51 protein-coding genes and 2 pseudogenes are annotated in these 56886 nt (G+C 70.9%); 30 read left to right on the forward strand and 23 right to left on the reverse strand.

Annotated features, from left to right (window positions below):
- Positions 1-278: 278 nt before the first annotated feature.
- From VXC91_RS06895 to VXC91_RS06905, 3 genes are all read left to right on the forward strand, one after another.
- On the forward strand, positions 279-1523 hold the full coding sequence (locus VXC91_RS06895; protein WP_329505903.1) for an aminotransferase class V-fold PLP-dependent enzyme: 1245 nt from the start codon (positions 279-281) through the stop codon (positions 1521-1523).
- 274 nt (positions 1524-1797) lie between these two features.
- Complete coding sequence (locus VXC91_RS06900) at positions 1798-4134, forward strand: molybdopterin cofactor-binding domain-containing protein (protein ID WP_329505905.1); 2337 nt, start codon at positions 1798-1800, stop codon at positions 4132-4134.
- Between the two features lie 8 nt (positions 4135-4142).
- On the forward strand, positions 4143-4619 hold the full coding sequence (locus VXC91_RS06905) for a (2Fe-2S)-binding protein (protein WP_329505907.1): 477 nt from the start codon (positions 4143-4145) through the stop codon (positions 4617-4619).
- Between the two features lie 49 nt (positions 4620-4668).
- Here VXC91_RS06905 and VXC91_RS06910 read toward each other — a convergent pair whose 3' ends face one another.
- Entirely contained in the window at positions 4669-5205 is a 537-nt protein-coding gene (locus VXC91_RS06910) for a DoxX family protein (protein ID WP_329505909.1), read from the reverse strand.
- Between the two features lie 40 nt (positions 5206-5245).
- A complete protein-coding gene (locus VXC91_RS06915) occupies positions 5246-6694 on the reverse strand; it encodes an amidohydrolase family protein (RefSeq protein WP_329505911.1) in 1449 nt (482 codons plus the stop codon).
- 256 nt (positions 6695-6950) lie between these two features.
- Here VXC91_RS06915 and VXC91_RS06920 point away from each other — a divergent pair, with 256 nt between their 5' ends.
- From VXC91_RS06920 to VXC91_RS06935, 4 genes are all read left to right on the forward strand, one after another.
- Positions 6951-7772 (forward strand): IclR family transcriptional regulator domain-containing protein, encoded by an 822-nt coding sequence (locus VXC91_RS06920; RefSeq protein WP_329505913.1) that lies wholly within the window; start codon positions 6951-6953, stop codon positions 7770-7772.
- 73 nt (positions 7773-7845) lie between these two features.
- Complete coding sequence (locus VXC91_RS06925; protein WP_329505915.1) at positions 7846-9036, forward strand: CaiB/BaiF CoA transferase family protein; 1191 nt, start codon at positions 7846-7848, stop codon at positions 9034-9036.
- Positions 9029-9871: a citryl-CoA lyase gene (locus tag VXC91_RS06930; RefSeq protein ID WP_329505917.1), complete on the forward strand. Its 843-nt coding sequence runs from the start codon at positions 9029-9031 to the stop codon at positions 9869-9871. Before VXC91_RS06925 ends, VXC91_RS06930 begins: the two co-directional genes overlap by 8 nt.
- A gap of 66 nt (positions 9872-9937) precedes the next feature.
- Entirely contained in the window at positions 9938-10795 is an 858-nt protein-coding gene (locus VXC91_RS06935; RefSeq protein WP_329505919.1) for a dioxygenase family protein, read from the forward strand.
- Positions 10796-10911: 116 nt separating this feature from the next.
- On the opposite strand, the gene VXC91_RS06940 is transcribed toward VXC91_RS06935, so the two are convergent.
- The gene (locus VXC91_RS06940; RefSeq protein ID WP_329505921.1) at positions 10912-12165 is read right to left on the reverse strand and encodes a cytochrome P450 family protein; all 1254 of its coding nucleotides are present in this window, start codon (positions 12163-12165) and stop codon (positions 10912-10914) included.
- A 290-nt stretch (positions 12166-12455) separates the two neighbouring features.
- Here VXC91_RS06940 and VXC91_RS06945 point away from each other — a divergent pair, with 290 nt between their 5' ends.
- Together VXC91_RS06945 and VXC91_RS06950 are read left to right on the forward strand one after the other, a co-directional pair.
- Entirely contained in the window at positions 12456-14075 is a 1620-nt protein-coding gene (locus VXC91_RS06945; protein WP_329505923.1) for an FAD-dependent oxidoreductase, read from the forward strand.
- A 59-nt stretch (positions 14076-14134) separates the two neighbouring features.
- A complete protein-coding gene (locus VXC91_RS06950) occupies positions 14135-15175 on the forward strand; it encodes an amidohydrolase family protein (RefSeq protein ID WP_329505925.1) in 1041 nt (346 codons plus the stop codon).
- Between the two features lie 68 nt (positions 15176-15243).
- Here the strand turns inward: VXC91_RS06950 and VXC91_RS06955 are convergent, their stop codons facing one another.
- The 4 genes from VXC91_RS06955 to VXC91_RS06970 form a co-directional block, all read right to left on the reverse strand.
- Entirely contained in the window at positions 15244-16449 is a 1206-nt protein-coding gene (locus tag VXC91_RS06955; protein ID WP_329505926.1) for a cysteine desulfurase-like protein, read from the reverse strand.
- Between the two features lie 221 nt (positions 16450-16670).
- On the reverse strand, positions 16671-17666 hold the full coding sequence (locus tag VXC91_RS06960; RefSeq protein ID WP_329505927.1) for a lysylphosphatidylglycerol synthase transmembrane domain-containing protein: 996 nt from the start codon (positions 17664-17666) through the stop codon (positions 16671-16673).
- A 154-nt stretch (positions 17667-17820) separates the two neighbouring features.
- A complete protein-coding gene (locus tag VXC91_RS06965; protein WP_329505929.1) occupies positions 17821-19005 on the reverse strand; it encodes a PP2C family protein-serine/threonine phosphatase in 1185 nt (394 codons plus the stop codon).
- A 41-nt stretch (positions 19006-19046) separates the two neighbouring features.
- Positions 19047-19331: a hypothetical protein gene (locus VXC91_RS06970; protein ID WP_329505931.1), complete on the reverse strand. Its 285-nt coding sequence runs from the start codon at positions 19329-19331 to the stop codon at positions 19047-19049.
- A gap of 352 nt (positions 19332-19683) precedes the next feature.
- Between VXC91_RS06970 and VXC91_RS06975 the strand changes: the two genes are divergently transcribed.
- Positions 19684-24321 (forward strand): cation-translocating P-type ATPase, encoded by a 4638-nt coding sequence (locus tag VXC91_RS06975; RefSeq protein WP_329505933.1) that lies wholly within the window; start codon positions 19684-19686, stop codon positions 24319-24321.
- A gap of 129 nt (positions 24322-24450) precedes the next feature.
- Here the strand turns inward: VXC91_RS06975 and VXC91_RS06980 are convergent, their stop codons facing one another.
- Together VXC91_RS06980 and VXC91_RS06985 are read right to left on the reverse strand one after the other, a co-directional pair.
- Entirely contained in the window at positions 24451-26172 is a 1722-nt protein-coding gene (locus VXC91_RS06980; protein ID WP_329505935.1) for an MFS transporter, read from the reverse strand.
- A gap of 79 nt (positions 26173-26251) precedes the next feature.
- The gene (locus VXC91_RS06985; protein WP_329505937.1) at positions 26252-26512 is read right to left on the reverse strand and encodes a hypothetical protein; all 261 of its coding nucleotides are present in this window, start codon (positions 26510-26512) and stop codon (positions 26252-26254) included.
- Positions 26513-26724: 212 nt separating this feature from the next.
- On the opposite strand from VXC91_RS06985, the gene VXC91_RS06990 reads away from it, so the two are divergent.
- A complete protein-coding gene (locus tag VXC91_RS06990; RefSeq protein ID WP_329505939.1) occupies positions 26725-26958 on the forward strand; it encodes a hypothetical protein in 234 nt (77 codons plus the stop codon).
- On the opposite strand, the gene VXC91_RS06995 is transcribed toward VXC91_RS06990, so the two are convergent.
- From VXC91_RS06995 to VXC91_RS07030, 8 genes are read right to left on the reverse strand one after another with little or no spacing between them, the layout of a single operon-like run.
- Complete coding sequence (locus VXC91_RS06995) at positions 26939-27085, reverse strand: hypothetical protein (protein ID WP_329505941.1); 147 nt, start codon at positions 27083-27085, stop codon at positions 26939-26941. The two genes, VXC91_RS06990 and VXC91_RS06995, sit on opposite strands and share 20 nt — an antisense overlap.
- Before the next feature lie 42 nt (positions 27086-27127).
- Positions 27128-27334, reverse strand: coding sequence for a hypothetical protein (locus tag VXC91_RS07000; protein ID WP_329505943.1), 207 nt, complete (start codon positions 27332-27334; stop codon positions 27128-27130).
- Between the two features lie 18 nt (positions 27335-27352).
- Positions 27353-27940: a DUF5947 family protein gene (locus VXC91_RS07005; RefSeq protein ID WP_329505945.1), complete on the reverse strand. Its 588-nt coding sequence runs from the start codon at positions 27938-27940 to the stop codon at positions 27353-27355.
- Positions 27937-28488 (reverse strand): NifU family protein, encoded by a 552-nt coding sequence (locus VXC91_RS07010; protein ID WP_329505946.1) that lies wholly within the window; start codon positions 28486-28488, stop codon positions 27937-27939. The genes VXC91_RS07005 and VXC91_RS07010 overlap by 4 nt, the downstream gene beginning before the upstream one ends.
- Positions 28481-30274 carry a nickel-dependent hydrogenase large subunit gene (locus tag VXC91_RS07015; protein ID WP_329505948.1) on the reverse strand — a complete coding sequence of 598 codons (1794 nt, stop codon included), beginning with the start codon at positions 30272-30274 and terminating at the stop codon, positions 28481-28483. Before VXC91_RS07015 ends, VXC91_RS07010 begins: the two co-directional genes overlap by 8 nt.
- A gap of 37 nt (positions 30275-30311) precedes the next feature.
- Positions 30312-31391, reverse strand: coding sequence for an NADH-quinone oxidoreductase subunit B family protein (locus VXC91_RS07020; protein WP_329505950.1), 1080 nt, complete (start codon positions 31389-31391; stop codon positions 30312-30314).
- Positions 31388-31933 (reverse strand): hemerythrin domain-containing protein, encoded by a 546-nt coding sequence (locus tag VXC91_RS07025; RefSeq protein ID WP_329505952.1) that lies wholly within the window; start codon positions 31931-31933, stop codon positions 31388-31390. Before VXC91_RS07025 ends, VXC91_RS07020 begins: the two co-directional genes overlap by 4 nt.
- A complete protein-coding gene (locus VXC91_RS07030) occupies positions 31912-33066 on the reverse strand; it encodes a hypothetical protein (RefSeq protein ID WP_408057341.1) in 1155 nt (384 codons plus the stop codon). Before VXC91_RS07030 ends, VXC91_RS07025 begins: the two co-directional genes overlap by 22 nt.
- A gap of 223 nt (positions 33067-33289) precedes the next feature.
- Between VXC91_RS07030 and VXC91_RS07035 the strand changes: the two genes are divergently transcribed.
- The 3 genes from VXC91_RS07035 to VXC91_RS07045 all read left to right on the forward strand — a co-directional run bounded on the left by VXC91_RS07035 (position 33290) and on the right by VXC91_RS07045 (position 35040).
- Positions 33290-33652: a phage holin family protein gene (locus VXC91_RS07035; protein ID WP_329505954.1), complete on the forward strand. Its 363-nt coding sequence runs from the start codon at positions 33290-33292 to the stop codon at positions 33650-33652.
- A 387-nt stretch (positions 33653-34039) separates the two neighbouring features.
- Positions 34040-34252, forward strand: a complete 213-nt coding sequence (locus VXC91_RS07040) for a hypothetical protein (RefSeq protein ID WP_329505956.1) — start codon at positions 34040-34042, stop codon at positions 34250-34252.
- Between the two features lie 53 nt (positions 34253-34305).
- Complete coding sequence (locus tag VXC91_RS07045) at positions 34306-35040, forward strand: SOS response-associated peptidase (protein ID WP_329505958.1); 735 nt, start codon at positions 34306-34308, stop codon at positions 35038-35040.
- A 42-nt stretch (positions 35041-35082) separates the two neighbouring features.
- Here the strand turns inward: VXC91_RS07045 and VXC91_RS07050 are convergent, their stop codons facing one another.
- On the reverse strand, positions 35083-35787 hold the full coding sequence (locus VXC91_RS07050) for a YqjF family protein (RefSeq protein ID WP_329505960.1): 705 nt from the start codon (positions 35785-35787) through the stop codon (positions 35083-35085).
- 139 nt (positions 35788-35926) lie between these two features.
- Positions 35927-36829 carry a universal stress protein gene (locus VXC91_RS07055; protein ID WP_329505962.1) on the reverse strand — a complete coding sequence of 301 codons (903 nt, stop codon included), beginning with the start codon at positions 36827-36829 and terminating at the stop codon, positions 35927-35929.
- A 165-nt stretch (positions 36830-36994) separates the two neighbouring features.
- On the opposite strand from VXC91_RS07055, the pseudogene VXC91_RS07060 reads away from it, so the two are divergent.
- The 4 genes and pseudogenes from VXC91_RS07060 to VXC91_RS07075 all read left to right on the forward strand — a co-directional run.
- A pseudogene (locus VXC91_RS07060) lies at positions 36995-37588 on the forward strand (substrate-binding domain-containing protein); the annotation flags it as partial.
- 155 nt (positions 37589-37743) lie between these two features.
- Positions 37744-38772: a hydroxyacid dehydrogenase gene (locus VXC91_RS07065; protein ID WP_329505965.1), complete on the forward strand. Its 1029-nt coding sequence runs from the start codon at positions 37744-37746 to the stop codon at positions 38770-38772.
- Positions 38769-39448 (forward strand): annotated as a pseudogene (locus VXC91_RS07070) (DUF2264 domain-containing protein); the annotation flags it as partial. The gene VXC91_RS07065 and the pseudogene VXC91_RS07070, both read left to right, overlap by 4 nt.
- Before the next feature lie 91 nt (positions 39449-39539).
- Complete coding sequence (locus VXC91_RS07075; RefSeq protein ID WP_329505967.1) at positions 39540-39701, forward strand: hypothetical protein; 162 nt, start codon at positions 39540-39542, stop codon at positions 39699-39701.
- Positions 39702-39712: 11 nt separating this feature from the next.
- Here VXC91_RS07075 and VXC91_RS07080 read toward each other — a convergent pair whose 3' ends face one another.
- Positions 39713-40561 carry a chitosanase gene (locus tag VXC91_RS07080; protein ID WP_329505968.1) on the reverse strand — a complete coding sequence of 283 codons (849 nt, stop codon included), beginning with the start codon at positions 40559-40561 and terminating at the stop codon, positions 39713-39715.
- Between the two features lie 558 nt (positions 40562-41119).
- Between VXC91_RS07080 and VXC91_RS07085 the strand changes: the two genes are divergently transcribed.
- From VXC91_RS07085 to VXC91_RS07140, 12 genes are all read left to right on the forward strand, one after another.
- Positions 41120-42856 carry an enoyl-CoA hydratase-related protein gene (locus VXC91_RS07085; RefSeq protein ID WP_408057342.1) on the forward strand — a complete coding sequence of 579 codons (1737 nt, stop codon included), beginning with the start codon at positions 41120-41122 and terminating at the stop codon, positions 42854-42856.
- A complete protein-coding gene (locus VXC91_RS07090) occupies positions 42853-44097 on the forward strand; it encodes a hypothetical protein (RefSeq protein ID WP_329505971.1) in 1245 nt (414 codons plus the stop codon). The genes VXC91_RS07085 and VXC91_RS07090 overlap by 4 nt, the downstream gene beginning before the upstream one ends.
- A complete protein-coding gene (locus tag VXC91_RS07095; protein ID WP_329505973.1) occupies positions 44094-44639 on the forward strand; it encodes a hydrogenase maturation protease in 546 nt (181 codons plus the stop codon). The genes VXC91_RS07090 and VXC91_RS07095 overlap by 4 nt, the downstream gene beginning before the upstream one ends.
- A 172-nt stretch (positions 44640-44811) precedes the next feature.
- Positions 44812-45207 (forward strand): hydrogenase maturation nickel metallochaperone HypA/HybF, encoded by a 396-nt coding sequence (locus tag VXC91_RS07100; RefSeq protein ID WP_329505974.1) that lies wholly within the window; start codon positions 44812-44814, stop codon positions 45205-45207.
- Positions 45208-45210: 3 nt separating this feature from the next.
- A complete protein-coding gene (gene hypB, locus VXC91_RS07105; RefSeq protein ID WP_329505975.1) occupies positions 45211-45972 on the forward strand; it encodes a hydrogenase nickel incorporation protein HypB in 762 nt (253 codons plus the stop codon).
- Positions 45969-48359 (forward strand): carbamoyltransferase HypF, encoded by a 2391-nt coding sequence (gene hypF / locus VXC91_RS07110; protein ID WP_329505976.1) that lies wholly within the window; start codon positions 45969-45971, stop codon positions 48357-48359. Before hypB ends, hypF begins: the two co-directional genes overlap by 4 nt.
- A gap of 52 nt (positions 48360-48411) precedes the next feature.
- Positions 48412-48720 carry a HypC/HybG/HupF family hydrogenase formation chaperone gene (locus VXC91_RS07115; protein WP_329505977.1) on the forward strand — a complete coding sequence of 103 codons (309 nt, stop codon included), beginning with the start codon at positions 48412-48414 and terminating at the stop codon, positions 48718-48720.
- On the forward strand, positions 48717-49841 hold the full coding sequence (gene hypD, locus VXC91_RS07120; RefSeq protein ID WP_329505978.1) for a hydrogenase formation protein HypD: 1125 nt from the start codon (positions 48717-48719) through the stop codon (positions 49839-49841). The genes VXC91_RS07115 and hypD overlap by 4 nt, the downstream gene beginning before the upstream one ends.
- On the forward strand, positions 49834-50913 hold the full coding sequence (gene hypE, locus VXC91_RS07125) for a hydrogenase expression/formation protein HypE (RefSeq protein WP_329505979.1): 1080 nt from the start codon (positions 49834-49836) through the stop codon (positions 50911-50913). The genes hypD and hypE overlap by 8 nt, the downstream gene beginning before the upstream one ends.
- Positions 50914-50994: 81 nt before the next feature.
- Positions 50995-51660, forward strand: a complete 666-nt coding sequence (locus VXC91_RS07130) for a class I SAM-dependent methyltransferase (protein WP_329505981.1) — start codon at positions 50995-50997, stop codon at positions 51658-51660.
- Positions 51661-51729: 69 nt separating this feature from the next.
- Complete coding sequence (locus tag VXC91_RS07135) at positions 51730-52299, forward strand: TetR/AcrR family transcriptional regulator (protein WP_329505982.1); 570 nt, start codon at positions 51730-51732, stop codon at positions 52297-52299.
- A 160-nt stretch (positions 52300-52459) separates the two neighbouring features.
- The gene (locus tag VXC91_RS07140) at positions 52460-53158 is read left to right on the forward strand and encodes an SDR family oxidoreductase (RefSeq protein WP_329505983.1); all 699 of its coding nucleotides are present in this window, start codon (positions 52460-52462) and stop codon (positions 53156-53158) included.
- A 37-nt stretch (positions 53159-53195) separates the two neighbouring features.
- Here VXC91_RS07140 and VXC91_RS07145 read toward each other — a convergent pair whose 3' ends face one another.
- From VXC91_RS07145 to VXC91_RS07155, 3 genes are all read right to left on the reverse strand, one after another.
- Complete coding sequence (locus VXC91_RS07145) at positions 53196-53951, reverse strand: NUDIX hydrolase (RefSeq protein WP_329505984.1); 756 nt, start codon at positions 53949-53951, stop codon at positions 53196-53198.
- A 111-nt stretch (positions 53952-54062) separates the two neighbouring features.
- Entirely contained in the window at positions 54063-55640 is a 1578-nt protein-coding gene (locus tag VXC91_RS07150; protein ID WP_329505985.1) for a N,N-dimethylformamidase beta subunit family domain-containing protein, read from the reverse strand.
- Between the two features lie 85 nt (positions 55641-55725).
- Complete coding sequence (locus VXC91_RS07155; protein ID WP_329505987.1) at positions 55726-56841, reverse strand: AI-2E family transporter; 1116 nt, start codon at positions 56839-56841, stop codon at positions 55726-55728.
- Positions 56842-56886: the final 45 nt, after the last annotated feature.

Consider the following 56886-nt stretch of genomic DNA (forward strand, 5'->3'; position numbering starts at 1 on the left):
CCGATGATAACGCCCACTCAGAGGCTCTAACGCTGACCCAGCCCTGAGCAGTTCGCGACCCTTCTGTTCGCCCTGGACGGACTGCGGCGATCTCGCGGGAGCCCGTCGACTCACTGCGGAGAGCCATCGGATGTTCTCGGGTGCCGACGGAAGTCATCTGATGACTCTGGCTCTTGCTGCCCTTGCTTCCAGGGAAGTTCCCATGTCAACATGCGGAGTCATCGTACGTGTCCGGGTGCTGTCCTCTGGCCGTTCCGGCCCGGTAGATGTGGAGTCAAGTGAGCGAGACCGAGGTCACCACCGCGCCGCACCCCCTGCTGCTGGCCGACGGCGCGCCTGCCGCGCAGGCGTGGTCGCTGGACCCCACCCTGAAGCACCTGAATCACGGTTCGTTCGGTGCGGTGCCCCTCGTGGCGCAGCGGCGCCAGGAGGCGCTGCGCCAGGAGATGGAACGCTCGCCCGTGGTGTGGTTCCCGGCACTGCCTCAGCGGATCGCCGCCACTCGGGTCGAGCTCGCCGCCCGGCTCGAGGTCGCCGCCGACGACCTCGCGCTGGTGCCGAACGCGAGTGCCGGCGCGAGCGTCGTGTACTCCGGACTGACCCGGCGCCGCGGCGGGGAGATCGTCGTCACCGACCACGGCTACGGTGCCGTCACCATGGGCGCGGAGCGGCTGGCGCGCCGTTGGGGCGGCCGGGTCCGTACCGCCCGGGTGCCGCTGGACGCGGACGAGGAGCAGGCGGCCGCGGCCGTGATGGCCGAGGTGGGGGAGGCCACCGACCTCATCGTGGTCGACCACATCACCTCGGCCACCGCCCGCCGGATGCCGGTGGAGCTGATCGGTGAGGCGGCCCGGAGCCGCGGCATCCCACTGCTCGTGGATGGCGCGCACGCGCCCGGTCTGCTCCCCGCCCCGCTCACCGGGGTGGCTTGTGACTTCTGGGTCGGCAACCTGCACAAGTGGGGCTGCGCGCCACGCGGCACCGCGGCGCTGGTCGCCCGCGGCCCGTTGCGCGACCAGCTCTACCCCCTGATCGACTCGTGGGGTGCCGCCGATCCGTATTCCGACCGCTTCGACCAGCAGGGCACGCTGGACGCGACCGCCTACCTGGCCGCACCGACGGCCCTCGACTTCGTCGAGCGCACCTGGGGGTGGGAGAACGCCCGCCGGTACATGGACGATCTGGCCGACTATGCCGCGCAGGTGGTCGGCGCCGCGTTCGCCGGTCTGACCGGTGTCGGCGACGGCGCCGCCGACGTGGGCATGCCGGTGCCCGGCATGCGGCTGGTGCGGTTGCCGGACGGTCTGGGCGCCTCCCGCGTCGAGGCCGACGCGCTGCGCGACCGGGTGGCTCGGGAATTGGGCGTGGAGGCGGCTTTCACCAGCTTCGACGGCATCGGTTACATGAGACTGTCCGCCCACGTCTACAACACCCCCGCCGACTACGAGTACTTCGCCGAATCCTGTGTCCCCGTCCTCGGCGAGTGGGCCCGGGCGGCCCGTCAGCAGCACCGCATGCCGTAACCGCCGCCCATCACAAGCGGGGCGTGATCCGCCGTCGTGACACGTCGGCGTCGACGTCCCCGTCCCCGGCCCGCCGCACGCAGTTCGTTGCATATGTGATGCGGCGTGAGGCTTACGTGGAGATGCGTTGCCGAGATCTTCCGCGGCGCACGCGGGCCATGCACAGTCAAGAGCCGTCGTGAACAGACCGGTTGCGCTCGTGTCGACGGGCGCCTCCGTGCCTTTCTCGCGGCGCATCCGGGCACACTCCGCTTCGTGGTCGGGAGGACAGCTGATGGAGTCTCACCGCCGCCCGCAGCCGCACGAGGCGGTCGCCGAGCCAGAGAGCATCGGACGCCGAAGGTTTCTGGGGTATGTGGTGGCCGCCTCGACCCTCACCGTGGCGGCCCAGCTGGGCGAGAGCGTCCTGGCTCCCGCGGAGGCGGCCGCGGTGGTGCCCTCGGTGCCGGGGCCGGCCGAGATCTACGACCTCAACGACATGCTCACCCATGCCGCCCTGCCCACCGCGAACCTGATCACGATCCGGATCGACACCGACGGCACGGCCTCCTTCGCGCTGCCGAGGGCCGAAGTCGGGCAGGGCATCACCACCTCCAGCGCCATGCTCATCGCGGAGGAGCTGGACCTGCCCCTGGACAGGATCCGTGTCTCGCTCGCCGATGCCCGGCCGGAGCTGGTGTTCAACCAGCTCACCGGCGGGTCGAACACCACGATCTCCACCTTCACACCGATTCGGGTCGCTGCCGCCGTCGCCCGGGGGCGGCTTTTGAAGGCGGCGGCCCTCGAACTGGGAGAGGCGATCGACACCCTGACCGCGAAGGCGGGGGTCATCACCTCCACCCTGAGCGGCAGGAGTTTCGGCTACGGCGAACTGGCCGAGAAGGCAGCATCGGTGACGACGAGACAAGTCTCCGTGACCGTCAAGGAGCCGTCCGACTTCGAGGTCATCGGGACCGCACAACGACGGATCGACGCGCTCGAAGCGGTCACCGGGCGCAAGCAGTTCGCCATGGACCTGCATGTGCCAGGCGCCCTGCCCGCCATGGTGTGCAGGCCGCCGACGATCAACGGCACGGTCCGCTCGGTGGAGAACCTGGACGAGGTACGGGCGCTGCCCGGCATCACGGACGTCGTGCCGGTCTCCACGGGTGTCGCCGTCCGCGGCCGCACCTTCGGGCAGTGCATCGACGCGGTGCGCGCCTTGAAAGTCGACTGGGGGCCGGGGACCGCGGAAGGCAAGTCCGACGCCACCGTACGCGGCGAGCTCCGCAGGGCCGAACTCCCGCTCGCCGGCCTTGATCTGCTCACCAAGTCCGTCGACGCCCGCTTCACCTTCCACTTCGCCAGCAACAGCGCGCTGGAGACCAACTGCGCCATCGCCGACGTCCGGAAGGACTCCGCCCAGATCTGGGCGAGCCTGAAGTCGCCGATCACGGCGCAGGAGCAGATCGCGTTGAAGCTCGGGCTTCCGGTCACCGCGGTCAAGGTCCACGTCACCGAGGGCGGCGGCTCCTTCGGCCGGAAGCTGTTCCACGACGCCGCCGCAGAGGCCGCCGAGATCTCCAAGGCGATGGGCAAGCCGGTCAAGCTGATGTGGCACCGCACCGACGACTTCCGTCAGGGCCGTGCCCACCCCATGTCCACCTCGAGGGTCCGGGCCACCTACGTGCTCGGCCAGGTGCTCACCTACGACCAGCGCCACACGTCCGTGGCCACCGACTTCGGCCATGGCGTGGGCGAGATCATCACCTCCGAGGCCGCGAGGCTTCCGGTCGGTGGCCTCGCCTTCTCCGAGACGGTCTTCACTCTCACCCAGCAGACCCCCTACAACTTCGGTGTCGTCACCCAGTTGCTCAGCGAGACCGACCGGGGGTTCAACACCGGTTCCATGCGCAACATCTACTCGCCCAACGTGCGCTGCGCGCAGGAGCTGGTGGTGGACGAGCTGGCGAAACGCATGGGCAAGGACGCCTATGCTGTCCGCCGCGCGTTCCTCAAGGACACGCGGGCGCGGGCCGTCCTGGACAAGGTCGCCGAGGTGGGCCACTGGGGCCGCAGCATGCCCGTCGGCACGGCACAGGGCATTGCGATCCACCCCGAGTATCACGCGTTCGTCGCCGTCCTCGCCGAGATCGACTGCCGGCCGGGGACCACCGGCCGGAAGATCCGCGACGCGTACACCGGTCCCCGTGTGACCAAGGTCGTCTGCGCTGTGGACGTGGGTCTCGCCGTCAACCCGCGCGGTCTGGAGGCCCAGATGATGGGCGGCATCATGGACGGCATCGCCCTTACGCTCAGCTCCGGCCTCCACCTCGACAACGGGCATTTTCTGGAAGGCAGTTGGGACAACTACTTCTACACCCGCCAGTGGAACACGCCGCCCGAGCTGGAGATCGTCGTCATGCCGCCGACCACCGGGCACCCCGGCGGCGCGGGGGAGCTCGCCGTCGCGGGCGCGATGGCCGCCGTGGCCTGCGCCTACGGCCGTGCCACCGGCACGATGCCGACGACCTTCCCGATCAACCACGGCGAACCGCTCGGCTTCGAGCCGTTGCCGACCACGCCGCCCGTCCCCGCGTCGCCCACCGACGGCCTGAGTCGCGCCTTCTAGGAGTCCACGTGCCCGAACACACCTTCATCCTCAATGGCAAGGCCGTCACCGTCGACATCGAGGACGACGTGCGCCTGCTGTGGGTGCTCCGGGACGTCCTGGGCGTCACCGGACCGAAGTACGGCTGTGGGCTCGGTGTGTGCCAGGCCTGCACGAGTCACATCAACGGCAAGGCGTTCAACCCCTGTTCGGTGCCGGTGAAGGACATCCGACCGGACGACGAGATCGTCACCATCGAGGGACTGCCCGCCACCGTCGGCAGGGAGCTGCACCCGATGCAGGAGGCCTGGCTCGACCACGATGTCGCCCAGTGCGGCTACTGCCAGCCCGGCCAGATCATGACCGCTGTCGCGAAGGTGCGCCAGGCCCGGGAGGAGGGATGCGAGATCAGCGAGGCGGATCTCGACGAGATCCGCAACATCTGCCGCTGCGGGACGTATCACCGCATCCGGGAGGCGATCGTGGCCGGGGCCGAGAGGTACTGAGGCAAGGAGAGGGCGGCCCCCGCCCGCAGGGTGGGGGCCGCGACGGCGATCAGGCCTGTGCCGGGTCATCGCCGCGTGGTGCGGTCGTCCTCCTCTCACGCAGCACGCGCGCGCGGGAGGCGAGAGGGACGGCCGATGCGAGCAGCCCGAGGGCCAGCGCGGCGGCGCCCCAGGCGTAGCCGGGCGACCACGGCAGCCCCAGCGCGGCGTCGAGCGACCAGGAACCCGGACCGGTGAACCCGAGCACGGCCGCTGCGGCGCCGTACCAGAACGGGACCTCGCACCCGCCCCGTTGGGCCCAGAAGCCATGGACGGCCGTCGCCACGGCGGCCACCGTCATCGTGCCGACGACGATCGCGCAGCCGCCGGGTGTCAGCAGCCCGGTCGCGAGCGAGGCCGCGCCCAGGAGCTCCGCCAGACCGGCCACGAGCGCCATCCGGGCGCCGGGCACGAATCCCCACTGTTCGAAGATCGCGCCGGTGGCGGCACGTCCCGCACCGCCGAACCAGCCACGCAACTTCTGCATCGCGTGTCCGAACAGCAGGGCGGCGAGCAATACGCGCAGCAGCAGAAGTCCGACGCTCATCGCGGTGACCTTCCGTGTCCCGTGCCGGCCTGCGTGCGATTCACCGGTGGTGTGTCGCGGCGCTACGGTAGTCGGTGTAGGTGTACGGGTTGTCGAGGATCTTCGTTTCGGGGACTTCCGGGTTCATGCCCTTGTGCCACTCCTCCTCACCGATCGTCGACCGCAGGTGCTGAACGGTCTGCTCGACCTCGCGCCGCACCGTGGCGAGGTCGACGCCGAGCAGGCGGTGTTCGTGCTTGACCACTCTCCCGTTGACGGTCACGGTGTGGACGTCGCCCCGCTGCGCCTGGAACGCCACGTGACCGTAGGGATTGAGCACGGGGAACGAGACCGGTGAGTGGTCGTTCTTCAGCAGGACGACATCTGCCTTCTTGCCCACGTCGAGGCTGCCCAGGTCGTCCTCGCGGCCCAGCGCCCTGGCGCCGCCGAGGGTGGCCCATTCCACCACCTGGTCGGCGCGCAGGGCCGAGTGCGTGACGGTCTCGTTCTTGACGTGTGCCTCCAGATGCTGGCGAGCCCGGTCGGCGCCCAGGGTGGTGCGCATGGCGGAGAACAGGTCGCCGCTCCACCACACGCTGGTGTCCATGGACAGCGAGACGGGGATGCCGTGGGACCGTATCGCCCAGGTCGTCGGGTAGCCCTGCCCGGCGCTCTGCTCACTCTCGGAGGAGACGGAGACGGAACCGCCCGTCGCGGCGATGCGGTGATAGGAGTCGGCCGACAGCGTCGAGGCGTGCACATAGACCGTCTCGGGCGTCATGAATCCGTGCTCGTACATCAGCCGGATCCCGTCGTCGTTGGTGGCGCCCCAGACTCCGGCGTGGGTGGTGACGGCGACGCCCAGTTCGCGCGCCGTCTCGAAAGCCGGCTTCTCGGGGAACTCCGGGTCGCCCGTCACGTCGAACGCGAGCTGGAAGCCGAGCATGTCGTCGTTCGTGATGCGGTGGCGCACGAAGTCCCGGAATTCAGGCGTCCGGGTCCATTCGCCCGGAGCCTGCTGGATGTTGCCGTAGGCGAGGACGAATCGTCCCGGCACCGACCGGAGCGCGTCGACGGCGGCGTCGGCGTGATCGGGTGTCTGGAGTCCGTGCGACCAGTCCACGACGGTGGTCACCCCGGCATCGAGTGCCTCCACGGCTGCCAGACGGTTCCCGGCGTACACGTCCTGGGGCCGGAAGGCCCTTCCGTGTTCGAGGTAGTACCAGACGAAGTACTGGGTGAGCGTCCAGTCGGCGCCGTAGCCACGCATCGCCGTCTGCCACATGTGGCGGTGCGTGTCGATCATGCCCGGCATCACGATGCCGCCGGCAGCGTCGATCTCGACCGTCCCGTCCGGTACGGGCAGCCGCCGGCCGACGGCGGCGATGCGGTCGTCGACCAGGAGCACGTCGGTGTCGGTGAGCACCCGGCGCGCGCGGTCCATGGGCAGCACCGTGCCGTTGCGGAAGACGACGGCCTGTCCCGGCAGGAATTCGAGGGGGTGGCTCATCACTGTCTCCCCTTCGGACGAACGTCCGTATGACGGTCAACTGTTGTCGAGGATCGTGGGTCCGCGCCAACCCGTTGTCAATACCGGGCGCATGTGAATCATCGATGGTCAGGAGACCGTACGTTGTCCGGCATGCGTACCAAGTGGGCGAGGGTGCGAACCCCTGTGAATGCCGAGGCAGGATCTGCTGCATAAAGTTTCCGTGTCAGGTTGTCCGCAAGGCGGACGAGTGTTGTCATCGGCAAGAGGAGTTCCCATGCCCCGCGAAGGAACCGGGCCCGATTTCATCGAGGCGCTGGCTCGAGGGCTCGAGGTGATCACCGCCTTTCAGCCCCGGCGGCCGGTGATGTCGCTGACCGACATGGCCCAAGCGACGGGGCTGGCCAGGCCGACCGCGCGCCGGATCCTGCTGACCCTGGCCGAGCTGGGATACGTGCGACAGCAAGGCGGCGGATTCGCGCTCACCCCGCGGGTGCTCGACCTGGGCGTCGCCTACGTCCGCTCGATGGGGCTGTGGGACGTGGCCCGGCCGCACCTGGAGCGACTGGTCGAGCGTACGAACGAGTCGTGCTCGATCGCCCAGCTCGACGGCTCGGACATCGTCTACGTCGCCCGCGTGTCCGTACCCAGGATCGTCACGCTCGCCGTGCAGATCGGCACCCGGTTTCCCGCGCTGCAGACGTCGCTGGGCAAGGTGCTGCTGGCCGCGTTGCCGCCGGACGACGTGGCCGGGATCCTCGCCGAGCCCACCCGGTCGGGCCTGGTCCCCGTGTGGCGGCCGGACCGCGCGGAGTGGGAGTCGGAACTGCGAGAGGTCCGGGCCCGGGGCTGGGCGATGACCGACGAGCAGTTGGCGAAGGGCATCCGGTCGGTGGCCGCGCCGCTGCGCGACGGGTCCGGCCGCGTCGTCGCGAGTGTCAACGTCAATGCGCACGCCGCCGAGACCTCGGTGGAGACGCTGCTTCACGACTACCTGCCGCTCCTTCTGCACACCGCGGGCGAGATCAGCGTGGACTTCGCTCGGCGCGACTCCGCGCCGCACCTGACCCGGCCGGCGGGCACAGCGGCGAAACCTTGACGCCTTCGCCGTCCGAGTTCCAGAATCCCAATGCCGGACGGTCGTCCGCTTGACGGACAGAGAGGCAAGGTCGATGTCAGAGAGCTCGACGCCCGCTCGCCCGGGTGCCGCGGGGCCGCTTTCCGGGGTGCTGGTGGCGGACTTCTCACGGATCCTTGCCGGACCGTACGCCACGATGCTGCTGGCCGATCTCGGCGCGGACGTCGTCAAGGTCGAGGGGCCCCACGGCGACGACACCCGGACCTGGACGCCTCCGGTGCGGGGCGAGGTCTCGACCTACTACCTCGGGATCAATCGCGGAAAGCGCTCCATCGCGCTGGACCTGCGGCAGGAGCCGGACGCCCAGGTCGCGCGCGAACTCGCCCGCCGCGCCGACGTCCTGATCGAGAACTTCAAACCCGGCGGACTGGCCAAGTACGGCCTGGACTTCGAGACGGTCCGCCGCGACAACCCCGGAGTGATCTACACCTCGATCACGGGCTTCGGTTCCGGTGCCGGCCGCCATGTGCCCGGCTACGACCTGATGGTGCAGGCCATCTCGGGCCTGATGAGCCTCACGGGCGACCCGGACGGGCCGCCCTACCGGGCAGGGATCTCCGTGTTCGACGTCATGGCCGGCAACCACGCCACGATCGGCATCCTGGCCGCGCTGCGCCACCGTGATGCAACCGGCGAGGGCCAGCTGATCGAGGTGAACCTGTTGTCCTCGGCGCTGACCGGACTGGTCAACCACAGTTCCGCGTACGTCGCGGGCGGCACGGTCCCCTACCGGATGGGCAACGCCCACCCCAGCGTGTTCCCCTACGAACCGTTGCCCACCGCGGACAACGATCTCATCGTGACGGCCGCCAACGACGGGCAGTTCCGCAAGCTCTGCGAGGTACTGGGCGTTCCGGAGGTCGCCGACGACCCGCGCTTCGCCCACAACGCCGACCGCACGGCCAACCGGGAGGAGCTGCGGCCCCTTCTGGTGGAGCAGTTGGTGAAGCGCGGTGCCCAGGAATGGTTCGACCTGCTGGTCGAGGCCGGCGTGCCGAGCGGGCCGATCAACACCATCGACGGTGGCTTCGCCATGGCCGACCGGTTCGGGCTCGAACCGGTCGTCACTGTGGGGGAGGGGGATCGTGCGGTACCCACCACGCGTCATCCGATCCACTTCTCCGCCACACCCGCCACCTATCGGCTGCCGCCGCCGGAACTCGACGAACACGGCGGCGAACTCCGTAAGTGGCTGTCCGAACCCGAGGAGAACGACCGTGTCTGAGCAGCCGACAGGCGCCGCGTACCCCACCGCTCTGGGCGCGTCCGACCTGAAGAACATCACCCTCCTCGGTCATGACCTCGCCGAGGACATCATGGGTTCCGTGGGCTTCGGGGAGCTGGCGTTCTGGCTGGCCGTGCAGCGGCGCCCCAGCCCCGGGGAGACACGCGTCTTCGAGGCCGTGCTCGCCGCGCTGGCCGACCACGGGTTCACCCCGACCGCCGTCGTCACGCGGCTCACGTATCTGTCCGCGCCGGACTCCATTCAGGGAGCACTCGCCGCCGGCCTGCTCGGCGGCGGCTCGCGCTTCCTCGGAGTCACCGAGGGCACAGGCAGGTTCCTGCACGAGGTACTGCAGTCCCAGGACGGAACCCTGCCGACCGATGAGGCGGGCTGGGACGCGGTGGCACTGCGCACGCTGCGCGAGCAGCGTGCGTCCGGGACGTTCGTCCCCGGGCTCGGGCACCATGTGCACAAGGAGGGCGACCCCCGCACGCCGAGGCTGATGCGGATCGCGACGGAGGAGGGCCTGTTCGGCCCACACCTGTCACTGTTCGCCGCCATCGGCCGGGTCCATCCGAGCGTCCTGGGCAAGACGCTGCCCCTGAACGGGGCCGGCGTCTGCGGCGCCGCCCTCGCCGACCTCGGCCTGCCGCTGCCCCTGCTGCGCGGATTCGCGCTGCTGGCCCGGACGGCCGGACTGATCGGGCAACTCGCCGAGGAACTTCGTCACCCGGTCGCACGGGACGTCTTCCTCTCCGTCGACCTCAACAACACCTCCGTCCCGCCGGATCCATACGTCCCTGAACCGTTCACCGAAGGCCGGCGCGACGGCTGACCGTGCCGGCGTCAGGCAGTGGACCGTCGTCACCGCACCCGCAACGCCGACCAAGGAGCCGCAACCGTGTACGTCGACGAGGACAACATCACCGACCTTGCCGCCCGGCGCTGGGCGACCGCCCACTCCCCGCGACAGGCGGAGCTCATGACCGCACTCGTCCGCCATCTGCACGCCTTCGCCCGTGAGGTGCAGATGACCGAGGACGAATGGATGGCCGCGATCCAGTGGTTGACTGCGGCCGGCCAGATCAGCAACGACAAGCGCCAGGAGCTGATCCTCACCTCCGACGTCCTCGGACTGAGCATGCTGGTCGTGCAGTTGAACAACCGATTCTCGACGCGGGCCACCCCCGCCACCGTGCTCGGGCCGTTCCACATCGACGGGTCGCCCGCCGTGCCGTACGGCTTCGACATGTCGGACGGCATCGCGGGAACACCGCTGTTCGTCAGCGGCAAGGTCATCGACGTCGACGGCAAGCCCGTTCCCAACGCCGTACTCGACGCGTGGCAGGCCGACGCCGACGGCACCTACGAGGCCCAGCTGCCCGAGATCGACGAAGCACGGCTGCGCGCCAAGTACCACGCCCGAAAGGACGGCGCCTACTGCATCCGCACCATCGCGCCGCGCGGGTACGCCATCCCCATGGACGGCCCGGTCGGCGACCTGATCAGCACGACGGACATCAGCCACTTCCGGCCAGCGCACGTCCACTTCCTCATCGACGAGCCCGGGTACCGCAAGCTCATCACCCACCTGTTCCAGGAGGGCAGCGAGTATCTCGACAGCGACGTGGTCTTCGGCACGAAGGACGCGCTCATCGTGCGGTTCACCGAGAAGCCGGCGGGAACCGCTCCCGACGGAAGCCGCATCGAACAGCCGTATCTGCACGCCGAGTACGACTTCGTCCTCCAGCCCGACTGACGGCGACGACGCCGACCACATCCCGCCCCACCGAAGGCGCAGCCGGAAGCCCGGGCGACAGAAAGCCGTCGCCCGGCGGGCGACGGCTTTCTCATCCCTCGACGAACCGCCGAAGGTCAGACCCCGCGAAGCTGCGACGGATCCAGGACGACGGGAAGCCTCTCCAGCCCGCGGAACGCGGGGAAGGGAACCTTGAGCCACGCCGTCTCCTCCGCGGGAGCAGCCGGCTCGATGTTCGGGAACCGCTCGAAGAGCGTGGTCAACGCGATCCGCATCTCCATTCTGGCCAGCGGCGCACCGAGGCAGTAGTGCGGTCCGCTGCCGAAGCCGAGATGGGCGCTCTGCAGGCCCTGTCGCCTGATGTCGAAGGTGTCGGGTGACTCGAACTTCTCCGGGTCCCGGTTCGCGGAGGCCACGGCGACCTGCACGAGCGAACCCTTGGGGATGACCGTGTCCCTGATGGTGATGTCTTCGAGCGCATGACGGAACGTCGCATTCTCCACCGAGCCCTCGTAGCGGATGATCTCCTCGATCGCGTTCGGCAGAAGCTCCGGGTCCGCCATGACGTCCCGCAGCTGGTCGCGGTGGGTCAACAGGTTGTACACGGCGTTGCCGATGAGGTACGCGGTGGTCTTGTGGCCGGCGAAGAGCAGCACCCAGAGCGTCGACAGCAACTCGCCGTCGTTCATGGCGCCTTGCTCGTCCTGCGTCCGGATTAGATCGCTGAGCAGGTCGTCTGTGGCATTCCGGCGCTTTCGTGCGATGAGCTCGACGAAATAGTCCCGCAATGCCCCCTCGGCCACCGCGAGTTTCTCTTTGTCCGCCTTGCTGAAGCCGGTACGCGCCACCGTCGCACACTGCTTCTGGGCCTCGTCCCGCTCCTCTTCGGGAATACCGATGAGCTCGCAGATCACGATGAGCGGCAGCGGAAAAGCGAAGGACGGCAGCAGGTCGATGGGGGTCGAGGTGGAACACCGCTGCAGCAGTTCGTCGGTGATCTGCTGAATACGGGGACGCAAGGACTCGATACGACGCGGGCTGAACGCACTGTTCACGATGCGGCGCAGTCGAGTGTGCTTGGGCGGGTCCGAGAAGAGCATGTTGTCGTCGAGCGCTACGGACGAGTCACCGAAAATGGTGTGGTACGCGTCCAGGGCCGCGTACATGTCCTTGCTGATGCGCGGATCCGTGAGCGCGGCCTTCGCGTCGTCATACCGCGTGATCAGATAGGTTTCCACGCCGTGCGGAGGGGACAGACGGCACACCGGGGCCGACTCGCGCAGGCACGCATACACCGGGTGAGGGTCGGCGCGATAGGAGGCCTCGCCACGCGACGCCGCCGTCGCCGCCTTTTTGGTCGCCTCTGTCATGTCCCGTTCGTCGAGCTGAGTCATTCCCACGGCCTTTCTGAATGTTCCCGCTCGCCCACGGGACAGCGGACATATGACGTTCGACCAAGCAATCCCCGGTGGGATCCGGACCGTAAACGCCATTCGCCCGATCGCACGACGCCGGCCCGCACCGGCTTTGGCGGGGCATCAGTGCCGCTGTGCGGGTGATCACTGCATATCGCTCGGCAATGCATGGCAAAGAAGTAGAAGCGAGCCGGTGAGAACGGCCGTCGTATCACGCAGACGCTGACCCCGGAGGAGAACACGCGATGAACGATCGCGGCAACGACTACGTGCCCGTGCTGGTTGTGGGGGGCTCACTCGTGGGCCTGTCCGCATCCGTTTTCCTCGGGAGACTCGGGATTGAGCACCGCGTCGTCGAGCGTCATTCGGCCACCTCGGCGCACCCCCGCGGCCGGGGCAACAACATGCGCACGATGGAGCTGTTCCGCACCGCGGGCCTCGAACCACAGATCCGGCAAGCCGCGGCGACGCTGTCGAAGAACCACGGCATCCTCCAGGTGGACACCCTGCACAGCGGGAATCGGCGCTGGCTCTCGGCGCGGCTCACGGGCAGGCCGCCGGAGGACGGCGTGTGCTCGACCGTCCGGTGCGCCTGCAGCCAGAACGACCTGGAGCCCGTACTGCTCCAGGGCGCCCGCAGTCTCGGCGGAGACGTGCGTTTCAGCACCGAACTGCTGTCCTTCACCCAGGACGACAACGGGGTGAACGCCATCGTGCAGGCCCGGGACTCCGGCGAGACCCACACCGTGCGCGCGGACTACCTGCTGGCCGCCGACGGTCCCCGCAGCCCCGTGCGTCAGCGCCTCGGGATCGAGCACTCGGGGTCGGGAGACCTGTTCCACAACGTCAGCGTCACCTTCCGCAGCAAGCTCCTGCGCGAGGTGGCGGGTGACGAGCACTTCGTCGTGTGCTACGTCACCGAGCCCTCCGGCGACGGCGTGCTGCTGCCCGTGGACAACGAGGAGCAGTGGGTCTTCCATGTGCCGTGGTTCCCCGAGCGCGGACAGACGCTGGAACACTTCACCGACAACCGGATCACCGAGCACATCCGGGCGGCGGTCGGCGTACGTGATCTGGACGTCGAGGTCACAGGAAAGGCCCCGTGGCACGCGGCGGACCGGGTGGCGAACAGCTACCGGACCGGGCGGGTGTTCCTCATGGGCGACGCGGTGCACGAAATGCCGCCGACCGGCGCGTTCGGTTCCAACACCGGAATTCAGGACGCACACAATCTCGCCTGGAAAATCGCCGCGGTGCTGCGCGGCTGGGCCGATCCCAAGTTGCTGGACAGCTACGAGGCCGAACGCCGTCCGGTGGCGCAGGCCACGAGCGCCCGAGCGACGCAGCAGGCAGCACGTGAACAGCACCCCGGGTACACCGCCCGAACGACGACGAGCGACACGGCGGATCTGATGACGGTGGCGCTCGGTTACCGGTATGCCTCCGCGGCCGTCGTCGGCGCGAAGGCGGAGGAGCCCGTCATCCCGGACGAACTGTCCCTGTGCGCCGACCCCGGAACCCGTGCACCGCACCTGTCGGTCACCCGCCGGGGAGTGACCCTGTCCACCATCGACCTGTACGAGCGTTCCTTCGTTCTGCTTGGTGGACACGCGGGCTGGCGCACAGCGGGCGAGAAGGTGGCCGCGAGGCTCGACGTGCCGCTCGACTCCTACACCATCGGCGAGGGTGCGGAGTTCGACCTGGACACCGGGGACGGCCCGGAGTGGTCGTCGGTGCACGGTACGACCGCGGAAGGCGCGGTCCTTGTGCGGCCTGACGGCTTCGTGGCCTGGCGGGCCGAGGGCGAGCCGAAGGACAAGGAAAAGGAACTGGCCGAAGTGCTCCTTCAGATCCTGGGGCGTTGACCGACCGACGCCCCGGAATCCCGACTCTTCCGGCGCGACCACAGAAATGGGGCCTGTCCATGACTTCACTGCAGACGGCCGCGGGCACCGACCAGGCGGCCGACACCGGGCACGGTGGGTCGGCAGAGGGTGATGCGCGCCGAGCACGAGTGGACGTACACCACCACTACACCGCACCGGAGTGGATCGACTGGGCCGAGAAGCAGGACATCGTCGATCGCAAGCACCTGCCGCCGTGGACCCAGTGGGACGTCGACCGGGCTCTGGCGTTGATGGACGGGGCGGGAATCCGGACCAGCGTGTTCACCGTCGCCATGCTCGGCCGCCTCCAGGACCTCAAGCTGCGCAAGGAGAGCGCACGCGTCGCCCTGCAGGCCGCCGGAGATCTCGCCGACAGCCACTCCGGCCGCTTCGCGTTCTACACCCCCGTCTTCCTCGACAGCCCCGAGCTCTCGAAGTGGTCACTCGGCTACGGGATGGACGATCGAGGGGCCATCGGGGTCAGCGTGCGGACCAGCGTGAAGGGTGTTCATCTCGGGCATCCGTCCCAGGACGGGATCATGGCGGAGCTGAACGAACGCTCCGCCGTGGTGAGTACGCACCCCATGGAGGTCCCCGGCGGGAACGCGGCTCTGGAAGGCGTCCCGCCGTTCCTGTGCGACTTCCTGATGGACACGACACGCGCCGCGATCAGCCTCATCATGAACGGGACCCTGGACCGCTACCCGAACATCACCTTCATCCTCCCCCACGGAGGCGGCTTCCTGCCGTACATCGCGAGCCGGGTCGAGGTGTTCGGCCACCACCTGACCCCGAAGGTGGAAGCCGATCGGGTGCGTGACTACCTGCATCGCTTCTACTACGACACGGCCGGTCCCATGTCGCCCTCCGCGACGCCGAGTCTGCTGTCCGCCGTGGGTCCCTCCCGGATCCTCTACGGCAGTGACTGGCCTCCCACCCCGGCCCACCTGGTGACGGACGTCATCGCACCCGCGCTCGACAACGACCCTGCCCTCGACGAGCATCAGCGCCGCTGCATCAACCGCGACAACGCCCAACGCCTGCTGCCGGCACTCGCCGGCGGCAGGCAGCACGTCTGACGCCCGGCACCCCGCGTCCGCGGATCGCGTCACGCCTTCGCGGACGCCGGGCGGCAGTTCGGCATCGCTCAGGACCGCAGGAAGTCGGCGAGACCTTCCAGGAGCCGGTCGACGTCGGTGGAGTCGTTGTAGGGCGCCAGGCCGACTCGGAGCCCGCCGGTGTCCCCGAGGCCGAGCCGGCGGGACGCCTCGAGGGCGTAGAAGGACCCGGAGGGGGCGCTGACTCCGCGTTCCGCCAGGCAGCGGTAGGCGTCCGCCGTGCTGCGGTCCCCGAACGTCAGGAGCAGGGTCGGGGTGCGGTCGGCCGCCCGGGAGCGGACCGTGACCTGTTCCAGCTGGGACAGCCCCTTGTCGAGCTGCGTCCTCAACGTCTCCTCATGCTTCCCGAGTTGGCCGAAGGCGGACGTCAGTCGCGCGCGGCGGGTGCCAGTGGCGTCGGCGTCGAGCCGGGCGAGGAAGTCCACCGCCGCGCGCGTACCGGCGAGCAACTCATAGGGCAGGGTGCCCAGTTCGAAGCGCTCCGGCACCGTGTCGGTGGAGGCGAGCAGCTTGTCCGGGTGCAGGGTCTCCAGCAACTCCGGCCTGGCGGCGAGGACGCCGTGGTGGGGGCCGAGGAACTTGTAAGGCGAGCAGACGAAGAAGTCGGCGCCGAGCCGCTCCACATCCACCAGCGAGTGCGCGGCGTAGTGGACGCCATCGACGTAGAGCAGGCCCCCGGCCTCGTGCACCAGACGGGAGATCCCGGAGATCGGAGGGCGGGTGCCGATCAGATTCGAGGCGGCGGTGACGGCGACCAACCGGGTGCGCTCCGAGAGGACGGCACGGATGTCCTCGAGGGTCAGTTCGCCGGTCGCGGGGTCGAAGTCGGCCCAGCGGACGGTGGCTCCGGCCCGCTCCGCGGCCTGGACCCACGGACGGATGTTGGAATCGTGGTCGAGGCGGGTGACGACGACCTCGTCCCCAGGTGCCCACCCCTTGGCCAGGCTGCGCGAGAAGTCATAGGTGAGCTGGGTGGCGCTGCGCCCGAAGACGATCCCGGACGGGTCCGCGCCCAGCAGGTCCGCCATGGCCCGGCGGGACTTCGTCACGATGGTCTCGGCGTTGCGCTCTCCGGTGGTTCCGTGGCCCCGGTTCGACAGGGGCTGCGCGAGCGCGTCGGTGATGGCCCGGATGACGGGGCGGGGAGTCTGTGTGCCTCCGGGACCGTCGAAGTGGGCGGTACCGGCGGTCAGGGCGGGGAACTGCGCACGGATGCCGGTGATGTCGTAGCGCACGAGGGGCTCCTGTCCGGGCTGGGAGACGCATGGCGGTGTCAGCGGCGTCCGGTGCGGAGCCGTTGACCACGTGGGATGACGGTAGCCCAGGGCGTCCAGGGCCGTGGGCCGGCGCGGTCTCCGACTCGGGGCGGGGCCGGTCTCGGGGGTTCGGGCTGCGTCCGGGGGTGGCTGCACGGCCGGTGCGCGTGCGAACGGCCGGCCGCACACGGCACCCGCACTCACAGCACCTTGCGCTGCACGAGGGCCGCGAGGACGAGTGCGCCCGGCAGCAGGGGCAGCCAGACCGTCAGGACGCGAAAGCCGATGACGGTGGTCGTGGCCAGGCTCATCGGTGCGCCGTAGGCGACCAGCGTGAACACCATCGCCGCGTCCACGGGCCCGATTCCGCCCGGTGCGGGCACGGCCCCGACCGCAGTGCTGGCGGCGAGGAAGGCGAAGACCACTTGCGCCCAGGACAGCGTCATCCCGAGCGACGACCCGAGCGCGGCGATGACACATGCCTGGAACACCGGGGCGGCGGCCGACCCGCCCCACAGGGCGAGGACCCGGCTGGGCATGGTGTGCAGCTGCCGTGCGTCGGTGAGAGCGGTCTGCACAAGACGGAGAGTCGGCCGGCGCAACGGGCGTACGACCGTCAGGAGCACGGCGGCAACGATGAGAACGGTCGCCGCGATCGCCACGGCAAGGAGCACCATCCGTCCGTCGGGGACGAGGTCGCCGAGCCTCAGCATCTCCGGGAAGGCCACGAGGAAGAACAGGAGCACCAGGGTCTTTGCGATCGGTTTGACCAGCGAGTACAGGGCGAGCGAGGCGGTGGCCCGTGCGAAGGGTATGCCACGGCCCTGCAGGAAGCGCAGGGTGACGGCATGGGCTCCGATGCTCGCCGGCAGTACGTGGTTGGCGGCTCCCGCGGCGAACTGGGAGGCGAGCAGCAGCCCCGGCGGAAGCCGCTCGGGTACGGCGCCCTGGCGGACGACCGCGGCGATCACCCAGCCCAGACAGGTGAAGACCACCGCCACCAGCAACCACCAGGGGTCGGCGGAGGCCAGCCGCGCGGCGCCGTCGCGCACGGCGCGCCAGTCGGTCGCGGCCCATGCGCCGATCAGCAGGAGCGGGAGCAGACTCAGCGCACGGCGGGCGAGGCGTCCGGCCGAAGGGGAGCGCAGGGCGGCCGGGAGCGGTCTGGGGAGTTCGTCGAGCGGCAGCAGGGACACGGCGCACGTCGTCCTTCCGCGTCGCACCGGCGTGATACGCGGCGGACGGATACAAGGCGAGGCATGGGGACGGCGGAAACCTTCCCGGCCGGTGTGACCGGACGGTGTCCATCAGTCGACGGAGCGTCGGCCGCCGAGCGACGTCGAGTGGTGGCTACCGCAGGTTCCGGTGCGTCACGGCGGGACGACCGACCGACCGGCCCGCCTTGGGCGGCGCCGACTGGTCGCCGATGACGGCCTCACGGTGCACCACGACGAGAGCGGCGTCGTCGTCGACGGTGCCGCCACAGAACTCGAGGATGTCCTGGCGGATGTGGTCGACCAGCGCGACCGGGCTACCCGTGTCTGTCCAGGCGGAGAGGCGGTCGGCGAGCGGGTAGAAGCGGTCGGCCCTGTCGCGGGCCTCGGAGACGCCGTCGGTGTAGAGCACGAGCATGTCTCCCGGCTGGAAGGCAAAGATGTCGACGGCACCGTGCGGCGCTTGGGGGAGACACATGCCGACAGGAGTCGAGTACCGCCCGGGCGACAGGGTGGTGACCCGTGAGTTGCGCAGTCGCAGTGGTGGCGGGTGCCCGCAGTTGAGGATGTGCACCTCGGGTGCGTCGTCCGGGATGTCGATCAGTGCGGCGGTGATGAAGGACTCCTCCGCGTCGATGCCGCCCCTGATGGACTGGGACAGGCTCCAGCACACCGTCGCCTCCAGCTCGCTCCGCAACGCGGTGAGCGTCGGCTCACGATGTGCCGCGGTCCGGAACACGCCCAGGACGAGCGCCGCGTCCTCGATGGCGGGCAGGCCCTTGCCCCGCACGTCTCCGATGAGCAGGCGCGTCCCACGCCGGGTGGCCACCGCCGCGTAGAGGTCACCGCCGATGCGCGCCTGATCCGTCGCCGCCGCGTAGGCGCTGGCGATGCGCAAGGTGCCCATCCGCTCGGGCAGCGGCTGCAGTACGACCTGCTGGGCGGCCTCGGCCACCGACCGCACCTGTCTCAGTTCCGCGCTGTGGCGTTCTCGCAGCCGGCAGAAGATCACGGTGAAGGCGCTGATCACGATCAGGGCGAGGAGCTGGCTCTCGTGATTCGAGGTGAAGACGCTGGTGCGTATGGCGGAGAGTGCGACGAGCGCCGAGATGGCGAGGACGCCGATGGCCGCAGTGAGCCTGGAGCCGCCGAACGAGGCGGTGAGCGCCGGGGCGACCACCAGCAACGGCCCCAGGTGAATGCTTTGAGGTGCAAGGAGGTCGGCGACCATGATCGCCACGATCAGGGCGATCGGGATCACCACGAGGCCTTGGTTCGACCTCCAGGCCCAGCCGCCACCGTCGTGAGGCTGCGATCGCATACTTCATGGATACACCCGGGGGCGGCGGTTCGGCACGTGGCTCACTTGGAGCCGGAGGACGGCGGGAGCAGTCCGTGGTGCCGAAGGAGGGCGTAGCCGATGCCGATGCCCACCGCCACCGGCCACTCGAGGGCGCCGACGACCGCCAGCGCGCCGAGTCCGGCGTACAGGGGGAGGCCGCCCTTGGCGGGAAGAACGCGGCGGGCAGTGGCCACGGGAACGGCCGCGATGTGCACCGCCCGGCCGGCCGCCTTGCCCAGCGGCGGGACGGAGAGGGTGAGGGTGCTCCCGTGGTGTGAAGCGCTCGAGTTCGTCTTCGGTGTCATCGGCGACTTCGGCGACTTCGGCCTCGGTCCGGCAGCCGGCCGCTGTGGCGTCTTCGCCGTGGAAGCCGGGCGTGAGGTGCTCTTGCTCCGCGTGCCCGGGCTTTTGCTGCGTGTGGACGGGCTTTTGCTGCGTGTGGACGGGCGCTTCTCAGCGGTCTTCGGCGTGGTCACGGTTCACATCCGTTCGTGGGTCCGGGACTTCGCCCCCCAACGAGGCACAAGCTACCCGCGGGGCCAGAAGCCTGCGAGCCAGGAATCCATTCGGCTCAGCTCGCCGGGCGGCTGCGTCAGGCGCGGGTCAGGATGAGCGGAATTGGACGAGGAACGGCCCGCCCCCGAGAGGTGACACACGATGTCGCTGCTGTCCGGAGTGCGTCTGCCCCTGCCTTTGCCGTCGGTGCCGCCGCTGACCCGGGGGCTGGCCGGAGGTCTGGCCGCCGGCGTGCGCGGTGCCGCGGACGTGACCGCGACGCTGCTCGGGATCGAGCGCCGGACAGTGTGGTCCCGTCCCGGGCGCTGCCACATCGAGACGCGCGGCGTGCGGGGTCCCAGCGGGACCTGGGTGGGACGCGTCGTGGAGCACGCGCTGGAACAGCATCCCGGCGTGCTGTGGGCGCGCGTGAACGCGCCGGCCGAGCGGGTCGTCGTCGAACTGGCCTCGCCGCCACCGCGACTGCGTGAGCTCATCGAGATCATCGACCATGCGGAGTCCCACGGGGCCGCCGCCATCGGGGGGTCGGGCGTGTTCGACCGGTGGTGCCCGGAGCCGCACCACCCGTCCGAGGCGCCGAGCAGGCGGCCGACGCTCCCGGTCCTCGCGGCGGACGTCGCGGGCCTGCTCCTCACCGCGGCCATGCGTCTGTCGCCGTGGACCCCCCTGCCGGCCGAGGCAGGAGCGCTCGCCACGGCCGTGCAGCAGCATCCTCGGCTGCGCCGGGTGGTGCTGCCGGGCCTGAGCGCGCAGGACAATCCCGGATGGGTCGTTCCGGTGATCAACGCGTTGGTCCAGGGCGTGGCCACGCGCGGCGGCGGGCTGGTGCTCGATGTCGCGCAGCGCGTGGCGCAGTGGCGGGAGGCGAACGCGGCACTCGACGCATGGGTGGAGGCTGAACCCCGGCTGGTGCAAGGACCGCAGGACGCGCAGGCCGAGCCGATCGTGGTGGAACGGCCGACGGCACACGAGGACGTGGCCGAGCGCTACGCCGAACGGGCCATGGGGGCCGCCGCCGCAGCCGGCGCCCTGGCCATGCCGTACGCGGGGCCCCGGCGGGCGCTGGCGGTGGCGTTGTCCGGCATACCGAAGGCACCGGAGGCCGGACGGGAGGGCTTCGCCACCACCCTGGGCCGGTTCCTCGCGCTGCGCGGGGTCGTGGCCATGGACCGCAGCGCACTGCGTCGCCTGGGACAGGTGGACACCGTGCTTCTGGACGTGGACGTGCTGCGCGGCGGCCGGTACGAACTCACCGAGCTGGAACTGCTCGGCGGCGTCGAGCCCGAGGAGGCCACCGACCGGCTGTTCACCTTGTTCGACCCGACTGCGCCCGCGCAGGTCCGCCGTGACGAAGACGGCTGGACCCTCGGCCCGCTGGAGGAACTGGAGCTCACGGGCCGCACCGGTCGGCGGCACGCGGACCGGATACGCAACCGGGGCAGTGAACTGGTGTTGGGCCTGGCCTTCCGGCGCCGCCTGACGGCCGTCGCGGGTGTGGCGATGCAGACACTCCCGGGCGCCCAGGCCTTGGGCGCGGCGGCCCGTCGTTCCGGGATCCGGGTGGTCCTCGCCAGCGACCAGCCCTCTCCGGAACTCGGCTTCGTCGACGCGATGGTGCCTGGGGGGAGCGATCTGGTGGCGTCGGTCCGCGCGCTGCAGGCGGACGGGGCGGTGGTGCTGCTGGTGTCGCAAAACCGCCGGGCGCTCGGGGCCTCCGACTGCGGCATCGGGGTCCACCGTGCGGGCGAACCGCCCGCCTGGGGCGCGCACCTGTTGGTCGGCACCGACCTCGACTCGGTCGCGCTGATCCTGAGCGGTGTCGGGGCGGCCCGGCAGGTCGACCGCGACGGCGCGGTACTGGCCGCGAGCGGCAGCGGCATCGGCGCGGTCGCGGCGATGCGGGCACCCGTCGGGGAGGCGTGCTCGCGCGGGCAGGCGGCGTGCAACACCGCCGGTGGCGTCGCGTTCTGCCTGGGGGTCTGGCGCGCCCGGCAGCTGTGCTCCCACCCGATCACCCCGTCCGTGGAGACCGTGCCCTGGCACCTGATGCCACCCGCACGGGTCCTCGACCGGCTGCGTACAAGCGGCGACGGGCTGTCCGAGGACGAGGCCGCGACGCGGGCCAGGGGCGGCTCGGGGGCAGGTACGACGCCCGGGACCACCCTGCTGTCGGCATTCGTCGAGGAGTTGGCCAACCCGTTGACGCCGGTGCTCGCCGGCGGCGCCGCCCTGGCCGCCGCCGTGGGTTCCCGGGCGGACGCCGTGCTGGTCGCCTCGATCACCGCCGCGTCGGCGCTGGTCGGCGGTTTCCAGCGGGTCCGGACCGAGCGCGCGCTCGCCGAGCTGACCGCCCGCTCGGCGGCCGGGGCACGGGTACGGCGCGGGGGCCGCGAGCGACCGGTCACCGCGGAGGACCTGGTGCCGGGAGATGTCATCCTGCTCAGGCCCGAGGACGTGGTGCCCGCCGACTGCCGGTTGCTGCGGGCCGACGGGCTGGAGGTCGACGAGTCGTCGCTGACCGGCGAGGCCCTGCCCGTGGCCAAGGACCCGGCTCCCGTGGTGGCCTCGCACCTCACGGACCGCCGCTCGATGCTCTACGAGGGCACCACCGTCTCCGCCGGGGAAGCCGTCGCGGTGGTCGTGGCCACGGGGGCCGCCACCGAGGTCGGGCGCACCATGGTCACCGCGCGGGAGGCGGCACCGGTCACCGGGGTCGAAGCGCGGCTGTCGTCGCTGACCAAGGCCAGCCTGCCGTTGGCGACGGTCTCCGCGGTGGCGGTGGCCGGGGCCGGGCTGCTGCACGGCCGCCCGCTCGCCCAGAGCCTGGCGTCGGCGGTGAACCTGGCTGTCGCCTCGGTCCCCGAAGGGCTGCCCTTCCTCGTCAACGCCGCCCAGTTGGCCTCCGCGCGCCGGCTGGCCGACCACGGCGCGCTGGTGCGCAATCCGCGCACGATCGAGGCGCTCGGCCGGGCCGATGTGCTGTGCTTCGACAAGACCGGCACCCTTACCGAGGGGAATCTGCAGCTCGCCGCCGTCAGTGACGGGGACCGTACGCTGCCCCTCGACCGACTCGGCACCTCGCACAAGACGGTCCTGGCCGCCGCGTTGCGTGCCACACCGGCGGCCCGGCAGTCCGAGCCGATGTCCCACCAGACCGACCGGGCCGTGGACGAGGGTGCCCGCCTGGCCCGGGTGTCGGTCGGTCGTGGGGCGCCTGGCTGGCGGCGCACCGACACCCTGCCCTTCGATCCCTCCCGCGCCTACCACGCCACGGCGGGCCGTACCCCGGGCGCCACCCGGCTCAGCGTCAAGGGCGCTCCCGAGATCGTGCTGGGCCGCTGCCGGCGCAGGCGCCTGAACGGGTCCGAGACGGTGCTCGATCAGTCCGGACTCGCGGCGCTCGCCACGGCGACCGAGGAACTGGCGGGCGAAGGCCGCCGCGTCCTGGCGGTGGCCGAACGCACCATGCGACCGGGCGAGGAGCTCACCGACGACGCGGTACAGGACCTGGTCTTCATCGGTTTCGTGATGCTGGCCGACCCGGTGCGCCCCGGCGCCGCGTCGGCCACCGCGCGGCTGCGCTCGGCCGGCGTGCACACGGTTCTGCTGACCGGGGACCACGCCGCCACCGCCGAGGCCATCGCGGCCTCGGTCACCGGCGATCCGGATCAAACCGTGTGCACCGGGCCGGAGTTGGACGAGCTGGACGACGACGCGCTCGACGTGCTGCTGCCGAAGGTGGATGTGATCGCCCGGTGCACCCCGCGCCACAAGGTCCGCATCGTCCAGGCGTACCAGCGCCTCGGCCGGGTCGTGGCGATGACCGGCGACGGCGCCAACGACGCCCCCGCCATCCGTCTCGCCGACGTCGGTATCGCCCTGGGGCGGCGAGGCACGCCCGCGGCCACCGCCGCGGCCGATCTGGTCATCGGTGACGACCGCCTGGAGACGATCGTCACCGCACTGACCGAGGGCAGAGCGATGTGGACCTCGGTCAGGACGGCGCTGGCCATTCTGATCGGTGGCAATCTGGGCGAGGTCACCTTCGGTGTGCTCACCTCCGCGCTGGCCGGCAGCTCCCCGCTGAGCGCCCGTCAGATCATGCTCGTCAATCTGCTCACCGACCTCGCTCCCGCACTGTCCATCGCCGTGCGCACCCCGGCCGAGAGCACCGGTGAACAGCTGCTGGAGGAAGGCCCACAGCAGTCGCTGGGCACCGCGCTCACCCAGGAGATGCTGCAGCGCGGGCTGACCACCGCCCTCGGTGCGGGGCTCGCCTGGGCGGCCGCACGCTTCACGGGCACACAGCGCCGTGCCGCCACGGTGGCTCTGGCCGCGGTGGTCGGCACCCAGCTCGCACAGACCCTCATCAGCGGCGGAACGGACCGTCAGGTGCTGGCCGCCACCATCGGCTCCGCCGCCGTGCTGGTCGGGATCATCCAGACCCCCGGCATCAGCCGGTTCTTCGGTTCCACCCCGCTGGGTCCCGTCGGCTGGGGCATCGCCCTGGCGGCCATCACCGGCGCCACGTTGCTGCACTCGGCGTTGAAGCCGCTCTCGTGCCGCCTGGCCGGAACCGGCTGGCTGAACGAGAAGGCCGAGGGGGCCGACGACGCCGGGGAGGCCGCGCCACTGCCGTCGGCAGCCGCTGCCCTCGCCATGGCGCCCCTCACCTGGCTGAACGGAGCACTGTCGCGCCTCGGTGTGTCCGTACCCGGTCTCGGATCGCCGACCGACCCTGGCGCAGGCATGCCGGGAATCGGTCCGGGCCTCGACTGATCACCGGTCGTCGGGGTGCTCGCCCGTGGAGGTACCGGTGTTCGCGCCACCGATGACGGGAGCCGCTGCCGGGCAGTCGACGAGATGACTGCCCGGCAGCGGCCGCTGCTCGGCCGGTGGAGGCCCGGCTCAGGCCGGGCTGTTGCGCAGCTCCGTCAGCGTCGACGCGGTCAGCGGCCGGGGGCTGTGATCCGGATCGACGAGGACGACGGTGCAATCGGCCGCGTGGGTGAGGGCCGTGGTGAAGCTGCCGTCGGCGAACTGGGCGAGGGGGCCGCGTGGGGAGCGTCCCACCGCGACGGTGCCGGCGTGGACGTCGGCGGCGTGCTGCGCCAGGACGCGCCCGGCGGCCGCGTGATCTCCCACGCTGGTGAGGATCTGGCCGGTGGCGGCGATGCCGTGTGCCGCGAGGCGGTCGAGGTGTGCGGTCACCGCGGCGCGGGCCTGGTCGGTGTCCTCGGTGTCGACAGCCTGTCCTTCGACGACGGCGGTCTGCTGCACATGGACCACCTCCAGGGGGCTGCCGGCGGCACGGGCGAGTTCCGCCGCGGTGTCGACGATGACGGAGGCCCGGTCGTGGGAGCCGACGGCGACGATGAGCGGAGGCGTGCCGACCGTCGCCGGCGCGCCGACCGGGGTGAGTGCCGGCGTGACGGGCGAGCCGTCGGCGGTGTGCTGTTCGGCCTGGTGGAGCAGGCGGTGGCCGCTTGCCAGGACGGGGATGGCGAGCAGGAAGGTCGCGGCGCCGACGTAGAAGGGGACGCTCAGATCGGTGGCGTCCGCGAGCTTGCCGGCGACGTAGGGGGCGAGACCGCCGCCGATGAAGCGCAGGAAGCCGTAGGCGGAGGAGGCCACGGGACGCTCGACGGGGGAGACGAGCATGACTGCCTGGGTCGTGAGGGTGTTGTTGATGCCGATGAAGGCGCCGCTGACGATGACCGCCACGATGACCACGGCCGGAGTGGTGACGTCGGCGGCGATGACGGCCATCACGATGCCGAGGCCGAGCAGGTTGGCGTAGAGGACCGGGGCGGTGCCGAAACGCGCCTGGAGGCGCGGGGCGAAGAAGACGCTGAAGGCTGCCACCAGCAGACCCCAGCCGGTGAAGACCAGGCCGAGCTGATGCGCGTTCAGCTTCATGGGGTAGGGGGCGTAGCCGAGCATGGTGAAGAAGCCCCAGTTGTACAGCAGGGCCATGATGCCCATGGTCAGCAGACCGCGGTGGCGCAACGCCCTGAGCGGGGCCATGGGTGAGGTCCGGCGCTGTGGCTTGGGCAGGGACGGGACGAAGGCGAGGGTCGCGGTCAGGGCGATGGCCATGAGGACGGCGACGCCGAAGAAGGGGCCGCGCCAACTGATGGCGCCCAACTCGCCGCCCAGCAGCGGGCCCACGGCGATACCGAGGCCCAGGGCCGTTTCGTACAGGATGATCGCGCCGCCGAAGCCACCGCTGGCCGAGGCGACGATGACGGCCAGTGAGGTGGCGATGAAGAGCGCGTTGCCCAGCCCCCATCCGGCGCGGAAGCCGACTATGCCGTTGATGGAGCCGCTCGTGCCGGCCAGGGCGGCGAAGACGACGATGATGACCAGGCCTATGACCAGGGTGCGTTTCGCGCCGAGGCGGCTGGAGACCCAGCCGACGATCAGCATCGCCACCGCCGTGACGATCAGGTAGCTGCTGAACAGCAGGGAGACCTGGCTGGGTGAGGCGTGCAGGCTTTCGGCGAGGGCGGGCAGGATCGGGTCGACCAGTCCGATGCCCATGAACGAGATGATGCAGGCGAACGCGACGGCCCAGACGGCCTTGGGTTGCTTGAACGGGCCGGCGGCCGTCCCGTGCGATGCACTCATTGCAGTGTTCTCTTTCGAGCGGTGTCGTTGAGTTCGAGCTGTCGTGCAGTGCGAGTGGTTGTGGTGATGGTGGGAAGGGTCAGGAGCGGGCTTGGCGCTGCCGGATCGCCCGGGCGAGAGCCGGGAGTGCGACCTTGACCGTGTGCTGCTCCGGCCCGGTCAGTTCCATGACCAGTTCGCGCAGAGCCTCCGTGTGCTGGGCGCGACGCCACCGGAAGATCTCGAGGCCGCTGTCGGTGGTGGCGCGGGCGCGCACAGAGCGCACCAGTTGCTCCACCACGATCATCAGGTCTTCGGGCGATGCCTCGGCGACCTCAGGGTCCATAACCCGGCTATGCATAATCGTATTATGCATCTAGGTGTAGTGCGAAACAATAGGTCGGCCGGACCGCGGGATCGGCCATGCGGTTGTCGTACGCGGCCGTTCCGGGTGTCACGACGGCGCGTCGAGCTCGACGGGGGAGGCGACCGGACGCGCTTCCCCGTTGCGTGCTGCACGCTTCTGGGCCGGTGCCCCAGTCCACCATCGCGTCCTCCGGAAGACTCCGGGCGGTGAGGGAAGCGGGGGGGGAGGGGGAGCGCGGCCTGCGCTGGATCGACGGTTGCACGCACCGGCCGAGGGCTCATGTCGAGCACCGCTTCCGCGGGCAGGGCCGGCCGTCGCACTCCGGCCGCCCACGCGCCCGTGCGATGGGTCCGAAACCGCAGGGCCGGGCCGCGCAGCAGGACTGCGCGGCCCGGCCCAAGGCGCCCGGCGGGCGGGTGGTCAGCGGCGGCGCCGAGTGACGCCGGGAAGTCCCACCATCCGCCAGATCCTGACTTCGCGTACCAGTCCGGGCATCTCCCGGAGCAGCACGGTGGTCGCGAGGCCCGCCACGAGCAGCACCTCGGTGATCAGTACTCGCTTGGCCATGTCCGTACTCCTAGGTCGTCGTCTGCGGTCGTGAACGCCGCCTCACCCCGGGGGGAGATTCGGCATGGTTTTCGCGATCGCGTTGTGCTTCCTCCAGTGGATTCCGGTCGAGCGCCGGGCGTCGGCCGTCCCGTCCTTGTGGTGTCCGGTCTGACGGTTGTAAGGGCCTCTGTTGCCCTGGTGCAGGCCGGAGACATGGCTCGGTGTATCGGGCCTCACGTCCGGCTTACCCACTCGGATGCTGCCCATCCTCTGCTCCTTGCCGTTCTAGGGTTGTTCGGTCAGTTCCGCGAAGAACTGGTCGACGGCCGGCCATACCCGGCTGCCGCCGGACAGCCCCCGCCACTCCCGTCGCACGGCCGCGACCACCCGGAAGCAGTCGTCGATCGGGGTGATCCAGTGCTCCTGTGCGGAGCGTGCGGTGTTCACCAGCAGCGCCTCCATGTCGGGTTCCAGGGTGGCGAGCGGCGGGCAGTCCGCGACGACGTCACGCCATGCCACCGGGTCCGCCTCCCAGCGGGTGGCACCCGCCGGGCTGGGATAGTGCGCGGTCACCGTGCCGTCCGCGCGCCGTACGAAGAAGGCGAGCCCCACGGGGACACCCAGTGCCCGAGTACCCACCGGAGGCAGGCGCACCCGCCGCCGCGGCACCAGCCGGTACCGCCCCTCACTCGCTCCGGCCTCGGCGAAGAGCAGGGAGCAGGGCCGGCAGGCGCACAGCACCTCCTCGCCGCTCGTGCCGAGCAGATGGCGGTGCTCGGAGGGGATGTCCGCGCCGCACAGGTCGCAACGCTCCGCGTCCGTGCGACGCTCGGCGGCGGAGCGGATGACGCGGGCGAGGGCACCGGAGGTCATGACCGGTCCCCGACGGATGCCGTACGCAGGGTGAGCGCTTCGAGCGGTACGAAGGTGCTCGGCCGCCCCTCGCCCCCGGGCGCGCGCTCGACGCCGGAGAGCTCGGGGGCCAGGGTGAGCACGGCCTCGCGGACCGCGTCCTCCAGTTCGGCAGCGGAGGACCCGCATCCCTTGGCGGCCAGTCTCACCCGGGCGACGCCCTCCTCCACGCCCATCAGTTCGACGTCCCCGCCCCGCTCCCGCACCGAAGGGCGCAGAACGGCGACGGCGCGCTCGGCCCGGCGCTCGGGCGGTTCGGGGTGGATGCCGTGCAGTACGAGGAGGTGGCCGATCAGCTCATCGTTGACCATGCGGTCCACGAGGTGGGGGTGTGCGCCGTCCATGACCCGGGCCAGGGCCTCACCGTAGACCGCGGCGAGGACCTGCACGGCTTCGATGGCCACGCCGGTCATGGGGCCGGGAGCGCCTTCGAGCTGCTCGAGCAGCAGGTCGAGCCGCGCCAGCCGCTCCGCGACCGTCGCCTCGTCGAGCCGTGCGGTCTCAGGCATGCGCCGCTCCGTACGTGGGTGAGTGCAGCTTGGTCAGCGTGTTGCCCTTGCCGAGGTACATGTGCACGCCGCAGGGCAGACAGGGGTCGAAGCTGCGGACGGTGCGCATGATGTCGACGCCCTTGAAGTCGTCGGGACCGTTCTCCTCGAAGATCGGCTGCCCCATGACGGCGTCCTCGTACGGGCCGGGAGTGCCGTACATGTCCCTCGGGCTGCCGTTCCAGGGCGTCGGCGGGTAGGGGTGGTAGTTGGCGATCTTCTTGTCCTTGATCACCAGATGGTGGGAGAGGACACCGCGCACCGCCTCGTGGAACCCGCAGCCGATCGCCTCGTCCGGCACCTCGTAGTTCTCGAAGACCTTCGTCTCGCCGGCACGGACGAAGCCCATCGCCTTCTCAAGGAAGTAGAAGGCCATGGCGGCGGCGTACGCGACGAAGTACGGCCGGGCCCGGTCGCGTTCGAGCGTGTTGCTCCACTGGGGGATCTTCCACTCCAGTGTCATCTCGGGCAGCTGTTCGCTCTTGGGCAGCGAGATCTGCACGCTGTGACCGGTGGCCTTGACGTAGGGCGTGTCGACCAGCCCGTTGAGCGCCGTCGACCACAGGCGGGCCAGGGGACCGCCGCCGGTGTCGAGCGCGAGGTGCTCGTCGCTCGTCCTGTCGTACCACCGAGGGCTCATCACCCAGCTGTAGTTGCCGCTGAAGTCGCGCTTCTGCGGCATGGGGACCGTGGTCTGGTTCCAGGGGTGGCGCATGTCGACGGGGTTGCCGAGCGGATCGTGGGTGACGAACGCCTGCTCGTTGATCCAGTCCTCGTAGTAGGAGCTGCCCAGCAGCACCCTGATGCCCAGGTTGATGTCGACGAGGTCGTTCGTGACGAGCTTGCCGTCCACGACGACGCCGGGGGTGACGTACATCGCCTTGCCCCACTCGCTCATCGTCTCGTAGCGGTAGTCGCACACGTCCGGGTTCTGCCAGGCGCCCCAGCAGCCGAGCAGGATGCGGCGGCGGCCGACCTCCTCGTAGCCGGGCAGTGCCTCGTAGAAGAAGTCGAAGACGTCGTCGTTCATCGCGACGGCCTTCTTGACGAAGTCGATCACGCGCACCAGGCGGGAGAGGTAGTCGGTGAACGTGGTCGGCTCCGGCATCGTGCCCACGCCGCCCGGATACATGGTGGACGGGTGCACATGGCGCCCTTCCATCAGACAGAACATCTCCCGGGTGATCCGGCTGACCTTCAGTGCCTCCTTGTACACCTCGCCCTCGAACGGGTTGAAGGCACGCATGATCTCGGCGATGGTCCGGTAGCCGTGGATCGCGCCGTTGCGCGCCTCGGTGCGCGCGGCCTGGGCCAGCAAGCTCGGGTTTGTGGACTTGACCATGGCCTCGCAGAAGTCGACGAAGACCAGGTTGTCCTGGAAGATCGTGTGGTCGAAGATGTATTCGGCCGCCTCGCCCAGGTTGACGATGGTGTCGGCGAGCATCGGAGGCTTGATGCCGTAGGCCATCTGCTGGGCGTAGTTGGAGCATGTGGTGTGGTTGTCGCCGCAGATTCCGCAGATGCGCGACGTGATGAAGCCCGCGTCGCGCGGGTCCTTGCCCCTCATGAAGACGGAGTAGCCCCGGAAGAGCGACGAAGTGCTGTGACACTCCACCACTTCCCGGTTCGCGAAGTCGATCTTCGTGTAGATGCCGAGATTGCCGACGATCCGGGTGATCGGGTCCCAGGACATGTCCACGATCTGCGCGGGCTTGCGCTTGGCGCCCCGCGCCTCGGTTGCCGTCATGTCCGTGCTTTCCTCGCTCTCTTTCGCTCGGTGTGTCTCAGGGGCGCCAGTGCGCGTCGTAACCGCTCGTCAGCTCGGATTTGGGGTGACGCCACTTGGGCTCGCGGTTCACGGCCATGTTGGTGATGCCGCGCAGTCGCCGGATGACGGCCCCGTAGGGCCTGATGAGGGCCGAGGAGATGGTGGCGCCCGTCGGCTCGTCCATGAACGGCATGAAGGCGTCCGGGAAACCGGGCATCGTGCAGCCGATGCAGATCCCGCCCACGTTCGGGCAGCCGCCCACGCCCGACATCCAGCCGCGCTTGGGCACGTTGCAGTTGACGACCGGGCCCCAGCAGCCCACTTTCACCTGGCACTTGGGGGAGTTGTAGTCCTTGGCGAAGTCGGCCTGCTCGTAGTACGCGGCGCGGTCGCAGCCTTCGTGCACCGTCTTGCCGAACAGCCACTGCGGCCGCAGCATGTGGTCCAGTGGGGGTGGCGGCGCCGACCCGGCCGCGTGGTACAGGACCCACGTGAGGGTCTCCATGAAGTTCTCGGGCTGGATCGGGCAGCCCGGTACGTTCACGATCGGCAGCGCGCCCTGTGATCTGAAGTCCCAGCCCAGGTAGTCGGCCAGGCCCATGGAGCCGGTCGGGTTGCCGGCCATCGCGTGGATCCCGCCGTAGGTGGCGCACGTTCCGACGGCGACGACGGCCCAGGCACGGGGAGCGAGGTGGTCGATCCACCAGTTGAGGGTGAGCGGCTTGCCGGTGTCCGGGTCGTTACCGAACGAGGTCCAGTAGCCGTCGCCCTGGATGATCTTCTGGTTGGGGATCGACCCCTCGATGACCAGGATGAACGGCTCCAGCTCGCCCCGTGCCGCGGCGCGGAAGGGCACGAGGAAGTCCTCGCCGCCCATGGTGGGTGAGAGCACCTTGTTGTGCAGGTTCACCTTGGGCAGGCCCGGTACGAGTCCGAGGACGATGTCCTCGATGGCCGGCTGACCGGCGGCCGTCATCGAGACGGTGTCGCCGTCGCAGCTCATGCCCTCGGAGATCCACAGAATATGGATCTCGTCGAAGCCGCTTCTCTGATCGGCCCGCTCGGGGTTTTGGCTGACCTTCGTGGTCCCGCTCATGTGCTCGGCCTCCCTTGCAGTCGGTCCCGGAGTCGGTCGTAGGCCGCGGCCACCGGTCCGGCGAACGCCAGGGCGGGGGGCTCGACGGGCGTGTTGGGGTGTGGTCGGGTGGGGGCGGTCTGCTTGGCCCGCGCGAGGAGCCGCCCCAGTTCGTCCAGTTCTCTCTGGGAGACCGCGTCACGAAGTTTCGGCATCAGCTCGCCCTCCTCCTCGCGCAGGTGCTCCTCGATCTCCTGGCGCAGGCGCGCGACGAGTTCGCGCTCGCGCTCGTCGTCCGCGCAGAGTTTGTCCAGTGCCAGAAGGGTCTTCTCGGCCGTCACGTGCTGGGCCAGGTGGTCGTCGATCTCCTGCTCCGCGTCCGGGAGCACCTTCCTGGCCAGCGGATACACCATCAGCTCCTCGACCGCCGTGTGCCTGGAGAGTTCACGGACGAGGGTCTCGACCACGGCGCGGCGCTGCGGTCCGGAGGCGGCGGCGTAATAGTCGCGGAACAGCTGCTCGACCATACGGTGGTCGTGCTTCAGCAACTCGATGGCGTCCATGACACCCTTCCCGGTCCAGGACGGTGGTCGTCCGCCGGTCCGGCGGGGCAGTCGGCGCCAGGAGCCAGAGAGCGGATGGCGCCGTGCAGCCGGGCCATCACCTCGGGCGGCATGGTCTCCACCCGGTCCAGGATGAGCGCGGCCCTGGGATCGGTGGCGCGCGCCTCCCGCTTCTCGTCGTCCGTGAGCACCAGGGTCCGCAGGGTCAGAATCTCGTCGATCTCCGCGGCGTCATGGAGGTCGCCCGGGCTCTCGGGCGCCACCTGCGGATGATCGGGCAGGATGATCGGGGACGACAGCACGAGACCGTCCGTGCCCTCCTCACCGGCGAGCACCGGGAAGGTGTGCAGATTGGCGCAGGTCCGGACCTGCTCCGCCAGCTCCTCCGGAGGGTCGATGGAGGAGAAGAAGGCGACTCCCTCGCCACCGATGAGGGTGTGCGTGGCGATGAGAGCGTGCCGCAGCGCCTCGTCACGTCCGGTCTCAGCAGGCACGCCGCCGCAGGTGTTCTCCGTGCGTACCCGCAGTCGGTGCAGGGATCCGCGGCCGGGGAGCCGTTCGGCGTGCAGTGTCGTCCGTGCCCGGACCGGCCGGCGTCGGCGCACCAGCCGTCCGGTACCACCGGGCAGCTCTTCGGTCTCCTGGCCACCGGGAGCGCCGAAAGAGAACTCCCTTTCCCCGTCCATGAGACCGTCCAACGGGACGACGAAGTCTTCCTCGCGGGGTACGGCCTCGTCGAAGGCCAGGTACACGGCCCCTGAGGCCTCCACGGAGTCCGCCGGTGTGTAGCGGCCCTCCTCGTTCCGGCGCTCTACGGCCCTGTGCTGCATCTGCAGGTAGCGCACGCGAACCCGGACCACTGCGCCGGAGTCCGCCCGCAGCAGGCACTCGGTCTGCTGCTGCCAGGACTCCACGGAGCCCGAGATGCTCGCCGCCACCGGGCCGTGTGCTTCCGCCCAGGCGCGCGGCGCCAGGATGCCGAACTGCCAGCGCACCCGGTTCTTGACCGACGATCGCCGGTACGGATAGAGGAGGTACCCCTCGTAGAGGACGGCGTCGGCGACCGCGCACGCCTCGTCGACCGCGGAACCCGCCGCGCGCGTGCTTCCGGACTTCCTGTCGGGGTCGCTCACCGTCGCTCCTCACTCACAGACCGTCCGTATTGCGGTGGTTTATAATGATCACACCCTTTTTCGTCGTCGGCACGTATTGGCGGCGGATGGGTGAGTGGCGCGTCGAGTCCGGCCGACGTGGGGCTCGCAACCGGCGACCGATGCCGTGTCGGTGCGGTGTGAGGGGGTACTGCGGGGGAGGACTCCCGGCTGTCGGCTCCGGCGTCGAGAGACACGGAACCCGATGCGGAACGAGACGGAGGCGGCGGCGATGGGCATCCAAGGCGAGGACTTGTCGCACCACAGGAGTCCGGTGGGTGACTCGGCGGCCCGCCTGGCCCAGGACACCGCGCAGTTGGCGCGGCACGAGTTGCTCGCGGTGGAGAGTGAGGTCAGGGCCGCGCTGCGGCGGATCGGCGCGGGCGGAGCCCTGTCGGGCGCCGCCGCGGTGTGCGGCGTCCTGGCGTTGTGGTCGGCACACGAGACGTTGCTGCGGTCGCTGGAGCCGGTACTTCCGGGCGCCCGCGCCCCCGCGCCCCCGCCGTGCTCTGCGGCGCCTATGCCATGGGCGCGCTGGCCCTCGCCCAGGCTGCCCGCAAGCGCCTGAGTGCCGCGGCGGGGCCATCGGCAAAGGCCCTCGACCAGGAGGCGGACGAGGCCGCGCGGTCCGGGCCGGGACGTGGCCACCGGGGGTAAGGGACCCGGTCGGCGGCACCGCCGGAGGGATCAGCCGCCGGATCGCCGCGATCGGGCCGGGGCCGCTGCCGGGGGACACCGAGCGGCTGTCGGTGCCGCGGAGGCCGCTGCCGTTGCGCCAACCGGGTGGTCGCGAAGCGGCGGTCGCGGCGCGGGGTGCCTTCATGCCGTCGCAGTGGCAGGCTGCGGGCTCGGACCGAGGCCGCCCGGTGAGCCGCGGCCCCGCCGGGCCGCACCATGGTCGCGCGCCGTGGGGGGCTGTCGGCCGCTTCGGAGCGTGCACGGAAGGAGGGGGCTCATGGAGAGGATCCCCGTCGACTCCGCCCACCCGGCCGGTGCCGGTGGAGCGGCCACCGAGTCGGTGTACCTGCGCGTGCGAGCCGCGCAGGCCGGGAGCACAGCTGTCGGTGACGCAAGCGCCTGGGACCTGTTCCGCATGGCCTTCGCCTCGGTGGCCCCACCCGGGGCTCACCGGCACTCCGCCACAGACGGTGGCTGCGCCCGCCGGTGACCGGCCCTTTTTCGGAGCCGGTGGTGCGTCACCACACGTGGCACAGTGAGGCCATGTGCGGTCGATATGTGTCCACCCGCAGTCCAGAAGACCTGGTCTGGCTCTTCCACGTCACCGACTGGAACCGGCAGGACGTCCTGGAGCCGAGCTGGAACGTGGCGCCGACCGACGAGGTGTGGGCGGTGCTGGAACGCACGCCTCGCGGTGGCGGCACCGCCAGGCGACAGTTGCGGCCGCTGCGGTGGGGGCTGGTGCCGTCCTGGGCGAAGGACACGAAGATCGGCGCCAAGATGATCAATGCCCGGGTGGAGACGATCCACGAGAAGCCGGCCTTCCGCCGTGCCTTCCTCAAGCGGCGCTGTCTGCTGCCCGCGGACGGCTTCTACGAGTGGCAGCAGGTCCAGGCGACCGACCGGGTGAAGGCCCACAAGCAGCCCTATTTCATCAGCCCGGAGAACGGGCAGGTGATGGCCCTTGCCGGGCTGTACGAGTTCTGGCGCGATCCCGCGGTGGCCGAGGACGACGACCCCGCGGCCTGGTGGACCACCTGCACCATCATCACCACGGAGGCCACCGACGCCGCCGGCCGCATCCACCCGCGGATGCCGCTGGCGGTCGACCCCGAACGGCACGACGCCTGGCTGGCTCCGGAGCACCAGGACCCGGGCCGGCTGCGCGCCTTGCTGAACCCTCCGGCAGACGGCCGTCTCGACGCACGCCCGGTGTCGGCGGCCGTCAACGATGTCCACAACAACGGGCCCCGGCTGCTGGACCCGGCCGCGCCGTAGATCCGCGGCGGAAGACCACCCGAACAGTCCCGTACCTGCCGTTCAGTTGCTTCGCACCGGATGGGGCAGTGCGAAACGCACCGCGCACACCTGGGGCGAGAAGTGCAGCAGGGCGGGCCCGGACGGCGGCGGCAGCCCGGCCGCCGTCGTCAGCGTCTGCCGCAGTTCCACCACCTCGGCGCGGCACAGGGGCCACGGCTCGTGCTCCACGGACGTCTGCCACAGCACGCGCCCGATGCGAGTGAAGGCACGCCACCGGGAGGTCAGCCACACATCTCTCGCGTCCGGGGTGAACGGTGCGCCCGGGCGGACGGTGAGGCGATAGGACGGAAAGCCTCCACGACGTACCCCGGCGTAGTGCACGGCACCGTCCTCGTTGCGCACCTGCAGAGCCCCGAGGTGGTAGGGCGCGCCGATCAGCCATGCCGCCAGCATGGCCCGGGTGGTGACCTCCAGGGAAAGGAACCACACCCCGTCGAGACCGTCGGAACGGCGTACGTAGGTACGCAGATTGGTCTCCGCGAAGGACAACGGTGTGGGCGGCAGAACGCCCGGGCGCAGGCCCGCCATGACGAAGGGCGTGAATCCCACCCACGCCGTGTCGTCGTAGGTGTCGACGGTCAGACCGGCCGGCAGCAGCGCCTGCACACGGCGCGGTTCGTAGGGCCAGTGGACGAAGGTCTGGCTGAGCCATCGCGCCTTGAGCACGGGCAGGACGACATGCCGCCCGGTGGTGTGCGACACCATGCGCCCAGCCTACGCACGCGACCGAGCGAACTGCCGGACGCGGCGATGACGATCCCCAGCACCACGGTCACCACCACCCACGCGTACGTGCCGTTCGCCACCGCGGCGCGAACCCCGCCCGAGGTCTCGGCGACGCCGCTCAGGGCCTGTGCTGCCCGGCCCAGGCGGCCGGGAGCGGCACGGCGACGACGGGGCATCGGGCGTGGCGCAGTACGCCCTGGCTCACCGAGCCGAGCAGCATGCCGGCGAAGCCGCCGTGGCCCCGGGTCCCCACCACCAGGGCCAGCGCGTGGGCGGAGGCGTCGGTCAGTGCCTTCACGGGATGGCCATCGACCACCTCGTGATGCGACTCCACTTGCGGGTGGGCGGCGCTGGGCCCGGCCACCGTCTCGGAGAGCAGCCGCCCGCACTCCCGCTGCGCCGCGCCTTCGTCGGTCACCCCGAGCAGCCCCGGGTGCCGCACATAGAGCGCCCGCAGTGCCGCGCCGCGCAGGGCGGCCTCCTCGAAGGCGAAGTCGACGGCCGCCGCGGAACTGGCGCTGCCGTCCACACCGACGACCACGAACGCGGGCTCCTCGATGGGGTGTTCCGGCTCGGGCACGACGACCACGGGGCAGTGCGCGTGCGATATGACAGGCAGGGCGATCGAGTCGGAGCCGAACATCTCCCTCATCCGGCTCAGGTGCCACGATCCGAGTACGACGGCCGTGGCGTCGTGGCTGTGCTCCCGAAGGACCGGCACCGGGTTCCCCTCGGCCAGCAGTCCGGACACCTCGATCCGCGGCTGCCGCTCGTGCGCGATGACCACCGCTGCCTCGAGGACATGCCGGCCGGCCTCGTGCAGCGCCTGATCGCGCACCTGCCAGGAGCGCGGCAGCTCCCATCTCCGGAACTCCGTGGTGGGCACGGTGTCGGCGTGCACCAGACGCAGGGGCACCCGGCGGCGTGCGGCCTCATCGGCCGCCCAGACCACAGCCACCCGCTTGACCGGGTCGGGATCGACACCGACCACGATCGGGCGGCGGTCATCCGGTCGGGTCATCGCCATCTCCAGCCGCTCAAGTCCGACACGTCGCTCGCCCGGCTCGTCCGCCTGTCGTTCTGATCGCGCATTCGAGCCCTCCGGCCGAGCTCCGCGTTCCTCACCAGTGTGGACGCCGACCCGCGCGCAGGCATGGGCCGACCGGTGCATCCCGGGCGCTCCGCGGGCAGTGCGTTGCACGCGATGGAGTCGGTGTGCTCGGACCAGTGGTACGGGGCGCATCTGGCCGTGGATCACCTGGTGGGTCTCGGACATCGGCGGATGGTGTTCGCCACCCGCGACGACGGTCCCACCGTGCGCACGGTGCGGGCCGCCCTGAGCGAGATCGCCGCCGCGCATCCGCTGGTCGAGGGCTGGGCCTGGGTGCCGGGTTCGTCCGGGTCCGGTGCCGAGGCACAGCGCGACGGGGACGGGACCGCACTTTCGGCCGCCTCCTTGCGCGAGCCGGGCGTGACGGCGGCCGTACTGCACGGGAACGTGGACGCCCTGATGATCGTGCAGTGGCTTGCCGCGAGCGGTGCGCGCGTTCCGCGGAACTGTTCGGCCGTCGCCTACGACAACGTGGTGGTCGGTCTCGGCACCCCACCGCTGACGGCCGTGTCGCCGCCGAAGGGTGAGGTGGGTCGGGTGGCGGCCGAGGTGCTGCCGGGGCGGCTCGACGGTTCGTACCGGAACCCCGCGCGTCCGGTGCAGCGCACCGAGCTGTGGCCGACGCTGACCGTGCGGGGCTCCACAAGGGAGCGGACGTCCGCGCCTTGATGAGTGTTCGACCGTGTGGCCCTTCCTCTCGGCGGTCCCTTGACCGTTACCGGCTCGGCCGTGAGGATTCCCGTGTTCCGCACAGACCGTGTCCGCACGGACACGCAGGAGCCTCGCGTGCACAGCACCACCGAGTGAGGAGTTGCCGCGCCCAAATGACCCACTCCCAGCCCGGTCCCGGTTTCCGTCCCCGGGCCGCCCTTGCGATGTCCCCGGAGGCCGCCGCGGCCGTCCTCGACCGCGAGTCGCTCGACGCGCTCGCCGCCCTCTGCGACCTCGTACTCCCCGTCCTCGACGACCTCACCACACCCACGGCCCGGGCAGTCCTCGCCGATGTCGAACTCCTGGTGACCGGCTGGGGCTGCCCTCCGCTGGACGGGTCCGTGCTGCGGGCGGCACCACGGTTGCGTGCGGTCGTGCACACCGCGGGCAGCGTCCGGGCCCACATCACCGACGCCTGCTGGGAGCGCGGTATCGAGGTGTCCTCCGCCGCTTCGGCCAACGCCGTGCCGGTCGCCGAGTACACCCTCGCGATGATCCTGCTCACCGGCAAGCAGGTCCTGGAACGCGCCCGCGCCTACCGCACCTCCCGCAACCGTGACGACGGGCTGAGCACACCGGGCACCGTCGGCAACTTCCGCCGCACCGTGGGCATCCTGTCGGCATCGCTCATCGGCCGCCGCGTCATCGAGCTGCTGCGCCCGCACGACCTCGACGTGCTCCTCCACGATCCGTACGCCACCGGGGCCGATGTGGCCGAACTCGGTGTCACCCGCGTCGAACTGGACGAGCTCTTCGCGCGCAGCGACACCGTCAGCGTGCACACGCCGCTGCTGCCCGCGACCCGTGGTCTGGTCAGCCGCGAGCTGATCGAGTCGATGCGGCCCGGAGCCGTGCTGATCAACACCGCCCGCGGTGCGGTCGTCGACCAGGACGCGCTCGCCGACGCCGCCGTGGCGGGCCGCATCCGCGCCGTCCTCGACGTCACCGATCCCGAAGTACTGCCTCCCCAGCACCCGTTGTGGGAGTGCGCGAACGTGCTCATCACCCCCCACCTGGCCGGCTCCCAGGGCAACGAGTGTCGCCGGCTGGCCGACCTCGCCCTGGCCGAGATCGGCCGCTGGGCCTCGGGCGCCGGCTTTCTGCATCCGGTACGACGCGAAAGGGCGGCGATCCAGGCATGAGCACTCCCTTCGAACTGCCCCTGGAGGACGGCGAGTCGAGCCCGTACACCGGGTACACCCGCGCCCACTGGGAGGCCGTGGCGGACGGGCTGCTGACGTCGGCATGGCGCTGGAGCACACCGGGCGGCGCCCTGCTGGATCTGCCCGGACGGCCTTCGTGCTCGGGGTGCGGTCCGACGGTCTGGAGGGCTATGCCCGCACGTTCCTCGCCGCCGCGTTCCGCGTGGCGGGCGCGGGCGGGGACGATCCGCACGGCTGGGTGGAGCGGTACGCACGTGGTCTCGCCGCCGGCACCCGCACCCCGGGCCGTGGCGACGCCGAGTCCTGGCCTGTGATCCTGGACCACGATGTGCAGGGCCAGCCGATGGTGGAGTCGGTGTCGGTAGCGCTCGGGCTGCGGCTGACCGCTGCCTGGTTGTGGAAGAACCTCGACCCCGGCGTCCAGGACCGGGCGGAGGGTTGGCTGCGCGGTGCGCTGCGCCACTCGCCCGCGCCGAACAACTGGTACCTGTTCCCCTTCACCGTCGCCGGGTTCCTGGAGTCGGTGGGCCGCGGGGACGCGGAGACCGCGGCGGTCCGGCAGCGTGCGGTGGACCTGCTGGAGGGCTGGTACAGCGGCGACGGCTGGTACACCGACGGCAACGGACGGGCCTTCGACCACTACAACGGCTGGGCCCCGAATCCCTGCGTACCCCCAGGGCACGGCCTGGACTCGATGGGCCCACGTTCCCCGCCTCGCCGGGCGGACCAGCGGCACCTCGGTGCACGTGTCCCTGGCCACCCTCACCGCGGAAGCCGGGCCCGCGCCCGTCGCGGACGCCGTCGCCGCCGTGGCGGTCGACGGCGACGGCGTCGAGGTGACATGGGCCGGGGACGGGGCGCGCTCACTGGTCCGGTTCCGGCCGATGAGCGTGTCACTGCTGGAGTAGGTGCCGGACCGTCAGCCGATGTGGTAGCTGTCCCCGTACACCTTCCAGTCCAGCGGCGGGTCGAGGCTCAGGTTGCCGTTGCGCAGGAAGACACGCTGTTCGGTGTCGACACGGCTGGTGTCGCTGTGGGCCTCCTCCTGCTTCATGGCCCAGACCCGCGCGTCGAGGAAGGCGTTCAGGTACGCCACCTCGGCGCCGCCCTGCGCCGGCGGCTTCGCCGTACGCAGGGCGCGCCTGCGGATGTTGCGGAAGCTCGTGGGGTCGTCCCCGTCGCCGTGCATCACGATGGCGTCGTAGTACGTGAACTGCCCGAGGACCCCCAGACCGTCGGCCTTGCCCTGCTGGACGGCGGGGTTGAAGTACACACGGTCGCGTTCGTCGTTCTGCGCCCGCTGGAACGCCGTGTCCTGCGCCGCCTTGCGCCAGTCCTTGGGGAAGTTCGGGTCGAGTCCTTCGTGCGAGTCGGTGCCGTTCACCCTGCGCAGTGCGGGCAGGTACTTGGCGAGGACGTTGCCGGGCTTGCGGTCGGTGTAGAGCTGGACGAGGTCGAGCATGTCGTCCGTGCCGGAACAGAATCCGATGATTCCGGCGGTGTAGCCGCGCCCGTCGCCGATGTCCTCGATGTACTTGTACTGGGCCTTCCAGTCCAGGGAGGAGTTCTCCGCGCTCGACACCAGTTTCATGGCGATCTCCTTCTTCGCCGGGTCGTCGAGTCCGATGGCGCGGGCGGCGGTGGGAGCGGCCGCGACGTTCGGAGCGTTGAGCAGGGGGATCGCCGCGAGGGACGTGCCGAACAGGGCGAGGACGGTGCGGCGGGAGGCGCTGCGGGCGCCTGCCGTGTCGGGGGTCGGATGCACCACGGGGGCTCCAAGTGGGTTCGGGGGGTGGGGAGTTGCACTGATAGGAAGGTTTCCTATCAGATCCTCCGAGTGTTGGGTACCCGTCAAGCGCCAGGTTTCGTGGCAGCCACCGCTCCGTCGATTCGCCTCAGGGCAGCGGCTGTTCTGGCCCACGTGCTCGGTGGTGATACCCGGGCGGGAGCGGTGCGCACGCGGTGGGCGCGGACCGCCGGGACGGGTCGACCGGGTGCCGGTTCGACGCAGGAGCCGGACCATGCGCCATGTCCACACTGCCGGGCCCCGGGAGGCGAGGGGCGGTCAGATGCGGCCTCGGCCGGCCACACACGGGCCGCGGTCGCCGGCAGTTCACGGTGACGACCGTGGTCGCCGACCGCTCGGCCCCGCGCATACTGCCCGCCCGCACGCCGGCCCCAGGCCCGAATGGCGGTTCGAGAACCCTTTCGGGTGAACCGGCAGCCTTTCTCCGCGCCGGGCGCGCGGGTGTGCTCCACGATCGCAGTCGGCGGGAGCACGTCTGCCCGCACTGTTGTCCGCCGGGAGTCCGTCGGGGGGTCCGTCGTGCACATCCTGCTCGTGGCCAGCGCGTTCAACAGCCTGGCCCAGCGCGTCCATGCCGAACTGCGTGACCGCGGTCACCTCGTGGCGGTGGAACTCGCCCTTGCGGAGGGGTCGTTGACGGATGCCGTGCGACGGCACGCGCCGCAGCTCGTCCTCGCGCCGATGCTGAAGACGGCGATTCCCCGCGAGGTGTGGGCGGCGTACCCGTGCTTCGTGGTCCACCCGGGTCCGGTGGGGGACCGGGGACCGTCCTCCCTGGACTGGGCGATCCAGGAGGGAGCCGAGCGGTGGGGCGTGACGGTGCTGCAGGCGGTGGAGGAGATGGACGCCGGTGACGTGTGGGCGTCCGTCACCTGTCCCCTGCCCCCGGTGCCCAAGAGCGACCTGTACCGCAACGAGATCGCCGACGCGGCTCTGGCGGCGGTCCTGCTCGCCGTGGAGCGCTTCGCCTCAGGCGCGTACACCCCGCTTCGGCAGGACACCTCGCGGACCCGGCCGTACCTCGACCAGAGCGTGCGGCGGATCGACTGGTACGCCGACTCCACGGAGACCGTGGTGCGCAAGCTGCGCGCCGCCGACTCGCAGCCCGGCGTGCTCGACACACTGCTCGGCGAGGAGTGGTACCTGCACGGAGGCCATCCCGAGGATGTTCTGCGCGGCGCTCCGGGCGAGTTGCTGGCGACCCGGGCCGGGGCGATCTGCCGCGCGACGAAGGACGGGGCCGTCTGGGTCCCCGAGCTGCGCCGTCGGCGCCGCCCGGGGAAGCCTGCCACGTTCCGGCTCCCCGCCGTGAGGGCCCTCGGCGGCCGGAGGCCTCCGGTGCCCCGCCTCCCCGTGCTGCCGGAGCCGGGATGGCGCACCTGGACGGACATCCGTTATCGCGAGGAAGGCGGCGTCGGCTTCCTGTCGTTCTCCTTCGCCGGCGGCGCGATGAGCACCACGCAGTGCCGACGCCTGCTGGACGCCTACCGGGAGGCGTGCGCGCGCCCCACCTCGGTGCTCGTACTGGGCGGGCAACGGGACTTCTTCTGCAATGGGATCCATCTCGGCGTCATCGAGGCCGCCGAGGACCCCGCGGCCGAATCCTGGGCCAACATCAACGCCATCGACGACCTGGTCGAGGCCGTCCTGAGGACCACGGACCGGCTGGTGGTCTCCGCGCTCGCGGGCAACGCCGCGGCGGGTGGCGTGATGCTCGCTCTGGCGGCCGACGAGGTGTGGTGCCGCAGCGGCTGCGTGCTCAACCCGCACTACCGGCTGATGGGTCTGCACGGCTCGGAGTACTGGACGTACACGCTCCCCCGCCGGGTGGGTGGCGCGGCGGCCGACCGGCTCATGAGCGAGGCCCTGCCGATGAGCGCGGCCGGCGCCCATGGACTCGGACTCGTCGACCGGGTCGTCGACTGCGGGCCGCAGGACTTCGCGGCGGAGGTCGGCCGGCTGGCGGCCCGACTGGCGTCACTGCCGGGCATCCGGTCGCGCATCGCGGCGAAGAAGGCGGAACTGGACCGGCAGGAGAGCGTCGAGCCACTGTCCGCCTTCCGGGAACGGGAGCTCGCCGAGATGCACCGGATCTTCCACAACCCCGCCGCCCTGTATCACGAGCTGAGGCGCGCTTTCGTCCGCAAGGAGAAGCCGACGCGTACGCCCGCGTACCTCGCCTGCGCGACGGGCCGCCGGACAGGGGTGGATCCGGTCCGGTCCGGGAGTACGGCCCCCGGAAGGACCATGCCGTGAGCGTCAGTTCGTTCGCCCCCGAGACCGAGGCGCGCTTCGCCCTCGCCCGGCAGGTGGCCGATGCCGTTCTCTTCGAGGGCTCGCCGCTCCACCCGTACCGTGCCTCTGCCGCCAGGAACGGGTTGCGCCGGCAGTTCGGGGTGCTCGTACCGCCGGCCTGGAACGCCGACGACGAGGAGTACGACTTCCAGCACACCGAATGCCTGATGGAACCCAAGGCCGGCGCCACCCTGGCGGTCGAGCTGCGCTTTCTGCGCGCCCGGCGGCCCTCGCAGCAAGCGGCTGGTTCCGAGGGCGAGTTGGAGACGGCGCCCGAGACCGAGACGGGCGACAGACCCTTGGTTCCGCTGGCCGGGGGAACCGAGGAACGCGTCGAGGCGGTCGTGGTGGTGGACGAGCTCGCCGAAGGCGGCGGGATCACGATCCCCTTCGGCCGCCCCGCGGGAGAGGAGAGCGGGCCGATCCTGGACGAGGGCGGCCGCGTCGTCGGACAGCGGGTCTTTCGGCACGAGGAGATCAGCGGGGTGTTGCGGCTCGCGGCACGGCGCCTGGAGGGCCCGTACCGGCTCTTGCGGCTGACCGCCGTCGTCGAGAACACCAGCGCCTGGACGCCCGAGGGGAACCGGAACTCCGACCGGGACGCGGCACTGCGGCACTCCTTGGTCGCCACCCACCTGCTGATGGGGTTGAGCGCCGGGTCGTTCCTGTCGATGACCGATCCGCCCGAGTGGGCGCGAGGCGCGATCGCGGCCTGCCGCAATCTGCACACCTGGCCCGTCCTGGCCGGTGAACCCGGCCGCTCGGACGTGGTGCTGTCCTCCCCGGTCATCCTGGGAGACCACCCGGCCGTGAGCCCGCACACCCCCGGTGCGCCGCTCCAGGTCACCGATATCGACGCGGTCCTCGCCCTGACCCACTCCTCGCCTCCCGAGTGGCGGGAGCCGGGAGGTGTGGCCGGCTCCGACCCCACCCGGGCACCCGACCGGGTCGTGGTGAACGGCCGGCATGTGGTCGCGGGGTGCCGGGTGCTGCTGAACCCGGGCCTGAGGCGCACCGACGCCCAGGACTTCTTCCTGCGGGGACGCACCGCGACGGTGGAGGCCGTGCTGAACGACGTGGACGGCTCGGTGCACCTGGCGGTGACGGTGGAGGACGACCCGGGTGCCGACATCCGCAGGCAACAGGGGGTCTTCCTCTACTTCCGGCCCGATGAGGTCACACCGCTGGAGGACGACGCATGAGCCTCGCCCCGCACGACAGCGCAGTCCTCGTCGCCGGAATCGGGAACATCTTCCTCGGGGACGACGGCTTCGGCGTGGAGACCGTGCGCGCGCTGAACGAGCGTGACCTGCCCGAGGGTGTGGAGCTCCTGGACATCGGGGTGCGGGGAGTGCACCTCGCCTACCAGCTCCTGGACGGGTACGACACGCTGATCCTGGTGGACGCCACCCGGCGTGGCGGGGAGCCCGGCACGGTGTACGTCATCGAGCACGACGTCGTGGAGGCGGGCGATCCGCGGGGGATGCCGCTGGACGGCCATCGGATGACGCCGGACGCCGTACTCGGGCTGCTCGGCACACTCTGCGCCGGAACCGGGGCTCGCCCGCCGCGGCGCACGCTGGTGGTGGGCTGTGAACCCGCCTCGGTGGAGGAGCGCATCGGCCTCAGCGCGCCGGTGTCCCAAGCGGTACCGGAAGCCGTCCGCGTCATCGAAGGGCTGCTGCGGGCCGAGGAACCCGGTCAGCCGCGCCGCACGCCCCCGTCGGCGACGGCCGCGCGGTGAGGTGACCCGGCGCACGGCCGGGCGGCGTTGCGGCGAACGGTGTACGCGGCCGGGCGGCGACGGCGTGCCGGTCCGGTGGACGGTGGGGCCCCACCTCTAATGGAGCTCGGCGAACCGCGTGCGCACGCCCTGCTGCACGGGCCGCGGCCCGGGTTCGCCGGGACGGAGAGCCATGCACGAGATGTCCATCGCGATGGCGGTGATCGGCCAGGTGGAAGAGGCGGCCGAGGGAGCCGGTGGCGTCACGGCGGTGCGCTCGGTGCGGCTCCAGGTCGGCGAACTGGCCGGCGTCGTCCCCGATGCCCTGTCCTTCTGCTTCGAACTGGCCTGCGCCGGGACCGTGCTGGAGGGCGCCGAGCTGGTCACCGACACGGTGCCCGGACGAGCCCGGTGCACGCCGTGCGCGCACGAATGGGCGGTCGGCATGCCGCCCCTGCTGAGCTGTCCGCGGTGCGACGGGGGAGCCACCGACCTGCTGTCGGGCCGTGAACTGCAGATCGTCGGCGTGCAGTGGGAGGACGGCCGCACGCCCCTGCCCACCGACCAACCGATTCCCGAGGAGCGCTGAGCCATGTGCCGTGTGGTGGACCTGAAGCAGGCCGTACTCGCCAAGAACGACCGGGCCGCGGACACCCTGCGGGCCGGCCTGACCGCCCGCGGCATCACCGTCGTCAATCTGCTGTCGAGCCCCGGCAGTGGCAAGACCGCCCTCCTGGAACGGGAACTGAGCCTGGCGCGGGAGCGTTCCGTGCCGGTCGCGGCGCTCACCGCCGACCTCGCCACCGAGAACGACGCGGAGCGGCTGGCGCGTTCGGGTGTCCCGGTCAAGCAGGTGCTCACCGACGGGCTGTGCCACCTGGAGGCCGGCATGCTGGCCCGGCATCTGGAGGGGTGGCTTCCGGACGCCACCCGGCTCGTGTTCGTGGAGAACGTGGGCAACCTCGTCTGCCCGGCCTCGTACGACCTGGGGGAGACACTGCGCGTCGTGCTCGCCTCCGTGACCGAGGGCGAGGACAAGCCGCTCAAGTACCCGACGGCCTTCGGCCTCGCCCACCTGGTCGTGGTCACGAAGACCGACATCGCCGAGGCCGTCGAGTTCGACGAGGCGGCGTTCCGGGCGAACGTCGAGCGGGTCAACCCCGGTGTGGAGGTGCTGCTCACGTCGGCCCGTCGTGGCCTGGGGCTCGGTGCCCTGCTCGACCGCGCGCTGGCCGCCGCGGACGGCGTCCCCGCACACACGCCCGTCATGGCCCGTGAGCCCCACGAGCACGCTCACGGCCACACCCACGACGACGCGGACGGCACCGGCGTCCTGGCCCAGTCCCACTCGTGAGCGGTGTGCCGCCGACGGCCGTCGGCGTCCGTGCGCCACTGCGCCGACGAGTCGTCGTACGGGGCGTGGTGCAGGGCGTCGGCTTCCGGCCGTTCGTCTACACCCTCGCCACCGCGCTCCGACTGTCCGGACATGTGACCAACACCCCTGAGGGCGTCGTCGCGGAGGTCGAGGGCTCACCGGAGGCGGTAGCCCGGTTCTGCGAACGTATCGCCGTGGAGGCGCCACCGCTGGCCCGCGTGGACGCCGTCGACCATCAGGAGATGCCCATCGGCGGCGACACCGGGTTCACCATCCTGGCCTCCCGCACGGACGGGCCCGCGGGTACCCTCATCCCGCCGGACACCGCCACCTGTGCCGCATGCCTGCGCGAACTGGCCGACCCCGCGGACCGTCGCCACCGCCATCCCTTTGTCAACTGCACCCACTGCGGCCCGCGGTTCACGATCGTCACCGGCCTGCCCTACGACCGGGCGCACACCACCATGGCCGGCTTCCCGATGTGCGCCGGCTGCTCCCGCGAGTACGCCGATCCGGCCGACCGCCGCTTCCATGCCCAGCCCGTGGCCTGCCCCGCCTGCGGGCCCCGGCTCCGCCTGCTCGTCCCCCCAGCGGAGGGCGACGGCCCGCCGGTACCGGCCTCGGAAACGGACCCCCTCGCCGGAGCACGCGCACTCCTGGCGAGCGGCGCGGTCCTCGCGGTCAAGGGACTGGGCGGCTATCACCTGGCCTGCGACGCCACCGACCCAGCCGCCGTCGCGCGGCTGCGGCGGAGCAAGGCTCGAGGGAAGAAGCCGTTCGCCCTCATGGCCGCAAGCCCCGACGACATCGAGCACCTCGTCCACATCGGTCCCGAGGAGCGCGGTCTGCTCACCGGCGGCACCCGCCCCATCGTGCTGCTGCGCCGTCGCACGGACGCCCCGTCGGCGGCTGAGGCCCCCCACCCGGCCGACGGTGTGGCCCCCGGCAGCCCCGACCTCGGCGTCATGCTGCCCTACACCCCCGTGCACCAGCTGCTGTTCGGACTCCCCGGCGATCCGGAGGGGCCCCGGTTGCTCGTCATGACCAGCGGCAACGTGGCCGGTGAGCCCATCGTCACCGACGACGGGGAGGCGCTGGCGCGGCTCGCGCACCTGGCCGACGCCTGGCTCACCCACGACCGCCCGATCCATGTGCCGTGCGACGACTCCGTGGTGCGCTTGTGCGACGGGCAGCCGCTGGTCGTGCGCCGTGCCCGGGGATACGCGCCCCTGCCGCTCACGCTCCCGGTGCCCGTGCGCCCCGCCCTCGCCGTCGGGGGAGACCTCAAGAACGTCTTCTGCCTCGGCGAGGGCCGCATTGCCTGGCTGTCCTCCCACATCGGTGACATGGACGACCTCGCCACCCAACGGGCCTTCGAACGCGCCGTGGCACAACTGGAGTCGATCACCCCGGTGCGGCCCGAGCTGTTGGCGGCCGACCGGCATCCCGCCTACCGCTCGGCAGGGTGGGCCCTCAGCAACGCGGCAGGCCGGCCCGTCGTCCACGTCCAGCACCACCACGCGCACATCGCCGCGGCGATGGCCGAGCACGGTCTCGACGGCGGCCGGCCGGTGATCGGCGTCGCTTTCGACGGCACGGGCTACGGCGACGACGCGGCGGTGTGGGGCGGGGAATTCCTGCTCGCGGACTACGACGGCTTCACCCGTCTCGGGCACCTGGCGTACGTGCCGCTGGCCGGCGGCGACGCCGCGGTGCACCGGCCCTACCGCATGGCGCTCGCGCATCTGCGGACGGCCCGGATCGACTGGTCGGCCGAGCTGGCCTGCGTGGCCGCCTGTCCCCCCGGCGAACGCCGGGTCCTCGACCGGCAGTTGGAGCGCAACCTCAACTGCGTTCCCACCTCCAGCATGGGCCGCCTCTTCGACGCGGTGTCGTCCTTGGCGGGCGTCTGCCACCGGGCGGGGTACGAGGCCCAGGCAGCCGTGGAGTTGGAGGCCGCGGCGCTGCGCGCACCGGCCGGGGACCGTGCGGCGTACGCGTTCGCCCTGCGCGCACCGAAAGCGGAGGGCGGCCCGGTGCGCGCGGATCCGGCCCCCGTGCTGACGGAGATCGTCGAGGACCTGCGCTCCGGCGCCGGACCGGCACTGGTCGCCGCCCGCTTCCACCGGGCCGTCACCGGCCTCGTCCACCGCCTGTGCGTCCTGGCGCGCGAGCGGCACGGAGTGGACACCGTCGCCCTGACCGGCGGTGTGTTCCTCAACCGCCTGCTCTCCTCGGCCTGCGCCGAGGTCCTGCGCGAGGACGGCTTCACGGTGCTGCGCCACCACCAAGTCCCGCCGGGCGACGGCGGACTGGCCCTCGGCCAACTCGTGGTGGCCGCACGCGCCGGGACGGCACCCGACTGACCGACCGCCCGGGCAGCGCCGGGCCACGCACCACCCACAAGAGGAGAGGCCCATGTGCCTTGCGGTACCCGGCAGAGTGCTGGACATCGAGGAACGCGACGGCACGCGCATGGCCACCGTCGACTTCGGCGGTGTGGTCAAGGAGGTGTGCCTGGAGTACCTGCCCGACCTCCGGGTCGGCGAGTACGCCATCGTCCACGTCGGCTTCGCCCTGCAGCGCCTCGACGAGGAGTCGGCGAAGCAGACGCTCGAATTGTTCGAAACCCTCGGCATGCTGCAGGAGGAGTTCGGCGACCCCTGGGACATGGCCGCGGAGGCCACCGGAACGCACCCACCGGAGCGCGAGGAGGCGCGGAATTGAAGTACATCGACGAATTCCAGAACCCGGAACTGGCGCGACGGCTTCTCGACCAGATCCGTGCCACGGTGACCAGACCCTGGGCGCTGATGGAGGTCTGCGGTGGCCAGACGCACTCGATCATTCGCCACGGCATCGACCAACTGCTGCCCGATGAGGTCGAGTTGATCCACGGGCCGGGCTGTCCCGTATGCGTGACCCCGCTGGAGGTGATCGACAAGGCGCTGGAGATCGCCTCCAGGCCCGGCGTGATCTTCTGCTCGTTCGGCGACATGCTCCGGGTGCCCGGCACCGGACGGGACCTGTTCCAGGTGCGGAGCGAGGGCGGAGACGTACGCGTCGTCTACTCGCCGCTCGACGCGCTGAGGATCGCGCAGCAGAACCCCGACCGGCACGTGGTGTTCTTCGGTATCGGCTTCGAGACGACAGCGCCCCCGAACGCGATGACGGTGTACCAGGCCCGCAAGCTCGGCATCCCGAACTTCAGCCTCCTGGTGTCCCATGTACGGGTGCCTCCCGCGATCGAGGCGATCATGCGGTCCCCGAACTGCCGGGTACAGGGCTTCCTGGCCGCCGGCCACGTGTGCAGCGTGATGGGCGTGGACGAGTACCCGGAGCTGGCGGAGCGGTACCGCGTCCCGATCGTCGTCACCGGTTTCGAACCACTGGACATCCTCGAAGGCGTACGCCGCACCGTGGTGCAGCTGGAGTGTGGCGAACACACGGTCGACAACGCCTATCCGCGCGCCGTCCGCGCCGAGGGCAATCCGGCCGCCAAGGCGATGCTGGCGGACGTCTTCGAGGTCACCGACAGCTCCTGGCGCGGCATCGGCGTCATCCCCGCGAGCGGCTGGCGCCTGTCCGCCAAGTACCGCGACTTCGACGCCGAGTTCCGCTTCTCGGTCGAGGGCATCCAGACCCGGGAGCCGGCCGCCTGCCGAAGTGGCGAGGTCCTCCAGGGCCTGATCAAGCCGCACGAGTGCGAGGCCTTCGGCACCCTGTGCACACCCCGTACCCCGCTCGGAGCCACCATGGTCTCCAGCGAGGGCGCCTGCGCCGCGTACTACCTCTACCGGCGCCTGGACACCACCCCCGCGCCCCGGGAGGCGACCCCCGTTGTCTGACACGATCGACCTGACCACGCCGTCCGTGGATCCGGAGTCCTGGACCTGCCCTGCTCCGCTGCGCGACCAGTCCCGTATCGTCATGGGCCACGGCGGAGGCGGGACGCTCTCCGCCGAACTGGTCCGGCATGTCTTCGCACCCGCCTTCGGCGGGGACGCGCTCGCCCAGCTCGGTGACTCCGCCGCCCTGTTGCTGGGCGGTGTCCGGCTGGCCTTCTCCACCGACTCCTTCGTCGTGCGCCCGTTGTTCTTCCCCGGCGGCAGCATCGGTGATCTCGCCGTGAACGGCACCGTCAACGACCTTGCGATGAGTGGTGCCCGGGCGTCGTACCTCTCCTGCGGATTCATTCTGGAGGAGGGCGTCGAGATGGAGCGCGTCGCCCGTGTCGCCGACGCGCTCGGCAGGGCCGCGCGGGCGGCCGGGGTCGAGGTGGCGACGGGCGACACCAAGGTGGTGGAGTCCGGTCATGGGGACGGGATCTTCATCAACACGGCCGGTATCGGCCTCATCCCGGACGGAGTGGATCTGCGCCCGCAACGGGTGGTCCCGGGCGACGTGGTGATCGTCAGCGGACCGATCGGCGTGCACGGCGTGGCCATCCTCAGCGTCCGCGAGGGCCTGGAGTTCGGAGTGGAGATCGAGAGCGACTGCGCGGCCCTCGGTGGGCTGGTCGGGGCCATGCTCGCCGTCACCCCGGATCTGCACGTCCTTCGCGATCCCACCCGGGGCGGTCTGGCGGCGGCGCTGAACGAGATCGCCGCGGCCTCGGGCGCAGGGGTCGTCATCACGGAACGCGAGATCCCGGTCCCGCAGGCAGTGGCCGGCGCCTGCGCCGTGCTGGGCCTGGATCCCATGTACGTGGCCAACGAGGGCAAACTGGTGGCGTTCGTCCCGCGCGAACACGCCGACGCCGTCCTGGACGCCATGCGGGCCCATCCCCTGGGCCGGGAGTCCAGGATCATCGGCGAGGCGGTGGAGGACCATCCGGGCATGGTGGTGGCCCGCACCGGTCTGGGCGGTACGCGCGTGGTGGACATGCCGATCGGGGAACAGCTGCCGAGGATCTGCTGAGCCGCGTCGGGCGGCCGTGGGCGGCCCGTGCCGGAACCCGCGCCCCGGGGCGACGGTCCGTCGGGAGGGAACCGAGTGGGGATGGACGAGGAGAACCGGGAACCGGCCGACGCGCAACGGAGTCAGTGGCAGGAGACCTACCGCTCGCACCCGGGCATGTACGGGCAGGCTCCGTCCGCCCCGGCCGTGCATGCCGCGCGTGTGTTCCGGTCGGCCGGCGCCGGGAGCGTCCTGGAACTCGGCGCCGGGCACGGCAGGGACACGCTGTACTTCGCCCGGGAGGGCTTCACCGTGCGGGCCTTGGACTTCAGCGCGGTGGGTCTCGGACAGCTGCGTGACGCCGCCCGTGCCCAGGGTGTCGAGGACCGGGTGGCCACCATGATGCACGACGTGCGTGGGCCCTTGCCCCTGCCGGACGGCATCGTGGACGCCGTCTTCACGCACATGCTGCTGTGCATGGCCCTGTCCACCGAGGAGATCCATGCCCTCGTGGACGAGGTGCGTCGCGTCCTGCGGCCCGCCGGAGCATTCGTCTACACCGTGCGGCACACCGGCGATGCGCATTACGGCGTCGGCACCGGGCACGGTGACGACGTCTGGGAGCACGGCGGCTTCGCGGTGCACTTCTTCTCCCGCGCCCTCGTCGATTCCCTCGCGGAGGGCTGGGTCCTGAACGAGGTCTTCGCCTTCGAGGAGGGCGAACTGCCACGCCGTCTGTGGCGGATCACCCAGACCCGGCCGAGGTGAGGCCGCGGGTGCTGCCAGCAGTAAACCGGTCGGTTTCCCGTGGGACGGAAACGAGTTAGCCTCTGGAGTATGACCGCGGACCTGAAGCCGAGTCCCCGTGAGCGACTGCTGGAAGCGGCGGCCACGCTGACCTACCTGCAGGGTGTCGGCGTCGGTGTAGAGGCCCTGTGCAAGGCGGCGGGAGTGTCCAAGCGCTCGATGTACCAGCTGTTCGAGAGCAAGGACGAGCTACTGGCGGTGAGCTTGCAGGAGCGTGCCCCCGTCTTCATGGCGCCGCTCCTGCCCGGCGCGGACGACGGCCGTTCACCGCGCGAACGGATCCTGTACGTCTTCGAGCAGGTGCAGGCGCAGGCGGTCATGCCGGACTATCGCGGCTGCCCATACCTGGCCGTCCAGGTCGAGCTCAAGGATCCGGACCATCCCGCGAGCCGCGTCGCGAGCCGGATCAAGCAGGAGTTGGTGAAGTTCTTCCGTACCGAGGCCGAACAGGGCGGCGCGAGTGACCCCGAGCTGCTGGCCCGCCAGCTGACCCTGGTATTCGACGGGGCGTGCGCCCGCGCGGGGATCCGTGCCGACTCCTTGGACGGTCTGGTCGGACCGATCGTGATCACCCTCCTTGACGTCGCGGGCGTGCGCTGAACGCCCGATGCCGGGTGGCGGGGCCGGAAGGGTGTTCGCGCTCTGCCCGCGCGCCATGGGTTGGAAAAACAAACTAAAGACACGGCTGCGCCTTGCATGCGTGAAACCGATCGGTTTACCGTAACTTGAAACCGATCGGTTTCCAGGCAGGGAGGCAAGCATGACCGTCATCAAGGGCGCAGCCGTTCTCGTCACCGGCGGCAACAGGGGCATCGGCAAGGCACTGGTCGAGGAGCTGTACGCGCGCGGTGCGGGCAAGGTCTACGCAACGGCCCGCGACCCCCGTACGGTGACGCACCCCGACGCCGTGCCGCTGGCGCTGGAGGTCACCGACCCCGCCTCCGTGGCGGCCGCGGCCGAACAGGCCCGGGACGTCACCGTCCTGATCAACAACGCCGGTGCCTCGAGTCGCGCCTCGTATCTCGACTCGCCGCTGGACGACGTGCGCCGGGATCTGGAGATCAACTTCTATGGTCCGCTGCTGGTCACACGCGCCTTCGTGCCGGTCATCGAGAGCAACGGCGGCGGTCACATCCTCAACGTCCACTCCGCCCTGTCCTGGCTGGCCGACGGCACCCCTTACAGCGCCTCCAAGGCGGCGCTGTGGTCGCAGACCAACTCCCTGCGTCTGCACCTGAGGCCGCGCGGTATCGCGGTCACGGGGCTGCACGTGGCGTACGTCGACACCGACATGACGTCGGGTCTCGACGCCCCCAAGTCCAGCCCCCGCGACGTCGCCATGGCCGCGCTGGACGGCATCGAGGCGGGAGCCCACGAGGTACTGGTCGACGACGTCACACGCAGGGTCAAGTCGGGACTGGCCGGCGACCTGGAGTCGATGTACGAGCAGCTGAAGTAGCTCCCGGATCACCGCCTGCCGAAGGGCGTGAGGCAGGTCATGGAAGTACCGCGGCTCCGGTGTAGAGGCGGACGACCGGCTCCAGGTAGTCCACGTGCGGGCCGGCCAGCCCCGCCAGGTCGGCGGGGGACCGGACCAGGGCGAACCCGTCCAGTTCGGGTGTGCGGCCCAGCGCCTTCTCCGAGGACACGAGAGTCTCGAAGTGTTCGTGCAGCACCGGCGCCGGACGGCGGGGAGCGGTGAAAAGGGCACCGACGTTGCCGTTGGCGCCGAGGGTGACGCGCCACAGGCCCAGCTCCCCGGCAGGCGTGTCGAGGCCTGTCTCCTCGACCAGCTCCCGCGCGGCGTGCCCGCGGAGCGCGGCCAGATCGAGCGGCTTGTGGCCGTCCGGAGGCTCGAGGGAACCACCCGGCAGCTGCCAGCGGCCTGGCGCGGCCGTTGACGGTGACATCCTTCCCACCAGCAGTCGCCCGTCGTCCGTCGGCTGGAGCACGCCCACGAAGAGGGCAGGCAGACCCGAGGCGGCTCCCGTCGACCGGCGCAGCGCGTAGTGCCGGTAGGTCGTCCGCGCCCAGGTGACGACCAGGCCGTGCGGCTCCTCCCGCTCCAGTCCGGCGCAGGCCGCCACGGGGCCGTCGAAGAGGTTCGGGTTGGCCCGCACCGCGTCCTCCCACGCACGGTCCATGGCCGACCGGTCCTCGGAGGACAGCCACGGCGTGGCCGTCTCGACGAATCGGATGCTGCGAACGTCCAGGAGGTCGACACCGGAAGGTCGCAGTTGTGGCTCGGTCACCGGCCCATGCTGTCACACCGGGCCTCACGCGAACCGTGGGTGCCGTGTCCGGCGCCTACCGGGAGGCAGCCGCGCGCCGGCGCACTCCCTGTGGCCGCACAGGCCGCACCCTCAGCCCCGGTTTCCGTACACCTCGGTCGTGTTCGGCCGTGGGGCGGGGCGGCGGTGGGCGGCGGGGCCCTCCGCGAAGGCGTGCAGGAGGTTCTCCGTCGTGCGGGTCACGAAGCCCCGGGTGCGGGCGTCCATGCCGTGGTCGCGGCCGCCGTCGGCGGTGCCCGCCATGAGCGCCTCCACCCAGCGCATGGTGCCCGTGGCGAAGACACCGGCACCGCTGGGGACCGTGTAGTAGGCCGAGTCGCTGTGGCTGCGCCCCCCGTTGCACAGCAGGGGCGAGTGGGCGGTTATCTCCAGCGGTTCGGGGACGGGCGCGCCCGGGGTGACCCGGTCGTACTCCACACCGACCAGATGGTCGAAGCCGTCGCCCGGTCGTACACCGGTTCCCTCGTACAGCCAGTGGTCCGCCGCGTGGACGATGTACGGCGCGTCCGTCGGGTAGCCCTCGTAGAGGACCCCCGTGAGCGCGGACTCGGGGTCGGCCGCCGGAGCCAGGCGGAAGTCGGTGGTCGCCAGGGCGGGACGGGTGGCGTAGCAGGGGTCGGCCCGGACGGAGGACTTGTAGCAGACCACGGTGCGGTCGGGCTGCGTCCCGCCCTCCTCGAGGCGGACCCGGCGAAAGCAGGTGTTCGCGCCGAGGAAGGCGACATTGGTGCCGGCGTCGCGGGCCACAGTGATGTGCCGCCGCTGCTCAGGGGTCCAGTACTCGTCGTGGCCCAGACCGATCACGGCCGCCGCACCGCGCAGGACCGCCGGATCGCGGTGCACATCCGTGCCCGTGGTGTACGCCAGAGGTATGCCGAGCCGTTCGGCCAGTACCACCACCGCCCGCTCGTACACCAGGAACTTCTCGGCGCCGTCGGCGTCGTAGGGCCGGTCGAAGCTGACGGCGAGGGACCGGGTGGCGTAGCCGCCGGAGGCGCCGTCGTAGAGGCTGTAGCCGCCCCATCGGTTGTAGGCCTGCCAGGTGGCAGGGGCGTGCATGAGCACCGTTCGGCCCGTGCCCTGGGCGGACCGCACGATCAGCGGGACATGGCGCTGGTGGCCGCTGTCCGCGTCCAGGCGCAGCAGATACGCGCCCTCGGGCCAGCCTGACGTGGTGAACGTCAGCGTGCGCCGCCAGTCCGCGCGGACGGTGCGGGTGTCCGGCAGCAATCTCGGCTCGGGCTGGACGCGGCCCGGTATGTGTGGCGAGCGCCAGACGAGGCGGGCCTCGGCCCCGCCGTACCAACCGACGCGGAAGGCCGAGACACGGAACGAGGACGCGGTGGTCGAGACGTACAGGCCGCACTCCTCGCCAGACAGCACGCTCACCCGGTCGGCGTAGCCGGCGACCGCCGTCGCCGGGCCTGCGCTGCGGATACGCCAGTCGGGCGATCCCGGAAGGTTCCGCTCCGCCTCGGCGCGGTGAGAGGCGGCCGCCTTCGGACGCCCGCGCTCGTGGGGTGCCGGATCGCAGGCGGCCGTCACCGGGGCGATCCCGACGCCGGCGCACGCGCCGAGGAAGCGCCTGCGCCCCAGCGGCCGTGAGGGCTGTGTGCCGTGCTCCGGCGTGTCTCGTTCGTCGGGGCCCACATCGCCTCCCGTGCCTTCGGCCGACGCGCCACCGCCCCGAGGCCAGCGTGGCACGGTACCGCGGGTCGCGCGCCCCGGGCCGGCGCTAGGAGGGTGCCGCGCGGAGCGCCTGTACCACCGCCCAGACGACCGAGACGAACGGGACCGCCACGACGGCGCCGATCACGCCCGCGACGATGCCGCCGGCGATGACGGACACGGCGACGACGAGCGGGTGGAGACGGACGGCCCAGCTCATCACCAAGGGATGCAGGACGTGTCCCTCGATCTGGCCGATGACCACGATGAGCAGCAGTACGGCCCCGGCGGTGAGGGGACCGCGCCCGGCGAGCGCGACCACCGTGGCCACACCGAGCGCGATCGGCGAGCCGACCAGCGGCACGAAGGTGGCGAAGAACTCCAGCAGGATGAGCGGCAGCGCGAGCGGCACCCGGAGCGCGAACAGGGCGATGCCCACGAGTACCGCGTTGGTGGCGGCCACGATGATGATGCCCCGCGTGTACCCGGCGAACGTCCGCCAGGCCGCGTGTCCGGCCCGGTCCCACGTCGGGCGGGCGCCGAGGGGCAGGAACGTGTCGCGCGCCCAGGACCACAGACGTTCACCGGAGTGGATGAAGAACACGGAGGAGAAGAGTGCGAGTGCGGCTCCGGTGATCAGTTCGACGACCCTGCCCAGGCCGCTGACGGCTCTGCTGAGCAGGTCGGCGCGGTGGGAGGAGAGGTAGGACGAGATCTGGTCCTGCAGGTCGGAGAGCGTGCGGCGACTGACCCGGAACGGAGGGCGTTCGAGCCAGCGTTCGATCCGGCTGATGCCGCCGCGGAACTCCCCGGTCAGCTTCGACCACTCGCCCGCCACCGCGTCGCCCACGAGTGCCAGCAGCGAGAAGACCACGATCAGGCTGCCGATGAGGGAGATCGTCACGCACAGGGGCCGTGGCAGCCACCGGTTCAGCAGGTCTGCGAAGGGGCGCAGGACCGAGGTGACGACCAGGGCGACAAACAGGGACACGGCGACGAGGTGGAAGCGCCCCAGAACGATGAAGACGGCATAGACGGCGACCCCCACGAGGACGAGACGCCAGGCGTAGGCGGCGGCGACGCGTAGCCAGGGGACCGTGCGTTCGGCCTGGAGCGACCGGGGAGCGGCCGGGGTACGCCGGACGACGCGAACGGAGCGGGACGGCCGGCTGCCCAGCACCACGGCGCCCCTCCTGCGTCTGCGCCCCGGGTCGCCCGCATGCGCCAC

It is taken from the genome of Streptomyces chiangmaiensis, assembly GCF_036281785.1.
Taxonomy (GTDB): domain Bacteria; phylum Actinomycetota; class Actinomycetes; order Streptomycetales; family Streptomycetaceae; genus Streptomyces; species Streptomyces chiangmaiensis.

What these genes read in the sequence shown, in the direction of transcription:
- VXC91_RS06900 (WP_329505905.1), top strand. Translation starts at nt 1,798, where the DNA reads ATGGAGTCTCACCGCCGCCCGCAGCCGCACGAGGCGGTCGCCGAGCCA.
- VXC91_RS06910 (WP_329505909.1), bottom strand. Translation starts at nt 5,205, where the DNA reads ATGAGCGTCGGACTTCTGCTGCTGCGCGTATTGCTCGCCGCCCTGCTG.
- VXC91_RS06915 (WP_329505911.1), bottom strand. Translation starts at nt 6,694, where the DNA reads ATGAGCCACCCCCTCGAATTCCTGCCGGGACAGGCCGTCGTCTTCCGC.
- VXC91_RS06920 (WP_329505913.1), top strand. Translation starts at nt 6,951, where the DNA reads ATGCCCCGCGAAGGAACCGGGCCCGATTTCATCGAGGCGCTGGCTCGA.
- VXC91_RS06925 (WP_329505915.1), top strand. Translation starts at nt 7,846, where the DNA reads ATGTCAGAGAGCTCGACGCCCGCTCGCCCGGGTGCCGCGGGGCCGCTT.
- VXC91_RS06940 (WP_329505921.1), bottom strand. Translation starts at nt 12,165, where the DNA reads ATGACAGAGGCGACCAAAAAGGCGGCGACGGCGGCGTCGCGTGGCGAG.
- VXC91_RS06945 (WP_329505923.1), top strand. Translation starts at nt 12,456, where the DNA reads ATGAACGATCGCGGCAACGACTACGTGCCCGTGCTGGTTGTGGGGGGC.
- VXC91_RS06950 (WP_329505925.1), top strand. Translation starts at nt 14,135, where the DNA reads ATGACTTCACTGCAGACGGCCGCGGGCACCGACCAGGCGGCCGACACC.
- VXC91_RS06965 (WP_329505929.1), bottom strand. Translation starts at nt 19,005, where the DNA reads ATGCGATCGCAGCCTCACGACGGTGGCGGCTGGGCCTGGAGGTCGAAC.
- VXC91_RS06970 (WP_329505931.1), bottom strand. Translation starts at nt 19,331, where the DNA reads ATGACACCGAAGACGAACTCGAGCGCTTCACACCACGGGAGCACCCTC.
- VXC91_RS06975 (WP_329505933.1), top strand. Translation starts at nt 19,684, where the DNA reads ATGTCGCTGCTGTCCGGAGTGCGTCTGCCCCTGCCTTTGCCGTCGGTG.
- VXC91_RS06980 (WP_329505935.1), bottom strand. Translation starts at nt 26,172, where the DNA reads ATGAGTGCATCGCACGGGACGGCCGCCGGCCCGTTCAAGCAACCCAAG.
- VXC91_RS06985 (WP_329505937.1), bottom strand. Translation starts at nt 26,512, where the DNA reads ATGCATAGCCGGGTTATGGACCCTGAGGTCGCCGAGGCATCGCCCGAA.
- VXC91_RS06995 (WP_329505941.1), bottom strand. Translation starts at nt 27,085, where the DNA reads ATGGCCAAGCGAGTACTGATCACCGAGGTGCTGCTCGTGGCGGGCCTC.
- VXC91_RS07000 (WP_329505943.1), bottom strand. Translation starts at nt 27,334, where the DNA reads ATGGGCAGCATCCGAGTGGGTAAGCCGGACGTGAGGCCCGATACACCG.
- VXC91_RS07005 (WP_329505945.1), bottom strand. Translation starts at nt 27,940, where the DNA reads ATGACCTCCGGTGCCCTCGCCCGCGTCATCCGCTCCGCCGCCGAGCGT.
- VXC91_RS07010 (WP_329505946.1), bottom strand. Translation starts at nt 28,488, where the DNA reads ATGCCTGAGACCGCACGGCTCGACGAGGCGACGGTCGCGGAGCGGCTG.
- VXC91_RS07015 (WP_329505948.1), bottom strand. Translation starts at nt 30,274, where the DNA reads ATGACGGCAACCGAGGCGCGGGGCGCCAAGCGCAAGCCCGCGCAGATC.
- VXC91_RS07020 (WP_329505950.1), bottom strand. Translation starts at nt 31,391, where the DNA reads ATGAGCGGGACCACGAAGGTCAGCCAAAACCCCGAGCGGGCCGATCAG.
- VXC91_RS07025 (WP_329505952.1), bottom strand. Translation starts at nt 31,933, where the DNA reads ATGGACGCCATCGAGTTGCTGAAGCACGACCACCGTATGGTCGAGCAG.
- VXC91_RS07035 (WP_329505954.1), top strand. Translation starts at nt 33,290, where the DNA reads ATGCGGAACGAGACGGAGGCGGCGGCGATGGGCATCCAAGGCGAGGAC.
- VXC91_RS07040 (WP_329505956.1), top strand. Translation starts at nt 34,040, where the DNA reads ATGGAGAGGATCCCCGTCGACTCCGCCCACCCGGCCGGTGCCGGTGGA.
- VXC91_RS07045 (WP_329505958.1), top strand. Translation starts at nt 34,306, where the DNA reads ATGTGCGGTCGATATGTGTCCACCCGCAGTCCAGAAGACCTGGTCTGG.
- VXC91_RS07050 (WP_329505960.1), bottom strand. Translation starts at nt 35,787, where the DNA reads ATGGTGTCGCACACCACCGGGCGGCATGTCGTCCTGCCCGTGCTCAAG.
- VXC91_RS07055 (WP_329505962.1), bottom strand. Translation starts at nt 36,829, where the DNA reads ATGACCCGACCGGATGACCGCCGCCCGATCGTGGTCGGTGTCGATCCC.
- VXC91_RS07065 (WP_329505965.1), top strand. Translation starts at nt 37,744, where the DNA reads ATGACCCACTCCCAGCCCGGTCCCGGTTTCCGTCCCCGGGCCGCCCTT.
- VXC91_RS07095 (WP_329505973.1), top strand. Translation starts at nt 44,094, where the DNA reads ATGAGCCTCGCCCCGCACGACAGCGCAGTCCTCGTCGCCGGAATCGGG.
- VXC91_RS07100 (WP_329505974.1), top strand. Translation starts at nt 44,812, where the DNA reads ATGCACGAGATGTCCATCGCGATGGCGGTGATCGGCCAGGTGGAAGAG.
- hypB (WP_329505975.1), top strand. Translation starts at nt 45,211, where the DNA reads ATGTGCCGTGTGGTGGACCTGAAGCAGGCCGTACTCGCCAAGAACGAC.
- VXC91_RS07115 (WP_329505977.1), top strand. Translation starts at nt 48,412, where the DNA reads ATGTGCCTTGCGGTACCCGGCAGAGTGCTGGACATCGAGGAACGCGAC.
- VXC91_RS07130 (WP_329505981.1), top strand. Translation starts at nt 50,995, where the DNA reads ATGGACGAGGAGAACCGGGAACCGGCCGACGCGCAACGGAGTCAGTGG.
- VXC91_RS07135 (WP_329505982.1), top strand. Translation starts at nt 51,730, where the DNA reads ATGACCGCGGACCTGAAGCCGAGTCCCCGTGAGCGACTGCTGGAAGCG.
- VXC91_RS07140 (WP_329505983.1), top strand. Translation starts at nt 52,460, where the DNA reads ATGACCGTCATCAAGGGCGCAGCCGTTCTCGTCACCGGCGGCAACAGG.